Origin of the sequence: Nocardia sp. NBC_01377 (assembly GCF_045040005.1) — a bacterium.
GTDB lineage: Bacteria > Actinomycetota > Actinomycetes > Mycobacteriales > Mycobacteriaceae > Nocardia > Nocardia noduli.
Genome location: NZ_CP109567.1, coordinates 344821 through 400929, shown reverse-complemented (window position 1 = coordinate 400929; position 56109 = coordinate 344821). Strand labels below are relative to the sequence as shown.

At 65.5% G+C, this 56109-nt stretch carries 61 protein-coding genes (2 of these 61 cut by a window edge); 19 read left to right on the top strand and 42 right to left on the bottom strand.

Going from position 1 to position 56109, the window contains the following annotated elements:
* The 6 genes from OG225_RS42260 to OG225_RS42235 all read right to left on the bottom strand — a co-directional run.
* Nucleotides 1-740: the 5' portion of a Fic family protein gene (locus OG225_RS42260; RefSeq protein ID WP_331758029.1), read on the bottom strand. It extends 136 nt beyond the left edge of the window; 740 of the gene's 876 nt are visible here — the first part of the coding sequence; it begins with the start codon at nt 738-740; the stop codon falls past the left edge of the window.
* Nucleotides 733-957, bottom strand: coding sequence for a hypothetical protein (locus tag OG225_RS42255; protein WP_331758028.1), 225 nt, complete (start codon nt 955-957; stop codon nt 733-735). The genes OG225_RS42260 and OG225_RS42255 overlap by 8 nt, the downstream gene beginning before the upstream one ends.
* A gap of 207 nt (nt 958-1164) precedes the next feature.
* A complete protein-coding gene (locus tag OG225_RS42250) occupies nt 1165-1902 on the bottom strand; it encodes a hypothetical protein (protein WP_331758027.1) in 738 nt (245 codons plus the stop codon).
* A gap of 238 nt (nt 1903-2140) precedes the next feature.
* On the bottom strand, nt 2141-2635 hold the full coding sequence (locus OG225_RS42245) for a hypothetical protein (RefSeq protein ID WP_405183584.1): 495 nt from the start codon (nt 2633-2635) through the stop codon (nt 2141-2143).
* 232 nt (nt 2636-2867) lie between these two features.
* A complete protein-coding gene (locus tag OG225_RS42240) occupies nt 2868-3140 on the bottom strand; it encodes a hypothetical protein (RefSeq protein ID WP_331758025.1) in 273 nt (90 codons plus the stop codon).
* Nucleotides 3141-3167: 27 nt separating this feature from the next.
* Complete coding sequence (locus OG225_RS42235) at nt 3168-3737, bottom strand: hypothetical protein (RefSeq protein ID WP_405183583.1); 570 nt, start codon at nt 3735-3737, stop codon at nt 3168-3170.
* A 465-nt stretch (nt 3738-4202) separates the two neighbouring features.
* Between OG225_RS42235 and OG225_RS42230 the strand changes: the two genes are divergently transcribed.
* Both OG225_RS42230 and OG225_RS42225 read left to right on the top strand, forming a co-directional pair.
* On the top strand, nt 4203-4724 hold the full coding sequence (locus tag OG225_RS42230; protein WP_405183582.1) for a hypothetical protein: 522 nt from the start codon (nt 4203-4205) through the stop codon (nt 4722-4724).
* A 27-nt stretch (nt 4725-4751) separates the two neighbouring features.
* Complete coding sequence (locus tag OG225_RS42225; protein WP_331758022.1) at nt 4752-5237, top strand: hypothetical protein; 486 nt, start codon at nt 4752-4754, stop codon at nt 5235-5237.
* A gap of 411 nt (nt 5238-5648) precedes the next feature.
* On the opposite strand, the gene OG225_RS42220 is transcribed toward OG225_RS42225, so the two are convergent.
* The 8 genes from OG225_RS42220 to OG225_RS42185 form a co-directional block, all read right to left on the bottom strand.
* Complete coding sequence (locus tag OG225_RS42220; RefSeq protein WP_331758021.1) at nt 5649-6305, bottom strand: hypothetical protein; 657 nt, start codon at nt 6303-6305, stop codon at nt 5649-5651.
* Nucleotides 6306-6452: 147 nt separating this feature from the next.
* Nucleotides 6453-6734, bottom strand: coding sequence for a hypothetical protein (locus OG225_RS42215; protein WP_331758020.1), 282 nt, complete (start codon nt 6732-6734; stop codon nt 6453-6455).
* A gap of 396 nt (nt 6735-7130) precedes the next feature.
* Nucleotides 7131-7520 carry a hypothetical protein gene (locus tag OG225_RS42210; RefSeq protein ID WP_331758019.1) on the bottom strand — a complete coding sequence of 130 codons (390 nt, stop codon included), beginning with the start codon at nt 7518-7520 and terminating at the stop codon, nt 7131-7133.
* A complete protein-coding gene (locus OG225_RS42205) occupies nt 7517-8224 on the bottom strand; it encodes a hypothetical protein (protein WP_331758017.1) in 708 nt (235 codons plus the stop codon). The genes OG225_RS42210 and OG225_RS42205 overlap by 4 nt, the downstream gene beginning before the upstream one ends.
* A 325-nt stretch (nt 8225-8549) precedes the next feature.
* Entirely contained in the window at nt 8550-9098 is a 549-nt protein-coding gene (locus tag OG225_RS42200) for a hypothetical protein (protein WP_331758015.1), read from the bottom strand.
* 95 nt (nt 9099-9193) lie between these two features.
* On the bottom strand, nt 9194-10024 hold the full coding sequence (locus OG225_RS42195) for an N-6 DNA methylase (protein WP_405183581.1): 831 nt from the start codon (nt 10022-10024) through the stop codon (nt 9194-9196).
* 528 nt (nt 10025-10552) lie between these two features.
* Nucleotides 10553-11125, bottom strand: a complete 573-nt coding sequence (locus OG225_RS42190; RefSeq protein ID WP_331758011.1) for a hypothetical protein — start codon at nt 11123-11125, stop codon at nt 10553-10555.
* Between the two features lie 467 nt (nt 11126-11592).
* The gene (locus OG225_RS42185) at nt 11593-13476 is read right to left on the bottom strand and encodes a hypothetical protein (protein WP_331758009.1); all 1884 of its coding nucleotides are present in this window, start codon (nt 13474-13476) and stop codon (nt 11593-11595) included.
* 477 nt (nt 13477-13953) lie between these two features.
* Between OG225_RS42185 and OG225_RS42180 the strand changes: the two genes are divergently transcribed.
* Nucleotides 13954-14253 (top strand): hypothetical protein, encoded by a 300-nt coding sequence (locus OG225_RS42180; protein ID WP_331758007.1) that lies wholly within the window; start codon nt 13954-13956, stop codon nt 14251-14253.
* Here OG225_RS42180 and OG225_RS42175 read toward each other — a convergent pair.
* The 4 genes from OG225_RS42175 to OG225_RS42160 form a co-directional block, all read right to left on the bottom strand.
* A complete protein-coding gene (locus OG225_RS42175; protein ID WP_331758005.1) occupies nt 14250-15665 on the bottom strand; it encodes a DUF3560 domain-containing protein in 1416 nt (471 codons plus the stop codon). The two genes, OG225_RS42180 and OG225_RS42175, sit on opposite strands and share 4 nt — an antisense overlap.
* 442 nt (nt 15666-16107) lie before the next feature.
* A complete protein-coding gene (locus OG225_RS42170) occupies nt 16108-16983 on the bottom strand; it encodes a Fic family protein (RefSeq protein WP_331758002.1) in 876 nt (291 codons plus the stop codon).
* 498 nt (nt 16984-17481) lie between these two features.
* On the bottom strand, nt 17482-18186 hold the full coding sequence (locus OG225_RS42165; protein WP_405183580.1) for a hypothetical protein: 705 nt from the start codon (nt 18184-18186) through the stop codon (nt 17482-17484).
* An 85-nt stretch (nt 18187-18271) separates the two neighbouring features.
* A complete protein-coding gene (locus OG225_RS42160) occupies nt 18272-18547 on the bottom strand; it encodes a hypothetical protein (RefSeq protein ID WP_405183579.1) in 276 nt (91 codons plus the stop codon).
* A 165-nt stretch (nt 18548-18712) separates the two neighbouring features.
* Here OG225_RS42160 and OG225_RS42155 point away from each other — a divergent pair, with 165 nt between their 5' ends.
* Nucleotides 18713-18943 carry a hypothetical protein gene (locus OG225_RS42155; RefSeq protein WP_331757994.1) on the top strand — a complete coding sequence of 77 codons (231 nt, stop codon included), beginning with the start codon at nt 18713-18715 and terminating at the stop codon, nt 18941-18943.
* A 39-nt stretch (nt 18944-18982) separates the two neighbouring features.
* On the opposite strand, the gene OG225_RS42150 is transcribed toward OG225_RS42155, so the two are convergent.
* The 7 genes from OG225_RS42150 to OG225_RS42120 all read right to left on the bottom strand — a co-directional run bounded on the left by OG225_RS42150 (nt 18983) and on the right by OG225_RS42120 (nt 23346).
* Entirely contained in the window at nt 18983-19504 is a 522-nt protein-coding gene (locus tag OG225_RS42150; RefSeq protein WP_331757992.1) for a hypothetical protein, read from the bottom strand.
* 27 nt (nt 19505-19531) lie between these two features.
* Entirely contained in the window at nt 19532-19747 is a 216-nt protein-coding gene (locus OG225_RS42145; protein ID WP_331757989.1) for a hypothetical protein, read from the bottom strand.
* Nucleotides 19744-20565, bottom strand: coding sequence for a hypothetical protein (locus OG225_RS42140; RefSeq protein WP_331757987.1), 822 nt, complete (start codon nt 20563-20565; stop codon nt 19744-19746). Before OG225_RS42140 ends, OG225_RS42145 begins: the two co-directional genes overlap by 4 nt.
* Nucleotides 20566-21092: 527 nt before the next feature.
* The gene (locus OG225_RS42135; protein WP_331757985.1) at nt 21093-21719 is read right to left on the bottom strand and encodes a hypothetical protein; all 627 of its coding nucleotides are present in this window, start codon (nt 21717-21719) and stop codon (nt 21093-21095) included.
* A 324-nt stretch (nt 21720-22043) separates the two neighbouring features.
* On the bottom strand, nt 22044-22541 hold the full coding sequence (locus tag OG225_RS42130; protein ID WP_331757984.1) for a hypothetical protein: 498 nt from the start codon (nt 22539-22541) through the stop codon (nt 22044-22046).
* Complete coding sequence (locus OG225_RS42125) at nt 22541-23017, bottom strand: hypothetical protein (protein WP_331757982.1); 477 nt, start codon at nt 23015-23017, stop codon at nt 22541-22543. The genes OG225_RS42130 and OG225_RS42125 overlap by 1 nt, the downstream gene beginning before the upstream one ends.
* Nucleotides 23014-23346 carry a hypothetical protein gene (locus OG225_RS42120; protein WP_331757980.1) on the bottom strand — a complete coding sequence of 111 codons (333 nt, stop codon included), beginning with the start codon at nt 23344-23346 and terminating at the stop codon, nt 23014-23016. Before OG225_RS42120 ends, OG225_RS42125 begins: the two co-directional genes overlap by 4 nt.
* Before the next feature lie 104 nt (nt 23347-23450).
* Here OG225_RS42120 and OG225_RS42115 point away from each other — a divergent pair, with 104 nt between their 5' ends.
* Nucleotides 23451-23594, top strand: coding sequence for a hypothetical protein (locus OG225_RS42115; RefSeq protein WP_405183578.1), 144 nt, complete (start codon nt 23451-23453; stop codon nt 23592-23594).
* A gap of 61 nt (nt 23595-23655) precedes the next feature.
* Here OG225_RS42115 and OG225_RS42110 read toward each other — a convergent pair whose 3' ends face one another.
* The 4 genes from OG225_RS42110 to OG225_RS42095 all read right to left on the bottom strand — a co-directional run bounded on the left by OG225_RS42110 (nt 23656) and on the right by OG225_RS42095 (nt 27193).
* Nucleotides 23656-24180, bottom strand: a complete 525-nt coding sequence (locus OG225_RS42110) for a hypothetical protein (protein ID WP_405183577.1) — start codon at nt 24178-24180, stop codon at nt 23656-23658.
* Nucleotides 24177-24392, bottom strand: coding sequence for a hypothetical protein (locus tag OG225_RS42105; protein ID WP_331757973.1), 216 nt, complete (start codon nt 24390-24392; stop codon nt 24177-24179). The genes OG225_RS42110 and OG225_RS42105 overlap by 4 nt, the downstream gene beginning before the upstream one ends.
* A 270-nt stretch (nt 24393-24662) precedes the next feature.
* The gene (locus OG225_RS42100; protein WP_331757972.1) at nt 24663-25316 is read right to left on the bottom strand and encodes a hypothetical protein; all 654 of its coding nucleotides are present in this window, start codon (nt 25314-25316) and stop codon (nt 24663-24665) included.
* 344 nt (nt 25317-25660) lie between these two features.
* Nucleotides 25661-27193, bottom strand: coding sequence for a hypothetical protein (locus OG225_RS42095; RefSeq protein ID WP_405183576.1), 1533 nt, complete (start codon nt 27191-27193; stop codon nt 25661-25663).
* Between the two features lie 320 nt (nt 27194-27513).
* Here OG225_RS42095 and OG225_RS42090 point away from each other — a divergent pair, with 320 nt between their 5' ends.
* Entirely contained in the window at nt 27514-28314 is an 801-nt protein-coding gene (locus tag OG225_RS42090) for a hypothetical protein (RefSeq protein WP_331757967.1), read from the top strand.
* Nucleotides 28315-28410: 96 nt separating this feature from the next.
* On the opposite strand, the gene OG225_RS42085 is transcribed toward OG225_RS42090, so the two are convergent.
* Nucleotides 28411-28719: a DUF6342 family protein gene (locus OG225_RS42085; RefSeq protein WP_331757965.1), complete on the bottom strand. Its 309-nt coding sequence runs from the start codon at nt 28717-28719 to the stop codon at nt 28411-28413.
* A gap of 1016 nt (nt 28720-29735) precedes the next feature.
* Between OG225_RS42085 and OG225_RS42080 the strand changes: the two genes are divergently transcribed.
* Both OG225_RS42080 and OG225_RS42075 read left to right on the top strand, forming a co-directional pair.
* Nucleotides 29736-30188, top strand: coding sequence for a hypothetical protein (locus OG225_RS42080; protein WP_405183575.1), 453 nt, complete (start codon nt 29736-29738; stop codon nt 30186-30188).
* A gap of 51 nt (nt 30189-30239) precedes the next feature.
* Nucleotides 30240-30587 (top strand): hypothetical protein, encoded by a 348-nt coding sequence (locus OG225_RS42075; RefSeq protein WP_405183574.1) that lies wholly within the window; start codon nt 30240-30242, stop codon nt 30585-30587.
* A gap of 41 nt (nt 30588-30628) precedes the next feature.
* Here the strand turns inward: OG225_RS42075 and OG225_RS42070 are convergent, their stop codons facing one another.
* Entirely contained in the window at nt 30629-31696 is a 1068-nt protein-coding gene (locus OG225_RS42070) for a hypothetical protein (protein WP_331757958.1), read from the bottom strand.
* 254 nt (nt 31697-31950) lie between these two features.
* Between OG225_RS42070 and OG225_RS42065 the strand changes: the two genes are divergently transcribed.
* Complete coding sequence (locus tag OG225_RS42065; RefSeq protein WP_331757956.1) at nt 31951-33354, top strand: IS1380 family transposase; 1404 nt, start codon at nt 31951-31953, stop codon at nt 33352-33354.
* Here OG225_RS42065 and OG225_RS42060 read toward each other — a convergent pair.
* On the bottom strand, nt 33324-34874 hold the full coding sequence (locus OG225_RS42060) for a site-specific integrase (RefSeq protein ID WP_405183573.1): 1551 nt from the start codon (nt 34872-34874) through the stop codon (nt 33324-33326). The genes OG225_RS42065 and OG225_RS42060 overlap by 31 nt on opposite strands.
* A gap of 170 nt (nt 34875-35044) precedes the next feature.
* Between OG225_RS42060 and OG225_RS42055 the strand changes: the two genes are divergently transcribed.
* Both OG225_RS42055 and OG225_RS42050 read left to right on the top strand, forming a co-directional pair.
* Nucleotides 35045-35869: a hypothetical protein gene (locus tag OG225_RS42055; protein ID WP_405183572.1), complete on the top strand. Its 825-nt coding sequence runs from the start codon at nt 35045-35047 to the stop codon at nt 35867-35869.
* A gap of 353 nt (nt 35870-36222) precedes the next feature.
* Entirely contained in the window at nt 36223-38577 is a 2355-nt protein-coding gene (locus OG225_RS42050; protein WP_331757949.1) for an MMPL family transporter, read from the top strand.
* A 458-nt stretch (nt 38578-39035) separates the two neighbouring features.
* On the opposite strand, the gene OG225_RS42045 is transcribed toward OG225_RS42050, so the two are convergent.
* The 5 genes from OG225_RS42045 to OG225_RS42025 all read right to left on the bottom strand — a co-directional run bounded on the left by OG225_RS42045 (nt 39036) and on the right by OG225_RS42025 (nt 43984).
* A complete protein-coding gene (locus tag OG225_RS42045; protein WP_405183571.1) occupies nt 39036-41645 on the bottom strand; it encodes a LuxR C-terminal-related transcriptional regulator in 2610 nt (869 codons plus the stop codon).
* A 56-nt stretch (nt 41646-41701) separates the two neighbouring features.
* Nucleotides 41702-41899: a hypothetical protein gene (locus tag OG225_RS42040; RefSeq protein ID WP_216915449.1), complete on the bottom strand. Its 198-nt coding sequence runs from the start codon at nt 41897-41899 to the stop codon at nt 41702-41704.
* A gap of 150 nt (nt 41900-42049) precedes the next feature.
* Entirely contained in the window at nt 42050-42487 is a 438-nt protein-coding gene (locus OG225_RS42035; protein WP_331757943.1) for a hypothetical protein, read from the bottom strand.
* Nucleotides 42488-42558: 71 nt separating this feature from the next.
* Nucleotides 42559-43041 (bottom strand): hypothetical protein, encoded by a 483-nt coding sequence (locus OG225_RS42030; protein WP_331757942.1) that lies wholly within the window; start codon nt 43039-43041, stop codon nt 42559-42561.
* Nucleotides 43042-43414: 373 nt separating this feature from the next.
* Complete coding sequence (locus tag OG225_RS42025; protein WP_331757940.1) at nt 43415-43984, bottom strand: DUF6301 family protein; 570 nt, start codon at nt 43982-43984, stop codon at nt 43415-43417.
* A 263-nt stretch (nt 43985-44247) separates the two neighbouring features.
* Between OG225_RS42025 and OG225_RS42020 the strand changes: the two genes are divergently transcribed.
* On the top strand, nt 44248-44397 hold the full coding sequence (locus OG225_RS42020) for a hypothetical protein (RefSeq protein WP_331757938.1): 150 nt from the start codon (nt 44248-44250) through the stop codon (nt 44395-44397).
* Between the two features lie 155 nt (nt 44398-44552).
* Here OG225_RS42020 and OG225_RS42015 read toward each other — a convergent pair whose 3' ends face one another.
* Nucleotides 44553-46130 (bottom strand): 3'-5' exonuclease, encoded by a 1578-nt coding sequence (locus OG225_RS42015; RefSeq protein ID WP_331757935.1) that lies wholly within the window; start codon nt 46128-46130, stop codon nt 44553-44555.
* 253 nt (nt 46131-46383) lie between these two features.
* On the opposite strand from OG225_RS42015, the gene OG225_RS42010 reads away from it, so the two are divergent.
* Complete coding sequence (locus OG225_RS42010; RefSeq protein ID WP_331757933.1) at nt 46384-47142, top strand: GNAT family protein; 759 nt, start codon at nt 46384-46386, stop codon at nt 47140-47142.
* Between the two features lie 3 nt (nt 47143-47145).
* On the top strand, nt 47146-47991 hold the full coding sequence (locus OG225_RS42005; RefSeq protein ID WP_331757931.1) for a hypothetical protein: 846 nt from the start codon (nt 47146-47148) through the stop codon (nt 47989-47991).
* A 157-nt stretch (nt 47992-48148) separates the two neighbouring features.
* On the opposite strand, the gene OG225_RS42000 is transcribed toward OG225_RS42005, so the two are convergent.
* Nucleotides 48149-48724: a hypothetical protein gene (locus OG225_RS42000; RefSeq protein WP_331757929.1), complete on the bottom strand. Its 576-nt coding sequence runs from the start codon at nt 48722-48724 to the stop codon at nt 48149-48151.
* A 256-nt stretch (nt 48725-48980) separates the two neighbouring features.
* Nucleotides 48981-49454, bottom strand: coding sequence for an NUDIX hydrolase (locus tag OG225_RS41995; protein WP_331758838.1), 474 nt, complete (start codon nt 49452-49454; stop codon nt 48981-48983).
* 526 nt (nt 49455-49980) lie between these two features.
* On the opposite strand from OG225_RS41995, the gene OG225_RS41990 reads away from it, so the two are divergent.
* Complete coding sequence (locus OG225_RS41990) at nt 49981-50343, top strand: VOC family protein (protein WP_331758835.1); 363 nt, start codon at nt 49981-49983, stop codon at nt 50341-50343.
* Nucleotides 50344-50571: 228 nt separating this feature from the next.
* Here the strand turns inward: OG225_RS41990 and OG225_RS41985 are convergent, their stop codons facing one another.
* The gene (locus OG225_RS41985) at nt 50572-51456 is read right to left on the bottom strand and encodes an alpha/beta fold hydrolase (protein ID WP_405183570.1); all 885 of its coding nucleotides are present in this window, start codon (nt 51454-51456) and stop codon (nt 50572-50574) included.
* 400 nt (nt 51457-51856) lie between these two features.
* Here OG225_RS41985 and OG225_RS41980 point away from each other — a divergent pair, with 400 nt between their 5' ends.
* Complete coding sequence (locus OG225_RS41980; protein WP_331757925.1) at nt 51857-52537, top strand: TnsA-like heteromeric transposase endonuclease subunit; 681 nt, start codon at nt 51857-51859, stop codon at nt 52535-52537.
* A 194-nt stretch (nt 52538-52731) separates the two neighbouring features.
* Here OG225_RS41980 and OG225_RS41975 read toward each other — a convergent pair whose 3' ends face one another.
* Nucleotides 52732-53142 carry a hypothetical protein gene (locus tag OG225_RS41975; RefSeq protein WP_405183569.1) on the bottom strand — a complete coding sequence of 137 codons (411 nt, stop codon included), beginning with the start codon at nt 53140-53142 and terminating at the stop codon, nt 52732-52734.
* A gap of 33 nt (nt 53143-53175) precedes the next feature.
* Between OG225_RS41975 and OG225_RS41970 the strand changes: the two genes are divergently transcribed.
* The 3 genes in view from OG225_RS41970 to OG225_RS41960 are tightly spaced (at most 3 nt apart) and all read left to right on the top strand, a layout consistent with a single transcriptional unit that may run on beyond the window.
* A complete protein-coding gene (locus OG225_RS41970) occupies nt 53176-54798 on the top strand; it encodes a hypothetical protein (RefSeq protein WP_405183568.1) in 1623 nt (540 codons plus the stop codon).
* A complete protein-coding gene (locus OG225_RS41965) occupies nt 54795-56048 on the top strand; it encodes a TniB family NTP-binding protein (RefSeq protein ID WP_331761107.1) in 1254 nt (417 codons plus the stop codon). Before OG225_RS41970 ends, OG225_RS41965 begins: the two co-directional genes overlap by 4 nt.
* Nucleotides 56049-56051: 3 nt before the next feature.
* Nucleotides 56052-56109: the 5' end (the start) of a TniQ family protein gene (locus OG225_RS41960; protein WP_331757919.1), read on the top strand. The gene runs 1160 nt beyond the window's last position; the window shows 58 of its 1218 coding nt (coding positions 1-58); the start codon lies at nt 56052-56054; the stop codon falls past the right edge of the window.

Here is a 56109-nt window from a genome sequence, read left to right as displayed (position 1 = left end):
GCGCCACCCGCGGTACGGAGTCCGGGCATCGAACCGGCGCGGTTGTGCATGCGTGCCGGGCCGGGGAGTTGCAGGCCCCTGATCGCGGTGCTGTCGCGAATACTGGTGATGGAGGCGACCGCGAGACGCAGCAGACCCGGATCTCGCGGCGGGTTGTATTCGATCGGGCAAGAGTCATACAGCGCGTTTACTAGGGTTCTGGTGTGGATGCGGGCGTAGTCCAAACGCCATCGCGCGTCCGCGGTGAGCCGGTCGAGGAACAGACGAGTCGCGCGCCCGTTTCCCTCCCGGAACGGGTGGATCCAGTTCAGGTGCATGAAAAGCCATGAGGCGTCATCGATGAACTGCTCGCGGTCCAGGCTCGACCAGTCTATCGTTCGCGCGTGATCGAACACTGCCGGAATGTAGAGGTCGAAGTCTTCGGGACGCAGGAAGTCCTTGTCCCGCTTGACCATTCCCACGGTTCGTAACTGTCCCGCCCAGGGGTAGGTGTCGGCGAACAGGTACGCGTGGATGGCCTGCCACTCGGTCAGGTCACCGGTGCGGGGGATGTGTTTGCGGCGCAGTTGTAGGTCCAGGGCGCGTTTGGTGGTGTCGGCGTATTCGCGTGCCCGTAGTGCGGATTCATCACGCAGCCCGTAGAGGTTGATCAGCATCGGCGCGCCGGTCTGTGACGGCCACAGGTAGGCCTGCCAGCGCGCCTCCTCGAGTTCCTCGCTGGGCGCGCGAGGGTCATCCACGCTCGGTGGCCGCCCGGTCCGCGACCCGCTGATCGTATTCGGCTTCGCTGAGCTCGCCGGTGGCGTAGCCGATGGCCTCGGCGACGATCTCGCGGGTCAACGTCATCCCGTCGAGGCGATGGGACGCCAAGACCTGGACGACTGCCTCCTGTTCCTGCTCCGGAACGCCGTCGAACAAATCGGGGAATTCTTCGCTGATGGGAAGTGGTTCGGTCATCGAGGTCTCCTGTGATGTTGGTGCTGTCGTCGGCCCGTCCGGGTCGCGGTGTCGGTCTCTTGCGAGTGTGCCGTGACCGGGGCCGGTTGGCACCTCTCCAAGGCTGCGGCGGCTGTCCCCCGGGGGTCGGCACCGACTGCTCGGTGCCGACCCTCCCGGTCGAATGTCGTCGGCACGGCAGCGAGACCGGCGATGGGATGCGGCCGATCAGGTGTTGTGACCCGAGTGCGTGCGGGGTTCGGGTCCGGGCGCGATCTGATGGCTGTTCACCTGTTCGGAGATGTCGAGTTCGGCCAGGACCGTGGCGACGATGGCTTTCTCCTCGGCGGTCAGCGCGCGATTGCGGGGGTCGGTGCTCTCGCCGCGGTACCACGCACATTTTTCCTCGAAGCCGCGGCGTTCGGCGCTGTCGTCGATTGCTTCTTGTGCGGCCTTCTTCGTGGTCCTGGTGGTGATCGTCGAGCCGCGGTGATTGACCACCCTCCATCGGCGGGTGTCGGCGCGTTCGACGGTCCATTCGGTGGGTGGGTGCTTCAAATGCTCCCGAACAGCGCGTTCGAACGCCTGCAACCGGGCGGAGGCAGGCACGCCGGGCGGTGCCGGTGGGGATTGTGTGGTGTTCAGGCGGAGCTGGTCGGTGAGGTGGTCGACGAATCCGATCGTGCCGCTGTGATGGACGGCGCGCTCGTCGGTGTACGGGATGCCGTGCGCACGCGCCCAATTGATCGCGGCATCCAAGTCACATTGATCGGCGTCGAAGTCGCTCGGGCACAGTTCCCCTCCCTGTTTGAATCGGCCGAACCTGTTTCCCGGCCGTCCGGCCGTGCGTTCGAGGTCCTGCCACAGTTCCTCGGTAGGTATCCATACCGTGACCGTGCGTTCGATGAGGACGCCGTGACCGGTGTCCTCGGCTGAACCGTCACGGGTGGAATGGTTTTCGGTCATGATGGTTGCTCGTTTCGGTGGCCGGTCGTGTCGGTTGCCGTCGAGAGGTGCCGGGCCGTGGATGTCCGGGGTGGTCGTGGAGGCGGCGGCCGCGGGGAGCGGCGCTGCGGTGGGTGCGGTGCAGCGCGCTGATGGTGAGGCCGTGTCCGTGACCCGTCGCGGGGGTCTGTGCGGCGCCCCGGACTCGCGCGGTCCTTGCCGCGGTCGCGGCGGGGTACGGCGTCGCAGAGGAATATGGTCATGTGCCGTTGTCTTTCGATTCGGTTGACCGCGCGACGTCCCCGCCACGAGGAGGTACGGCGATGGGTCGGCCGGTACGCCAGTTGCGCCAGGCTTCGGCCATGTCGAGTCGAGTCATGTGGGCGGCGACCAGGACCGTGACCGCGCAACCGAAGTCGTTCGCGGCCGACGAGCCCAGTCCTGATGCGTCACACCAGCCCGTCGCGTAGCCGAAGGCCTCGAAACCGATCAACTCCGCGATAGGTTCCTCAACAGCGTGGGCGTACTGGTCGTCGTCGGGTATCTGGTTGGCGGGCGACTGCGGCGACAGCGCCGGTGGGGGCTCGGCGATGTCGTTGCCGGCGCGCCACGCCGACCATGCTTCCGGGATCGGAGGCAGGATCGTGCGCTGCTCGGCCAAGAACTCGGCCACGCCCAACGCGTATTCGACGGCGAAGTCGGAGGCGAGCTTGGTATCGAACCAGTTGGTGCCGTGGGCGTACTGGAATCCCAAGACAAAGCCTTCGGCGCGCTGATGCGCCCGGAGGACCGAGAATCGGACCTGGGATGCAGTGAGGGTTGATTCGGCCGGTGCGGTCGTGTGCACGGTGGATCCTGTCGTCAGGGGAATGGGGTATGGCGGTCGTCGCGCGCGCCGGTCTCGGCCCAGGGTGTTCGCGCAGCGGTGTTCTCGGCCCGGGCACAGGGGTGCGTTCGGTCCATGTGGGGAGCGACATCAGGAGGTCTCAGAGGCCGCACCTGGTGCGCAGGTCCTGTGCCAGTTCACGGGAGGCGTTCGTCGGGCGGCGGGTCTCCAGGATCCATTTGTCGAGGACTCCGTAACCTTCGCGGCCGTGGGATTCTTTCCAGAATTCGTCGTCGTTGGGTCCGCAGTCCACGCCGATGAGGTCGCTATCGATCCAGATCACGACACCGTCGAGGGTTCCCTGCCCGCCGAACACGGTGCCCTGGCGATCGATGGTTACCCGGTGACCGATCTGGAATCTGTTGGCGGGCACAGCGGCCTCCTCGGGTCGTATCGGTGTTCAGTGGCGTTCCGGCGGGTCGGCGCTGGTGGTGAGCGCGTGAGGTCGCGACGGCGGCAGAGGGAGTGCCGTGAAGGCGGCAGGAAGTTCGAGCGTTGTCACGTCGGAAAAGGTTGCGGGGGTGTGGAGTTGGACGATCACCGGCCCGATCGGCTCTGTGACCGCGAAGGTCGGTGAGCGGCCTGCTTGCAGCCAGCCTGTGACTACCTGCTGCACTCCGGGAATGAAGTCGATGAACTCGTCGTCGGAGAGTTCTTCGCGGGCGGTGATGTGCTCGTCGGCGTACATATTCGCGTCGCAGTAGCTGTGCAGGTCGGCGAAGCAGGCGACATCGGCGGGCAGGGCGCCGTCGGCGATGTCGGACAGGATCTGTCGGCAGATCTCGGCGGCGATATCGACGTCGGTGACGGTGTCGATCCCGGTGGGTGTCGCCGGGGTGATGTCGTCGGGCAGCCACCGCCCGTCGCCGAGACCGGACACGACCACCGCGTCGGGGAGACGGTGGCGGCGGCGCTGGGTCCGGCGGATCCCGGCAGCGGATTCGTAGGCGTCGTCGCGGCTGGTGGCCATGACGGTGCGCCGGGTGCCGGTGCTGGTGTCGGTCCACTGGTAGGCGTAGCGGATCGGATAGACGCGATTGCCCTCGGATCGCTGGTCTGCTCGGGGGAGGGCAACCGAAACAGGCTCGTGTGGGCGGATGGAGCGCGGCGCTGACGGTTGCGTAGGAATTGCGAGGTCGCGGGATTGCGGCTGAGGGGAACGATCTCCGAGATGGTCTGTCGTCACGGTGGTCCGATCTGGGACAGGGGTGTCCCTGGGTGTAGCTGGGTCGTGGGCTTCCGCGACGTCACGGTGGAACCAGCCGAGTCGTCTCGGTCTGCGGTTCGCCGGAGGGTCTGACTCAGGTCCGGGATGGGATGATTCCGGCGCGGCGTTCGACCCGTGGCGTGTGAGTGCTGTTGCGTAGCACAACGATTCGCAGCCCGTTTCGGGCGTGAGGGGTTCTATCCTGGTGGGGCAGGAGGGAGGCGCGTCATGGGTATGCGCAGCAGGGGATGGATGATCACAGCGCTGGCCGCCGTGATGGCGTCGGCGCCGGGCGGGTGGGCCGCGGCGGAGCCGGGGCCGGGAATCGTGCGGTCGGGCAGCCTGGTCTGGGTGTCGGTCGAATATCTACGGGCGCATCCGGACGCGCTTCCGGGGATCGAACTGCGCGGCGATACACCGCACTTCGAGGCGGCCAGTGCCGAGCGATGCGACCGTCAGGCGTGCATCAAGCTCGAGGGAGACGGGGTGTTCGTGGATCGATTCTCGACGACTTATTACAGCAACGGAAGCGAAGGTCCCAAGCACGCGCATTTCTTGTGGACTCCGGCCGGTGCGGGAACACCACGGTCGATGTATCACTACGACATAGCGCCGAGTGTTGCCGATACGGGCAAACCGGGAGTTTATTACGATACCCAGGGACCGACGGGCGCGTTCGCTGCTGGCTCGACGGCGTGCGCGGAATGGATCCCCGGCAGCGGGGTGCCGTGCGCGGACATCAAACGCTGAGAAACGAAGCACAAGGAAGGCGCGGGCGTGGACGACAGCTATGTGCCGGTCAGCGACACCGACACCGACGGGACCTTGCGCTGGCAGATCTGGGCGAGTGACGCGCCCACCGGCATCGGCAACCAGATCGCCGGCGCCGAAACGCTGATGACGCGTGTCCGCATCAGCGGCCCCGGTGTGCAGGACACGTGGGGATTCGGTGGTCCGAAACTGTATCCGGGCGAGCGAATCCATTACGCGCACAGTCGCTGCGACGGACTACCGGAATTCGTGCTGGCCCAATTCGAGCCCACGCTCGAGGCACTACACATCCAGACAACCCGGCGCATCGTGGACATCTCCACCACGGAACTGCCGGTTGCGTTCGGGTTGAAGTTCTTCGCGATGCCGCTGCGGCTCGATGAAGAACTGCTGGCGGTGACCGACGATCACGACCGCGATCCGGTGCCGGTGACGTCCTGGCCGGTCCTGCCTCCGCAGGCCGGAATCGGTTTCGAGCACCTTCCGGACTGAGCGCGCCTGCTGCCTGCCGTACGGGATCCCGTTCTGATTAGCCGTAGCCGTATCGTCGGCGGGATTTCGGGCGGCACTGTTGGCGGGCCAGTCTGCGGCACGTGGTCGGCCACGGCCGGGGCGTTGGCGAATGCGGTCACCCCGGCGGCCCGGTGATGTGAGAGCGGTGCGGTGATCGGATCACCCTTCTGGGAGTGGTGGCCGAAGTGGTAGCGCGGTAACAGGGTTCGAGTTCCGAGCGTGCCCGCGAGCCTGCGATCTGGCGAACCACCGTCGAGGGCAATCCACCGAGATCCGGTGTTGCTGGCTGTCATGGCCAACCGCGACGCTGGCGTCGGTGGCTCGCGCGAGAGCGGGAAGCGACCTCGCCGAGCTGCGCCGAGCGAGTGCTTTCGCTGTTCGCTGGTATGACTACGGCCAATCGATTGATGGCGTGGGCCGGTTGGCACGCCGGGGTTCTGGTTGGTTGTCCTGGGCGGTGGGCGGGCCGGGGTGAATGGGCGGCGGCGCTAGTGAACATCCGACGGTTCTGTGCCGGCAGTGGGGCCTCAGTGGGGATTCGGCGTCGCTGTGTCGGATGTCGAGTTGCAGGTCAGAACAGATCTGGGTCCGGATATCGCTGAGCGCTGTCTGTTTGGCGTCCTCGAGGGACGGCATGACGTCGTCGTGGCGGATCGATTTCACGGTGCCGATCACGGTCAAACGCACCTGCTCGTCGACGGCGCTGACGGTGACGAGTGCGGAGAAACCGAAGGGGCCTTCGTAGCCGTAGGTTTCGATGGCCTTCATCGAGGGGGCGGGGCCCTCGGCGATCCACGCCAGCGTTCGGCCATGGTCGGTACCGGCGGCGATCGCCGCGATCGCTTCGACTGCCAGCTTGGCGTGCTCGCGACGATCTCCGAGGGCGAATTGCTCCGGCTCGTCGGTGGAATCGGAGTTAGTGGTGATCATGGCGCGATAGATGCCGGTTTCGTCGCGAATGAGGATGCCGTCGTGCCCACCTGGCCCGTCGTAGAACCATCGCGACTCGGCGGGATGGTCTTGGTGCCACCGCGGTTCGTCAGGCACCAATTCCATGAGGCATTCGACAGGGCAGACCATACCCATGGGTATTGCTCCGATCGTGAAGTCGACGTTGCGCGTCGTGAAAGGGAGATTTGACCGTTCCCGCGCCGCTGTGCGGATTTCCGCAGCGGACATCAGGGGTCGTGTCGATCAAGCGAGGCCGGTCTTGATCACGGTCATCGATATTGTTTTGCTGCCGGTTTCGTCACCGTCGGTGAGGTAGCGCTGCTCGCTGTCGTCGGTGGAGTGCGCGAGGAGGTCGTATCGGATGGTTTCGACTCGCTCGACCACGACGTAGTGTTGGCGCGCGGGCATGGCGTTCGGGTCGCCGTCGTGTCCCGGGGCGCCATAGTCGGCCATCCCGCACGAGCAGCCACGCACGTCGGGTTGATCCTGGGTGGCGGTCGGTGTGTGCTGTACGTCGTTGGGCACGGCCCCTCCTGGTTTGGTGAATGTGACTGCGGTGCAGAGAAATCGAATGTTCTCGGCTGCGGCGGGGATCGCAGCCGAGGGCGCCGATCGAGGCCGCGTGGTCGTCCGGATCGAATCTTCTCGCCTGCGATTGTCAGGAGAGTTCTCGGTGGAGGTCCGCGGCGCGGCTGTAGAGATGGTTCCGCACGCCGTCATAGTGGCGTCGGACGGAAACGAGTGAGCTATCCGGTCGGATGCCCCAGGTTTCGACACTGACCACGCGCCGTGATGGTCGCGGCATCACGTGCGGATGCGGTTCGATCCGTCCGGGGCGAGGTGTCGAAATGTGCTTCCGGCATGCTCCCGGTCAAGAACTGGCATTGCCCGGTGACGTGCAGTGGGTAGTGACGTGAACAGTCAGGGGTGCTCGTTGCCGACTGTGCCCACTGAACCAGTCTGACCGCGTGAGGCATTCACTCCGGCGAGGTCGATGACGTGGTTGTCGTGGGTCCGGGTCACGTTCAGGACTTCGACGAACCTCGCACCGGGCAATCGTGGCATCGCCTGGCGCGCGTTCGCCTCGAGGCGCTCGAGGTCTTGGGACGACCGGAACGCGGCGTCAGGGCCGATGTGGAGGAGGCGATCGTCTTCATCGATATCCCAGACGGTGTAGCGTCCGTCGACGTTGCCCGCCAGGATGGCATCGAGCGCGCTCGAGTCCTCGCATTCGTAGACGCCGATCGTCCACCAAGTAAGGACCAGGGGCGTATTCATGTTGTGCGGCTGCGCGTCCGGAGTGCCGGTCACCGGTCCACCTCCCAGGTGGCGGCCCTGACCCTGCACAGTTCCGCGATCATGGCGTACTCGGTTCGCCATGCCTGCTTGGTGGCTTTGGTGCGAATCCAGTACTTGACTCGGAGGTCGACTTCGGCTGCCAACTCGTCGATCTGTCCCTGCCAGCATCCGACCCGCACGGTGTGGCCGATGGTCGTGCGATACAGAACGAGGTCCGTGTTCGCGCTGCCGAGCGGTCCGACGACCAGCAGATCTTGCATCTTTCGTAGCTCTGCCCCGTCGCTCAGGTGCACCCGGCCCGACACCAGCGTGTCTCCGCCGACTTTGGCGTTCCCGCACATCTGGGCGTAGCCGGACAGTCTCGCACCGCCGGAGATCTCGGCGGTGTCCCGCATTTGTGAATTGCCGCTCACCACAGCGAGTCCTGTAGCCCGGGACTGGCCGGTCATGATGGCGTGTCCTCCCACGTAGGTCTGGCCGCTGGCCTGGGCCGACATGGTGAGGTGGGCGCGTTCGCCCACTGTGGCGCGTCCGAACACCATGGCGTCGGCGCTGACCCAGCCGTCGTTCTCGACGTTGTTCAGCGATTGCACCCAGCCACCGAGATCACCGGCGGTGACGTCGTGGGCGGGCAAGTCACGGCCTGCTCGGATTCGACGCAAAATGACGTCGTCCTCGGTACGGATCGTCTCGTCCAACAGCACATGTTCGGACATAATGTCGATTCCTTCCATTCGAATTCAGCTGGCGCCAGGCGAGGATCCGCGGGCCCGCAGCGCTGGGATAAGGCCATCGCGACGCAGGTTGTTGTGGCACGAGGGCTCGTCGGTCGATCGGTTCGACCGACCCTGTTGCGGAGTCCGCACCGGCGGGAGACCGGAAGCGCTCCGGTCGACGAGCGCTTCGCTCCCGCTACTGCTCGCGCGGAAGCGAGGACCAGGGTCTCGGAGTCGCTGGTCGCGCTACCGCGGCGACATCGCGGCGGGTCTGCCGACTGCTGTACTCACCATCAGCAACCATGGCGCCGTTGAGACCGCTGTGTCAGGCGACGGTGTCCGGATCGCCGAGGAGTTCGGTGATGTGAGCGAGGATTACATCGATCTGAGGATCGGTCGCAGTCCCCCACCGCAACGAGCTTTCCTCGCCATTGCTGTCGGTGATGTCGAGCCAGACCATCGCGGCGTCGTCGCCGACCTGGTGCAGCCCACGAGCGCGGAAGCATGGCCTTTTATCCGCCAGCTGGTCTGCGCCATCGGCCAAGTGCTCACCGAGATCGGTGAGGCTGCGGTGCAGGCACAGGAGCTGGTTGAGGACATCGCGGACTGTGTCGGCCCCGGGAGCGATATCGTCGTCGACGAAAGTTTCGGTGAGCGAGAGGGGTTCGCTGGCCAGCCGCATACCGGGCTGTGCTTCGACGACGATCAACAGGTTCGACTCGCCGACATCCCATACCTCGATTTCGGTGAATGCGCACCGGCAGCCCGCGGCCGCGGCCTCGAGGACCTCGCACACACTGAGGACGTCGGTGACCCGGAAGTCGGACGAATCACGGAGGATTCCCAATACCGCCGCGAGCTTGATGTCGTTCACGGTCGCCGGCGTGCCGGTGTGGTTCATTCTCGGAACTTGTTGAGAGACATCATGTTCAGACGCCGCATCGGGGGTCGGGGTTGCCTGTGAGCCGTTCATGCGCCCACGTCCAGCATGTACTGGTGCCTAGCGGGCCTCGGCAACCCGCGGGGCGTAGGTCGACGTGTCTCTGCGTGTTTCGCTCGTTCGGTGAAGTCGACGAAGACGACTTCTGTCACTGGCGTGACCCCATGCCAGGCCGTGCGGTAGAGGCTGGTGTCGATCGAGCACGCCGGTTCCAGCGTGAGACCGGTCGCGGTCCGGAATTGTCGGTATTCGGGAGAGTCGATGTTGCGGTATTCGCTTTTGCCGCTGAATTCGAATCCGGAGGATCGCTGCGGCACGATGAAGACGCCGTCGTCTGCCATCATGGAGGCGACCGCGATAACGTGGTATTCGAATCTGGCGCCGTTGTATCCCGGGGCGTTCTTCGACCGTGCGACTGCTCCGAACGGCGGATTGGCGATCGCCATGTCGAACCGGTCCAGTCCCATGCTGGGTACGTCGAGAATGTCGCCGAGGATCCATTCCGCGTCCGGCATCACCCTTCGGCCGACTCGTAGGTAGTCAGGGTTGGATTCGATGCAGGTGAAATGCCGTTGCTGGCCTTCGTGCGGTCCGGTGGTCACTCGTCCCTGGCAGGCGTGCGACAGTCTTCCGATTCCGGCGCCGAGGTCGAGGATGCGGTGCGCGCCGGTGAGGATTTCGATCGCGAGGTCGTTGGCCAATTCTCCTGGTGTGAAGAACGCACCGTGGGTGGAGTTCGCGGCGGTCGAGATCTCTTGGAAGTTGTCCAGCACGAACTCGCGCTCTTCGGCGGTGAGGTCACGGTCCAGGTCGACCAGGGCGAGAGCTTCGGCATGTAACTTCTCTTCAGCCTTCGTCATCTTGCCCATCAGCTGATCCCGCGATTCACGACCGCGGTCTGACGGGCCGTCGGCCGGTGTCGACTACTGATGTGTGTCATCGGATTTGCTCGATTCGTTCGGTTCGACACCCGAGGAGGGCGTGGAAGGTTCGCCTCGCCACGGCCGGGCGAGGCGAGGTAGTCGAAAAGGGAAGTGCTGCACCAGGAACCGCACGGAGTCGCCTGCGGGTGCTGGAGGGTTGACGTCACGCCCGCTCGGCGTGGCGCGGACGGTTCCGCGACCGGGCGTGGATCGGGTGTGGTTGGTGATCGGCTCGCGGGACGACGAATTGATCTTCGGCTGGGCTCGGCGATGCCTCGGCTGGTCAGTTCACGGGCGGCGAATTCTCGTATCAGGCCAGTGGTGTCCACGCCGCATGAGGCGTTCCAGCTCCGCTGGCCTGCGTCGGAGATCTGCGTTCCGGACGAACGAGGTGGTTGTGGGCAGGGTCAAGCGCCAGCGAGATCGGTGGTGCTCCGGTGCCCAACCGGGGGTTGGCGCTCGCGGTCAGTGCGGCTGTTTGTCGGTCGGCGCTGTGTAGCGCAGGTGGGTGAGCTGCGCTATCGGGCGGTCGCTGCGCCAGTTGGTCCATGCGTCGGCGATATTGGGGCGCGATGCCCGGGCGGCGACGAGCACTGCGTAGGTGTGGGCGAAGTCGACGGCATCGCCGGAGCCGACCCCGGCGGCGTCGCACCAGCCGCGTACGTATCCGAGCGCTTCGAAGAACATGGCTCGCGCGGTCGGGTCGCGCAGCGCAGCGGTCGACGCGTCGAGGCCTGGGACCGGGTTCGCGGTGCGTGAACCATGCACGGTGAGATCGGCGGTGAGGTCGCCGCCGTTGCGCCAGGCGACCCAGGCACGCGGGACCGAGGGCGGGTCGGTGGGGGTACCGGACAGCGATTCGGCGACGCAGGCCGCATAGTCGGCGGCGAACGCGGCCGCGGACTCAGCATCGGGGGTGCCGTGGTGCTGGACGCCCAGGATCGCCCACGCGTAACCCTCCGCGCGAGCGGGCGCATCTTGCAGCGCTGCGCGCTGTTTCGTTGTGCAGGGCAGATGAATCGAGACGGGTGAGGACATGGGGAAACTCCTTCGAGGCGGTGGCCCGAGCACGTCCTCACTCGAATGCCGGGCGCGAACGTGGTGGTGAAGTAGCAGGCGGGGATGTGCCGCAACGGTGCCTCTGACGGGCCGGGGCGTCGGTCCAGGTGAATACGCGAACACGGACGCGGTGGGGCAGCGGTGCCCGATCCCGTCGCAGGTATTCGATGGTCCGCGGCTACGGAGGCGGGACTCACGCGCCGGGGTATTCCATTGGAATCAGCCGGGAGGCTGCTTTGCGGGACTGCGAGCGGTGTGCGCCGAGGCGAGGACGCCGCAGCGGCGACGCGGCGGTCAGTGCTGCGGGCTGATCAGCGGACAGGTGTAGACGGGCCGGTTGGGGACGGTGAATCCGACGCCGTGATGAACGCGCTGTCGAGCAGGTTCGCCGAGCTGCGGTCCGGCCAAGCCTCAGCGCGTTCTGTCCCCGGTGGGCGTGCGGTAGTTCAGCTGTGGCGGTGAGGATCCGAATGTGTGCTGGGTAGGGCGGCGCCAGGACGCGCGGTGTCGGTTCGGGGGATCAGCTGGGTCCAGATCACGCCTTCGGTGGCGAACAGGTTGTAGCGGGAATGAACGTGATAGGAGTTGGCGAGGCCTTCGCGGAGTCCTTCCGCGACACAGGTTTCGTAGGCATCCTCGGTGAAATCGCCCACGTGGCCACGGCTGCGGTCGCTGGTGTCGGCGTCGGTGATCAGATAGATTCCCTCGCCGCTGGTGGTCCGGGCGATCAGGTACCGATAGTCAGCTCCGGTGAGCGTGGCCAGACTCTCTACGGGATGGCTGAGCAGGGCCATCGCGATCAGGTCGATGATCGGGATCGGGGGCGGATCAGAACCTGCCGATGGCCGGGCCGGTACCGAGCTCACCAGGCAGGGGCGAGGAGGCTGGTCGTTGGACACCGCAGTGCCTTCGCCCGTGTCGAGGTAGAGGAAGAACGGTCCGTGGTCGGGCCCGACGAGTCCTGCTTCGCGGGGGTTGGTGATGGCGATGCTGTATCCGCCGATGTCGTCGCGCCAGTCGTCGTAGCCGGCTGTGGCGGGGTTGATCGGTCGGCCGGTCCGGTCTCGGAATCCGGTGGGCGTGAATCCGTCCGGGTCCGGGTCGAACTCGATCGCGGCCACCTCGGGCGCGTGGGTGCGCGCGTAGTTGACGATCATCGCCACTGACAGCGTGGTGATCCGATCAGCGGCGCGCCGGGCGAGTGCGTGGGCGTCTTCGAGTTCGCGCTCCAGCCGATCGAGGACGGGCTGGTCGCTGGTTGCCGTGGTCGTGTCCCGACGGGCGTAGTTGTGTGCGCCGTCGCCTGCCGCGAAGGCGTCTGTGTGGGTGGTGTCGAGCCCGCCGATCCAGCTCGTCGGGGATCCTGGATGATCGGGGGCTTGTCCGTCGGAGTAGTTGAGCCAGGCCCACAGGTGCCCGCCGAGGTAGTAGATGTTGCCGAGGCGGTCCTGGACGCGGAAGTCGGAATCGCCTGTGTAGCCGCCGTCGTCGAGGACATCCCACACGCAAACCACCCGGACGCCGGTGGCGCCGAGGGTCCGGCCGAGGATGTCGGTGACGGCGTCGCTGTCGTATCCGTCGGACATGCTGGCACGCAGGTCGTCAGGAAGATCGCACCACGCGGGGGCGGTGGCGCGGGTGTGGGCTCGCGCCAGAACGCGCAATGGGGCATCGAGCCTGTGGTCGGCGGGGGTGATACGGCGGTATCCGGTCAGGAATTCACCGACCGCAGTGGCGGTCACCGAGTCCAAGACGGTCGGGCTGGGTTGGTATTGATACCAGGAGAAGAAGGCTTCGGCATCGGGGTGGTCCAGGCCGACCGCGAGGCTGTAGAAGGCGGGGTCGAATTCGAGGTGGACGCGATCGGGTATCCGGTCGCTGGCGTGTTCGGTGGTTTCGAGCCATTCGATGATCAGTGCCAGCAGCTTCGCGGTGGGCGGGCCGGTGACGGTGAATGCGGTGTAGATGCGCAGATCGTGTGGGTCGAGCTGGACGGCGATGTTGATGCCGTCGACCGTTTCCCGCAGGCGGTGTACGAGCGCTTCGATCGGTGCGGCCGAGGTGAATTCGTCGGTGGCGGCGTGGATGCGGTCGAGGTAGTCGGCGACCATGGCTTCGGCGCGCTCGCGCAGCGCCGGGTCGGCGATCTCTTCGGTTCGTCCGACGAGTACCCCGGGTTCGGTGCCCGGGGTCGCGCCGTCGCCGAGTGGGCATCTTGTGAGGCCGTCGCGCTTTCTGTCGAGCAACGTGAGCACGGTGGTGTCGGGCAGGGTTTGGATCTGGATGCACCATCCGGCGGGCATGCCGGTGCGCGGGTCGATGTCGATCATCGAGGTCTCCTGGTGAGCGCACGACGTGCGTGCGGCTGAACGGGCGGCGGGCCCGTATATGTCGGTGGATAGAGGCAATTGCCGTCGAGATCTGTCGTATTGCGCTGTCCTCGTACGGTTCTCGGACCGAGGCGATTCGGTTCGGGCCGGTGAGTGCCGAGGTGCGGCGCGTACTCGTCCCTCCGAGGTCCGGTGCGAGGCGGCGGACGTGGGCGGGGGCACGTGACCTACCCATGGACCGGACAGTGGACAGCTCGTGGACGGGGTTCCCATCGACCTGGCATCGGCCGATCGCTCTGCGCCGCCGTGGATGCGGCGCGGTGTGGTCTGGTCCAGCGCGTGTGTCGACGTGCAGAGTGCTCCTACCGGCCCGCCGTGACCGGTTTCGGAGTGGCCGGTCGTTCAGCGCGATCCGGATGGTGACCGGGTCGACCACGTCGGTAGCGGCACTGGCGAGCCGTGGCAGGATCGGTACCCATGGCTCGCTCGACGACGATCACGATCAACGGCAGTGCTGTTCAGATCAGTGACGAACAGATCTTCCTGGCCACCCGTGACAAGATCCCGGAGACGCCGGAGATCTACGTGGTCCTTGTCAACAACGCTCTCTGGCCGCCACTTCAACTCATCCGATCGGCCACGGGACTGCCGACCGGCAACTACAACTCGCATTCCGCGCTGAAAGCGTTGAACGAGTTGGGCTTCGACACCTTCGAGCGGGTGGTATACGACGATGGAGGAAAGGTGCAGGTGCGCGAAAGCCGCAAGCGCAGCTAGGTGGCAGACAGGTAGGCGCGGGCCTCGACGATGGCTCTGACCTGGTTGTGGACTTCTTCGGGCCAGTGCACCGGTGCGGCGATCGCGAAGTCGGTGACCGGCAACGTGACCGGTTCGCCGCGGCCGCACTCCGGTGTGCGCCGTTGCGCGCTGACACGCAGTATGCCCGGGTCGGTGACCGGTTCGGGCGGGTCGACGTACCAGCTGTCGGGGTGGGTCCACACCGCCTCGTAGTCCAGGCCGTCGAGTTTCCAGTTCCAGAATTCGCCCAGCGGCCCACGGCGATGGTCGAGTTTGATGGGGCCGCCTCGGCGTTTCGGCCGAGCCGGGAGCGAGCCCGCGTCGAGGTCGGTGAACAGGTCCGGGAACCGTGCGCGGGCCTGGGCTTCGGTCATGTGACCGGTGATGTGGTGGTAGCGCACGGTGGAATCGGCGCTGATCTCACGCTGGCCGAGCTGCTTGGCGGTGATCGTGTACAGCGTCAGGCGTGATTGGCCGGGAATGCTGACCACCGAAACCGATTTGGTGTTCGCTCTCGTGACCTGGTGCCAGCGTGTCTGGCTGATCTGCACGAAGTCGCCGACCGAGAAGTCGCCGGGCCCGTAGTCCAAGGTGAGCCCCTCGGCGATCTGCCGAGCACGGACCTGCTTCCAGTAGGTGATCTCATCGGCGCGCTGGGCCATCCGGTCCACGACCCGCTGGCGGTCTCCCTCGGTGACGGGTCCGTAGGTTTCGACGCCGGTGACCGTGCCCTCGGCATCGAGGACGAGGGCGTATCGGTCGAGCAGGCGTTGGTCGCCGCGCTGGTCGGCTTCGAAGGTCTCGATCCGATCCGCCACGGTCCGTGGGGAATTGCGCAGATCGGTCGTCTGGGCCGCTACCTCTGCTCGATCGTGGGCTCGGGCGGCGTCGCGGTCGGCCTGCACCGACCGACTCAACGCTTTGGGTACGTTCTCCAGTGCGCGCTCATGACCGGCCTGGGAATGATGTCCCAGTTTGACCGGCTCGCCTCCCGGCGGCACGCGACGGCACGCCCGTTCGTGAGCGGCCGCCGCGGCCGCGGCCGTGAGGTCCTTGCGGGATGCCTTGGCCCGCAATGCCGTCACTCGACCGGTCTGGCGCTCGGCGCGGTCGGCCTCGGCGAGAGCGGTCGGGCGGGCGGTGCGATCGATGTGCATCTGCACGTCGAATCCGGCGTCACGCAACGCTGTCGCGGCGGCGTCGATGACGTACTGGTCAGGTTGACGGTCGCGGGAGTACCTCACGATCCACTGGCCGAGGTGGCGTGACCATCTCCAATGTCCGACCGTGTCTTCGACTTCGCGCATGACTTCGTAGGTGCCGTCGTCGCGTTCCGTGCCTTGGAGCAGTGTGCCGTCTTTGGCGTTGTGGGAGATCGTCACCGTTTTCATCGCCATCTCCTTCCAGTTCGACATGCGCATTGATGCATATGTGTGGGCGGGTTGGTTGTGGGCTGGTCGCGGAGCAAGCAACAACCCCGCAACGTGGATCCAGGCGGACCAGAACCCGATCTGGTCGCAGAAATTCGGACGACTTGCCGCGAATTCAGTTCTCGGCCGTTGGACCCGATCCGGTTGGTCGGCAGTGACCGGCGCAGCGCCGACCGATCATCGGCCCAGCAATCGAGGTGCGACAGCCATGCGTTCGGTCTTCGCCCGTTCGAATGCGAAGTCGCAGCCAGAGCCACGCGAGATCGACGCTCCAGTACGGGGCCGACCGCTGTCTCCGAACGCGGCCTTGCCCAGCCATGTGGTTGTGCGGGCACCACCGCGACAATGTGTGCCCCTCGGTGTGGCGGTCACAGTGCCGATCGCGGGTTTGAGCGGCGGTGCGTCAGAGAGCCGGATCGATGCCGGGATCGGGCTCGGCCAGCGCCGCGGGGACAGTGAAGTCGCGTTCGGGAGGCTGTGTGGTGGCGTGCCCGGGATCGACGGTGACCGCCGCGCGGATTGCGGCGCCGATCTCGGCCCCGCCGCCCGTGGCGGGCACAAGTGGCGCGGGGACGGCGGTGTTGGTGATCTCCGGTCCCCGGGGCCCGGGATCGGCGGGTTGCGGCTGCGGTGTGGGAGGCGTCTCGCGGGCGACGGTGATGGCGTCGAAGACGCGCAGCAGCGCATCGAGGTCTTCGGGTTCGCGGTAGTCCATCGGGGTTCCCACCGAGGATGCCATTGCCCAGACCTGACGCGATACGCGGGAGAAGTCCAGCTTCCACCGGGCCGTGCTGGTGACTCTGTCCAGGAACAGCTGGGTTGTGCGGCCGTTGCCCTCGCGGAACGGGTGTGCCCAGTTCAGATTCATGAACTGTGTGGCGGAGACAAGCAGGAAGTCGGTGCGCGCCAGCCCCGCCCAGTCGGTGTGCTTGGCCGGTTCGAATGCCGACGGCAGGAACTTGTCGAAATCGGCAGGGTGCAGGAAGGCCCCGGTACCCTTTCCGAGCCCTACCGTCCGGAGCTGTCCGGCCCAGCTGTAGATGTTGCCGAACAGGTGCGCGTGGATCGCGCTCAGCTCGGTCAGGTCGCGGGTCGCGGGAATCTGCACTGTGCCCAGCGCGATCTCGAGGGCTCGTTTGGTGGTTTCGGCGTATTCCCGGGCCCTGAGTTCGCGTTCGTTGTGTAGTCCCAGCAAATTGGCCAGCATGTCCTCGCCGGTGTCGGAGGCCCACAGGTAGGAATACCAGCGCCGTAGCGCCTCCAGATCAGGGTCGGCCATGGCAGCCTCGTTCGCTGAGGACCGGTCCTGTTGGTGCGACGGTGGACCTCGCGTCCGGGTATCGACCTCGCCCTGTGACGGGTTCGGCGAACGGGCCGGTGAAATGAATCGGGCTGTACACCAGATCAACTCCCGAAGTCCGGACTGTAGTGGAAACAGCAGTGCGGCTGCGATGTTCGAACATTCCAGTCTGCCCGAATACGCCGATTCCGGCCAACGCCCGCCCGAGTCCCGGCCCGTTCCCCGAGGATTTCTTGGATTCCCCGAGCGGGCCGCAGCCTTCGACGACGCATTGCGGAACATGTTCCCCGAGTACATGAACGCTCCCGCTGGTCGGGCCAGCTTGTGACAACGATCGCCAACTTATGACACCTACGGGCTGTCGTTACTCAGAACTCGCCAGCACGACAGGTCTGTCGATCCTGTCTTGTCACCCGCGGAAGCGATGAACTGCTGGGATTCGGTCGTTGGCGAGCAATTGCCGGTCTCGGAGGAAGTTCAGGCGGGGTGCAGCAGGCTGTGCTCGGTGCCCAGGACCAGCGACCGGCGTAAGGCTCTGTACAGCGAAGACTTCGTCAGTGGTTCGGCGCTGAACTCGTCGACGTGCGAGACCCGATATCCGAGCATGGCCTCGATCTCGGCCCATTGCCGCTCGTCGGGAACGGCACCGTCGCGGGGAAAGAACGCGTCGGCGATCCCCGTCGCGCCATCCCAGGGCATGTATCCGGGCGGGACGGCGATATCGCCTCGTGGGCCCCAGTACTCGCCCAGGTACATCTCGTCGGGCTCGGTCAGACGGACCAGGTACGGGCCGCGGCCGGGGACAACGCCGGGGACAACGAGTTCCGGTGCGGACAGGTTGCGCACCCAATCCGCGACCTTCGCATCGACCGCGGCGATGTGGACCTCGGTGCCGTCGAGCGCGAGTAACCGCACCAGGGCCATGCCGTCGCGGCTGTGGTCCATTTCGAACGAACCGACTCGGCGGCCGTCGTCGAGACGGCAGCCGGACTCGATCAGCTGCAACGACAGCGCCGCGACCAGTTGCTGCTTACCGGTGGACTCCGCGAGGCCGTGCGCGCCTCGTAGCAGCGCCCACACGTCGCGGTCGACCAGGTATGCGGCCGCTATGCGCAGCCGCTGGATCCGCGGCATATCCGCGGGCCATCCCGAATCGACCGCCTCGTGCTGTGACATGGTCATTTCCACCTCCAGTGGTTCGGGCCCTGACTTTCAGGGCCTGATGTGATGTGTCGATCACCGGTCGATCCGGCACGCCGGAACCCGGTCACGGCATGCCGGAGGCGATGTGGCGTCGGTGCCGCTGCGCCGCGGTGTCGGTCGCTCCGCCCATCGCGGCGCAGCCGTCGCACAGCGGCTGGGCTACGGCGCGCGCGAGCGCTTCCGGATCCGGCTTCTTGCGCGCGTAGCCGCCCGAGGACGTGGCCTCGACGTCCGGGGGAAGTCCGGTGACCGGGTCGATGGGCAACCCCATGACACAGTCCGGACAGGCGACGATCTGACCGCCGCACTGGCAGCAACGTGCGGATAGCATCAATTCCATGGCGGTTCCTTGTCTTTCGGGAATGTTTCGGTCCGTCTCGGCGGCGGCGCGGTGTCGGAATTCGGTCCCGGCCAGCGCGTGCGACAGCGGAGATCCGGACATGAATTTCTCCAATCGAATGGCTGCCTCGCCTGGGCAGCGCAAATCGACGCACGAAATCGGTGCGTGGAGGAACTGGGAATCAGTCGGTCATTCCCGACTCAGAAGATCGCGATACTCGTCGCTATCGAACTCGCCGTTGACGAACCGCTCCATCACGTCAGCGACCTGCGTGGCGGTCATCGCCTCGGGGATGGCGCGAGCGTGACCGAACTGCCAAGGCTCGCCGGGGAACTCGTGTACTTCCAGCGTCAGGATTCGCTCCTTACGCTCGACGACCTGATATCGCCCGGGTGAGACCGTCGAGTTCGACTGTGAACTCGGCGTGCAGTGTGATCATCTGCTCGCTGCCCGGGCCATGCGCTCGATGACGCGACCCAACATGTGCCGGAACATGTGGCGGAACAGACCCGGTGACGAGTCGTCGAGCAGGGCGTGGACGACGACCGCGAGAATGTGTATCAGCTCGTTCGCGGCCGATACCGAGTCGCTCAGCTGCCCGGACAGCTTGACCGCCAGATCGACCGCCTTCGTCTCACCCGGCCGGGCCAACTCGTAGCCATGGGCGACGGCGAGCATGTCGAGGAGCTGGCGAGATGTCGGCAACAAGGTCGCGTCGGCCACCATCAGTCTCTCGATACCTTCCGGGGCCGAGCAGACCGCGCACGTGAAGTACTCCCCGGTGTCGACGCACTCCGCCGCGTCGAGGCCTTCGAGACCGACCCCGCCGATCGACGCCGGGTCGATCCGCCACCGGCCGTCCTCGAACATGAGGTAGACCCTGACGATCTGCTCGATCTTGTGGACAGAGCCCGAATCCGAAGGGGTGGGGTTATCGCTGGCGTTTTCGATGGACATTGCCGTTCCTGTCTGAAGTGTTGCGGATTACGCCGGGCGGACGTGCTCGACGGTTTGCTCGATATTCGGGCCGGAGTTCCAGCAGAGCCGACCCCTTTCGCCGTCGATCACGAAGGAGTGCTCGTCGGTATCGGTCAGCAGGCCGCGGATCTCGGCGCGGCTCCGCATGGTCGGCGGCGTGTAAACGCGGACGACATGGACCTCGTCACCCACGCGAAACCGGGTGTGGTCGACGGCGGTCATTCGGCGCGGCACGTGAGGATGTGGGGCGAGCTCTTCAGTGCGAACGCCGCGCGGGTGAGCATGTCGGTGTGGTCGACGAGTCGCAGTAGCAGGTCTTGATGGTCGACTTCGGCGAGAGTGCCGCCCATCGCAGCCAGGACTGCGTCGATCTCGCAACGGTCGAACGAGGCGGTGGATGTGACGGTCTCGATGTATCGCAAGGTCAGCCGCGACCAGTCCGGCGGGATCGCCGCGACGGGAGCGCGCGGGGGTACCACGTCGGGCGAGCCGTGCAGCGCGTTCACCCACGCGCCGAGCGCCAAGAGTTCGCCGCGCAACTCGGCTGCCCTACGTTCGGCGCCGATCAGTTCCTGTGTCCGCTTGACCAGCGCCTTGTTCGCTTCGGCCAGCATGTGCCGGACCAGATCGGAGTCATCGACACGGCTCTGAATCGCCCGCACCCAGCGGCCGAGGAACAGTGCGATGTCACCGCGCGGGGCGACCTCGTTCAGCACCAGTTCGCTCGGCGTTTCCCACCTTTGGCCGCGCCCCACGCTTTCGGAGTCCACTGTGACGTCTTCCGGTCCGGACTCGCGGAAGGTCGCCGCGCTCACGATCCCACCGGGCGTGAGCGTGAACGCCGTGGAGTACATGGCACGGCCGGCCATGATCTCGAGCGAGCACACGTGAACCTTCCACTGGCCGGTGCGGTAGCCCAGGGTCCAGCCGCTGTCGAGGTCACCGAAGATGCCGTTCAGGGTGGCGACCTGATGTGCGGTGGTCGCGGCCTCCAAAAGATCGCTGAGACTGATTTCGCGAGTATCGCTGTCGTACATCACTATTCACTCATTGCGTTGAAATGTTCTGCCGGAAATCGGCAGCACGAAGAAACGCACCGAGTTCAGATGCGAGTCATGAACCGGATCAGAAGAAGATCAGGCCGACAACCACGGCCACAGCCAGCCGACAACACGCACAACCACCCAGCCGAGAACCTCGGAGATGGCCAGCGAAACCCGCACTAGCTGAGCGCACCTGGCGCCGAACCTCTCGACACTCGATCGCCGGGTGTCGTTGGGTGATCGGCTGCGCCCCGGGGCGTTCCGGCGCAGCGAGCTATGGGATCGGAAGTACTGAAATATGTTCCAGGTCTGGCCCGTTCAGGCAAAGGCATGCCATCGAGGCTGAAGTTGTTGACCAGCAGTCCCGGCCACCGGCTGCGCCGACCGGGGACAGAACCCCCGATTCGAAAAAATTTGGCCGCTCGTCCAGCCGCAGACCGTAGGTCGGCGGTGACCGATTCCGCAGTGGCTGGTCAATCCGAGGGTCAGCGGATCCGCAGCAGCGGTGTGGCCTGGAGTGTCGGTCAGTAGAGGTTGGAGGGCAGCCACCAGTCCTGGATGAGTCCGATCTCGGGGGCGATCTCCCCAGAGCGCCGTTCCTGGCCGCGGGCGATAAGGACAGGTACAGCACCGGTCTTGGCAAGGTAAGAGCAGCGCGCAGCGGAGACGGTAGCGCAGCCGGGGTGCAAGGGCGCCGATGTGGAGCAGTGGCCGTCCTGGTCGACGAATACGACCGCGTCAGCGGGATCGGCGGGCAGTCCGCAGTGCTGGCAGCCCCACTGTTGCTGGGCGACGGCGAGGCGGCCGCGGTGGATCATTCGCCAATGCGGCTGCAATGCCCCGGCCGGGTCGCCGGTGACGGGAGTGATCCACGGGATCGGCATGAGTTGATGGTTGGGTCTGCGGAGCCCAGCGGGGTTGTGGTCGATCCCTGCGGAATCGAGCAGCCGCCACAGCGGCGCGAGGATCCCCGCCGCCGAGCACCAGGAGGTCCCGCAGGAGACGGTGCCGGTCTCGAGCCCCAGCAACCGCGGCTGCCCGCAGTCATCACACGGCAGCTCCCGCAGTTCGAGCGCTTTCTGAGGCTCGGGGGTCACCGTGACCAGGTGAGACAACGTCGTGGTTCCTTCCGGGTCGCCTGGCGTGTTCACGCGGCGATAGCCGTTTCACTGTAGCGAGTCCGGTGCTCTACCAGGAGATTCTGAGTTGCCGTCAGCTGTGGTGGCGTGATCTCTGGCGGTCAAGGCAAGACTTCGCCCTCGACGCCGAGTTCGTAGGCCGCAGACTGCCAGGGCACGGCAATGCCTCCTCGAGGGCACCCGGTCGAGCTCATCGGATATCTCGACGACCGAGGATCTAGCCTGCTGATCCCGTCCACAGTCCTCGATGAACTCGCAGGCCCCTCGCCGGTGTCGGAAGCGTGCAAGGACAGTTCACCGCCGCCCGGCCTGAATCACTACATGTGCCAGAGGTTTTCACGGACCTTCGATCTCGAGGGGTGCAACGCGCATCGCAAAGTCGCCTGGTTCACCGATCGGATGAGCGAGTGCGTGCGCGGCGATCTCGGGCGCCGTGCCGAAGTAGCGCGCGGCGTTGTCGACCGGGCCGTCGTCGCTGGTGGCGTGGCGCAGGCAGTAGCTGCACTCGTGGGTGTGCCGATCAGGCAGGCTGGCAACGACCCAGCGGCCGTTGCGTCGCACCACGGGAGTGACTTCCTCGGTCGAGAACATCCAGCGATCGGGGTCGGTCCGCGAGACGAGCAGGATGCTCGGCCCTTCGATGTCGAGGACCACCGGCTCGCTCGCGCGGTTGATCAGGATTCGGCCCTGGAGTGCCTGGGCGGCGAGCCGGTCGAGGTCGCCGCCCGAGCCGAGAGGTACGGAGTTGCCGACAATGCAGTCGGTGCAGCCACATTCGGGCGGGTCGATACCGACTCCGTTGTTGATGAAATCGGTCTTGTCGAGGACCGGCATCAGCGGTCCCCACCGTGCGCCAGCGAGATCGAGGTGTAGAAGTTGATGCCGTCGAGGCGCCGCAACCGGGCACCGCAGGTGCAAGCCCAGGCGACGTAGGCGTAGAAGCCGGTGACCCCGCGGCCGCTGTAGGACCACCGATGCAGGATGTGCTGATCGGCGGCGGCGAGGGTGCGGAACCGGTCGAAGGTCGCCCAATGGAACGATGCGGCGTCTGGGTAGGTCCGCGGGACCGCCAAGGTTTCGTCGACCTCGAACAGGGCGGCCAGGGTTATGCCTTTCTGATCCCAGGTCGCTTCCCGGTAGGTCAAGGTGCCCGACTGCCTGCCGAGGTTTCCGTCGCCGGACAGGGTGACATCGAAGGAATGGTCGTGGGTATGAGACGGTCGACGGTGCGCGTCGACCACGGCCGCAACGGCTTTCGTCGCTGCTTGGGTGATCGCGGGCAATTCGATAGTGTTGGTGTGAAGTTTCATGACTGCGTCTCGGCTTCTTTGTCCGGTGTCGATTCGGGCTGGATGAGAGCGCGTAGCGCCACGCCGAATTCGGCAGCACGCGCTGGACCGCGCGGCAAGGTCGTGACGATCTGGACCTTGCCTCGGTGTGGGGTGTAGACGTTGCCGCCGTCGTTGACCAGCTCTGGTTCGCAGGCCACGATGTCGAACGACGGGGCGTGCACCGTCAAGCCGCCGCGCGTCCGATAGACGCTGCTACCGATCGCTTTTGCCATCGCGTGCATGTCGCATCGCAAGGCCTCACGGTGGTCGGTCTCCGCGTCGCGGGCCTCGTTCGCGCTGGCGGCCAACTGCACCAGCGGTGCGAGTGCGCGGCGGCGGATATCGGCGACAATCGCGTCGATGGTCCGCGATTTCGAGATCCGAATGGTCGGGCCCGTTGGATAACGAACCGATGCAACTCCGTCGGCACCTGCGGTGTGACGACGAGCTTGCCGCGAAGGGAGGTTTCGGAGCTCTGGTCGCCGTCGAGGAATTCCAACGACTCGTCAGTCGAGGCGACCAGCTCGTCGTCGCGTTCCAGCTGGAACTCGGGTAGCTCGGCAGCGATCTTCTTGATCAGCTGACGGAACTCGTACTCCTCCTCTATGGACACGGGGTTACGCTCTTTCTGTTGCAGCGGACGCGGATTCGAGCGCCTTGGCTTCGCGGGCTTCGGCGGTGCGCAGCATCGATGCCAGGCGGTCCCGCTCCTTCTTCAGAGCGACGTAGCGCTGAAGACGGCCGTCTTCCTGGTTCTGGATGCGCTGGGTGCGCTTGGGGCCGAGAGCGCAGCCGCCGGCGGCTGCGCGGTCAGTGATCAAAGGCTCCTCGAGCGGCTTCATCTGGGCCTCGATGCGGGCCAACTTCTCTCGCCAGTACGACGCGGGGCGGTAGTAGCGCGGCTTTGGTTTCGGCTTCGGTTTCGGCTGTTTCGGTTCCGGCAGCACGACGAAGGCTTCGTCCTCGTCGCGAAAAAACCAGGGCAACAACGGCTCGACCCAGGACTTCACCCGGAAAACCTGGTTGTCGCTCGGAGGCCGTGACGCGTTGTAGGTGTCCAAGCGTTGCTGAAGGACCGCCATGTATTCATCGAGAGTGACCGGCTCGGTCAGGGCCGGTCCGTACGCGCCGAAATCCATCACTCCGGCACCGCAACGGTGCACTGGCTGCCGCAATCGCGGCGATGGGAATCGGCGATATCTTCGGCCGAATTGTGCGCGCCCATCGTTATCGCGAGATCGACGAACAGCTGCGCATGGGGGCAGCGCATGCTCTGGAAGGCCGCCCAATTCGCTTCGCTGGCGCACACGAATGTCTCGAGGCGGTCGTACAGGTCAGCATTGATTTCAGCCATGGGATACCTCCGAGAGATGTTCAAACGGGCTCTGCGCCCGTGCGATGAGTGCGGTTACCTGCCAGGTCGGGCCGCAGATTGGGCAGGTGGCCACCGCGCCGCCGTCGACGGCCGGTCACAAGCCGGGCCTCGTCGAATGCCTCGACGACCAGGCGGTGGACTGGGTGACATGCAGTTCTTCGCGGCAATAGCGTCAACGCGCTGAGTCCGCGACCGCATACGCGTTGCGACAGTGGCAATCGCGACCCGAAATGGTCCGGCTGGGAGCATTCACGCACCAGCGCCCAACCGTCGATGGCGCTCGCACCGCCGCTCGGTGCCGGATTCGAAACGCACGTCGTCGTCGGCGCCGAGGACTACCTTCGGTGCGCAGACCTCGTCTTCGAAGCAGATGTGGGCTCTATGTCCGACGCGGATCACCCTGCCCATATCCATGGCGGTGCGCAGCGTGTCCGCGTCAGCGCTCCACATATCCTGTCCCGACGGTGAGAGCGGCACGACGCGGAACATCAACGGCAATAGGCTGTCTCCTTCCCTGAGGAGCTCCAGCTGATCGAACCCGGTCCCCTCGTAGAACCTCTCGGCCACGGTGGCGTCCGGGGCGTCCGACGGCGCGAAAACCTTTTGTACGCCCCGCAATTCGAAACTGGTCAGGGCGACGTTGGGGGTGTATCGACCTCCGTAGTCGGGGACCTCGACGACGCGGTACTCGCGGCGAAGGTTCTCTCTGGCTTCGGGGAAGTCCGTGCCGGATACTTGCGCGGTGACAGCGAGGTAGGCATCGAAGGTGTAGACCTGCTTCTCCGGGCGCTCCGGAGTGATTCGTCCGTCACGCGGATGTCGTTCGTCGCCGCATTCGTCATCGCAGAGGTGCAGCGCCGCTGTGTCGGGAGCGGATTCGACTTTGTCAGTGCCCTTGGGCATTTCTGAACTCCAATTCTTCTCGAATAGTGTTTACCTGCAACGGTTTCGATCGGCTGCGACTCCCTGTGCGCCTCTGGAGGATGCGGAGTCGGTGTCGTAGCCATGCCGTGGCGCGGTGGCCTTGGCCGGGCGGTTCCCGAGTTCTCCGCAGCAGGTCCGATCAGAGAGGCCGATTGCCGATCGGCTGTCGCGGCCCCGAATTCGGTCTGCGCGAGCACCCAGCGGTGTCCCCACGCAGCCGGATGGCGGGCGGGATCTGCGTGGGCGCCGACGGGAGGTGCGTAGAGCGAGGGAGTACGACGATCGCCGGTTTCGATCGGGTGGGCCGACTCGGGGACTCCGGGTCAGGCCACTTGTGTCCAGATCTGGTTGATGAGTTCGCCGGTCAGCGTCGACCACGGCAGTTCGGCGATCAGTCTGCCGTGGTCGACGTGAAACGCCCGGATCGAAAGCCCGTTGCCCCGGCGAACGAATTGCACTGTCAACCCGGTGCCGCGGGCGTTCTCGTGCACGATCGTCCCGTCGCGCAGTTCGATCTCTTCGGCAAGTTCGTCGACGGTGTCGAAGTAGTCGGCGGGGAGGCTGGCGTCGCGTTGAGCGGTCAGCAGTTCCCGGTAGCTGGCACGGATGTCGGCGAGTTCTTTGGCGGTGAACGCGTCGGAGTCGCCGTCGGCCACCATCTGGCAGCCGCAGCGCACGGAGTCGGGATGGCGGCGCTGGCGCAAATTTTCGATCGCGGCGGTTACGGCGTCGCGGGCGCTGTGCAGGCTGTGCCCGATCGCTGTCTGTTCGTCGCCATCGGGGTAGATCTGTGCGAGCCAGTGCACGATCTGCGGGCGCGTCGAGGCCAGCCCTGCGGTGGTGGAGACGATGACCATGTCCGCCGCGGCGGGCATGCCGGTGATGGCGGTGCCGATGGTGGCCTCGATGGCGGTGTTCGTGCCGCCGGTATAGGTGACGCGGGCCGAACCCAGCCACGCGGTCAGCTCCGCGAGTTCTTCGGCGTAGACCTCGGTGAGCCGGTCGAGCGTGATCTCCCGGGCGGTGTAGGCGGCCGGGATGCGCGCTGCGGCCCACGCGGTGGGCAGTTCGCCACCGGCGGTCAGGTGGGCGTCCAAACCTGCCCACAACGCCGCCACTTCGGCGTCGTCGGAGCCGACCGTGCCGGGGTTGTTCGGTGCGTGGTCGGGCTGCGAGGGAGCGGTCAAGACACGGATCCGGGTCAGGGTGGCCTCGGCGGCGACCCGGTCGGTGCGCAGCACACGAGCGCGGTGCTCGACCGCGATCCTCATTCCCGATTCGGTGGCCACATAGATACTGGCCACGCGTAGGTGGCTGCCCGTGGCCTGCAACTCGTCGGGATCGATCGGGATGTCGGTCAGGGCACGAGGCCCGTTGTATCGGACGCCACCGAATTTGATGATCTCGAATTCGGTGTCCAGCTGGCATATCGGGGCTGCGAACAGGCCGCGGCCGTCGTAGGCGAGCCGGTACCGTACGCCGTCGCCGAATTCCACGACATCGCCGCCCAGCGGGTCCTCGCAGGTCCCTTCCACCTCGGCGCGGGCATCACGAAAGCGCTGTAGCAGGGCCTGGTCGGCGTCGGTCCAAGTGAGGTCTGCGGCGTGCTGGCCGTGGATCACCAAACCGGGGATGACACTGGTGATGGTGTGACCGGTCGGGTCGTAGGTGTCGACGTCGACGATGAGTGGGCACCGCTGGCAGGCATACAGCGATGTCCAGCCAGCAGCGACGGTGGGCTCGATCTCGACACCGTCGACGTCGCAGGGCTGGAAACCGTCCAGGTCGGGACGGTTGCCGCACCGGCAGGTCCAGTCGTCCTCGGCATCTGCCCGGATCTGGACGGAAGAGTGCACGTAAGCCATGGTGGTCGGCCCTTCTGATGGGGGAACACACAGTCCGCAAGGCGCGGGCTGGAGGGGAGGGGTGAGAGCAAGGGCAAGGGGGCGACGGCGCAGGTCGTGGGGTGCGGACGTGCTGTCCGCGAAGCCCCGGGCAGGAGACGCGTCCGTGACGGGCGAAGTGGGGCGATTACCGGTGTGGTGCGCGCAGCGAGAACGGCAGGTACCGCGGCCGGTTGCGGCCGGGTCGCTATCCTGCGTATTCAGCACATATTCGGCAATCGATCAGCGCGCGCTCTCGACGTGGCCGTGCCAGTCAGGCATGATACGAACATATGTTCGATTCCGAGGTGGGTGAGACGAGGGCCGAGCGGTCGGAGCAGCCGCTCAGCGACTTGCCGCGCGCGGCCCAGCTGGAGCAGCTGAGGGCCCGGATGGCGGCGATTCCGCCACGGTCCGGCGCCTCCGCTCCTCATGCCAGCGCACCGCAGCAAACGGGCCGCGTCACCGAAGATGTCGAAGTCATCCCGATCGAGGGGCCGCTCGGGCAGCTACTGCCCCACGGTGGGCTGCCCCGGGGAAGCGTGGTGTGCTGTTCCGGGAGCGCCACGATTCTGATGGGGTTGCTGGCCCAGGCGTCCGGCGCCGGACGCAACGTCGCCATGGTCGGCAACCCGGGGGCAGGGTGGCTGGCGTGCGCCGAGCTCGGCGGCGAGCTGGAGCGGATCGCTCACGTCCTGCCGCCGCCGGGCTCCGACGTCCTGGAAGTGGTAACGATCCTGGCCGACGGCATCGACGTCATCGCTCTCTCGGACCCGAGCGTGACCGCGGCACCGGCACGCTCGAAGGTGATCACCGCACGGATCCGTGAGAGAGGCGCGGTCCTGCTGACCGCCTCACCTACGGTGATCCGGCCCTCGTTGACCATCACCGCCCGCGCACGCGGCTACGACGGCTTGGGACAGGGCAGCGGGCGTCTGCGCCGAATCTTGTTCGAGGTCGCGGTGACCGAACGCAGCGGCAGCCGTCGCACCGCCCGGATAGTCCTGGACGCCACCCTGCCCGAACGGGTGCGCTGGCATCAGGCGGGCGCCTCACCGTCCCGGACACAGTCGGGGCTGGAGCGGACCGGATGAACGACCTGCTCGGCGCTCCGGCAACGCGACAGGTCCGGCCGGACGATCGGCGTGATCGTCCGGCCGGACTCTTCGAACGGGTGGTGCTCGACGGGTTCAGTCGCCGTAGGTGAGGTCTCCGGCCTCTTGGATCACTCGGCCCGCGAGGTAGAGATCGCCGTTGGAGTCGAGGATGGCGATGATCTTCTTCTCGGTCCCGTGGTGGGTGGTGAAGAAGATCTTGTCCGCCTCCTGGGTGTTGCTGAAGTTGGTGTTGACCGACAGTTCGATACTGTTCGGCGAGCCGACCAGGACGTCCTTCTTGCGGGGCTCGTCCGGATAGCGCTGGTTCTGCCGCAACGCCACCCGACCGTTCGGGTCGCCCTCGGTCCAGTCACTGGCGACACCGAGATCCAGATCAGGCATTGTTCATTCCTCCTCCCGCCCGAGAATCACCTCGGGCGCACAACGAGCTCTCCGTAATTGATCCGAAGAGCACAAACCACGCGATAACCGAACGGCGAATAATCGATGAGTCATGCATTTTGCACTCATCGAAAAGCAGACCGTCCCCCTGTCCGCCACATGATCTCTCGCGTGGCAGATTCGAGCATAGTGGCCTCTAAGTGCAGTTTTCCGGGTTACAGACAACGTAAGGCGAAGATCGACATTTATACACACCGTCCCTTCACATCGGAAGAAATATTCCGAATACGGACCGGTCGCATTCCTTGGTAATCGAAAGATAACCGAGCGATGAGACCAAAAATTCAGCCGATCGGAAGCCATCGAATGTATTCGAGTGAATAGTGGAAGTCATCGGATCGAACAGTCGGAATCGATGCAAGCGGTGCCGCCGCGTCCGGCTCCCTGCTCGCGTCGTGGTGGGCGAGGGCAGCGGTCAACTGCTCGGTCCGCTCGGTCGCGGGCCTGGCACGGCCGAGTTCGGGCAGGTGTTTGTAGAGCGTCGAGCGGGAGCGCGCGAGGAGTCGCGCGGTCGAGGACGCTGATTGGTCGGGTGCACCCGCCTGATGTGCCGGTGTGCTGCTTGGACTCGACTCGCAGGATCAGATCGGCTCGCGCTGTGGCGCTACCGCGAAGGTGACCGGAACCGTCTCGCCCAGAACTGATTACACGTCGAAGGCATCGGGGTCGCCGTGCAGTTCCTCGATGCGCTCGTGCCTGAAAGGTCGGTGGTCGTGGGTCAGGTTCGCGCGGATTCTTCGATCCACAGGCGCGCATCCAGGGCTGTGAACGCCGCCTCGGCCTCGTTGCGGTGAGCCGGGTGGTGTCCTCGGCGAGTTCGAACCCGGCGTCGTAGAGGCAGGTCACCACTGTGGCGGCACTTGCTCGGCAACGGCTGTCCATCCGGGTGTACCCGGGGCGCCGTCGATAGATTCTCGGGTGAAAACGGCCGTTTCGGCCCGGTAGTGTCGATCGGCATGGCCACGCCCGAGATCGAGCAGGCAATGACCTGGACCGCCGTCATCGGCACCACTCCGGTCGTGATCGTGCTGCCCCGATTCCGTAGCGTGCACATCGCCGAATCCGGCACGCTGGCTACCGCGGATGCCTGGACCACCGCGCTCACCGAACACGGCGCCCAGCCGATGCGCGATACCGATTTCCTCGGCGATCCGGCACCGGGCTGGACGGTCACCATCGGCGCGGGTGTGACCACGGTGCGGATCACCGGCCCGACCGGACTCGGCGAAATCTACTCCGGCGGACTGGAAGCTGATACGCAGTGGCGTGAGCGGGTCGCGGGTCTGCATCACATCGGCGCGGGCTTGGTCCTCATCAGCGGCACCGCCGATCAGCTGACTCCAGACGCCGCGCTGGAAATGATGGAGGCCGAACGCGCGGTGTGGATTCGCGCCACCTTATGGATGTAGTTCAGTTCAGACCACTGACCGCCTGAAGTGGGTAGTCGGGCAAGGTCAGGTGTGAGTGCGACGGTCAGTGAGGTTGGTGACCTCCCTTGCCTGCTCAAGGTGTTGTCGGAGTGTCTGGTTGTCGATGGTCAGGCGGGCGATGTTCGCCGCGGCGAGGTCGAGGTGTTGTTGGAGCTGGTGGTTTCGACGGCGAAGTTTGGCGTTGCGGGCGACCAGCCGCGCGTGTTCGGTGCCGGCTGTTCGGTCGATGTGTGCGGTTGGCGGGGTGCGCCGGATTTCTCCGAGTTCTTTCACGATCTCGGGGTAGTGGCGGCGAAAGGTCGTGTTGGACAGCCCGAACTGGCGGGCGAGCGCCAGGACGCTGGGTCGTCGCCCGTCACTGTGGGATTGCTCGACTAGGTCCGTGAATGCTTGTCGCACTTGAAGTTCGGCAGGAAGGCTCATGTGTCCTCCGAGGCATGGCGGGCAAGGAAGTTCTCGATGTCGCCGCGGCGTGAGTGAAGTTGGTGCAGCAGTAGCGGGGGCGGCGTCGGCCTGGTGGTGAGTTGCCGGTCGATGTGGGTGATTTCGCTGCGCAGGTTGTCGACATTGTCCGCGGTGAGGGCGACGTTCCGGCAGACTAAGGGCTTGCAACTGCCGATGTCGGGGCGCAGGGTGTCGCGGTGGTCACGGCGCTGCTGACAGAGGGCTGTGTCGTGGGTGTGAACGCAGGTGACGTATTTGCCGGGATAGACGGCTGGGTCCTCGCGGTCCATGAGTCGACGAAGGCGTCGCTCGTCGGTGATGATCTTGCCGTGGAACCGTGCTTGGTCAGCGAACTGTTCGAGTCGGCGGGCGGCTTCTGCGGCAGCCGGGCCGACTAGGTGGGAGTGTTCGTGCTGGTCGGTCATGGTGAGCAGGTGTTCGCCGCGGGCGAGGGCTTGTTCGGATTCGACTTCGGCTCGGAATCCGGAGTCCGACGTTCCGGCGTAGCCTTCGAACATCTGAATGCTCAAGTGCCGAAACGCAATTGCGCCAGCAATGGAGCCGCCGGGGCGGCGGGCGATGAACCAGGCCAACGTGCGACGGAATTGCCTGGTTTGCAGTCTCCAGGTTCGCCCGTTGACGGTGGGGATGACGTCGTGGCGGTGGTGGGTGGCGCAGTAGTCGTTGATCCAGCTGAGGAAATTGTTGAGTTGTAGGGCGGTTCCTTTTGTGGTGATCACCTCGTTCTGGCCATTCGCGCCAGCACCGCATCCGTTTTGGAGGTGAGCGAAAAGAAGATCGGTGGAGGTGGGTTGGAGTGTTTCCAGGACCGTGATCGCGCGGGCAGCCGCAGCCCCGACGACCCAGGTTGCCTGGACGCCCGCCGGGTCGGTTTCGCCTTTGAAAGCAAGACTGGCGAGCTTATAGCGGTAGGTGTGTCCGTTCTCGTCGCGCTGGAGTTGCAAGCAGCCGCGGCGCAGATGTTTGATCTCGCTGTCGCGCATGCCGGACAGGAACGCGATCACCACGTAGGCGGCCGCCATCAGGGCGCGTGAGAGTCTGACGAGCCCGTTGAGCTTTGCGCCGTCGGTGACGATCTCCTCGACCCAGGGCCGCCCGTCCAGGTGAGCTGTAATCGAGATGTCGAATGGGGTGGCCTCGGCGACTCCGACTTTAGCCTGAATCCACCGATGAAATCGGTGGATTCAGGTGTGTCGAAATGAGGAAAGTGCCTTCTGAACTGGGATGATTGGAGTTCTCACGCAACAATCAGTTCCAGATCCGAAAGACACTTTCAGTGCGATTGTTCCACAGGTTCGCCGAGGATTCGGCGAGGTTCGATGACGATGGGCTCGTGTCGTGCGCGGGGTTGGTTCCGGTGATGGCCTTGGCCGAGCAAACCGGTTTGACCAGCATGTTCGATGAGAGGATCGTGATCGACTCGCCCCGGATCGCCTCCGGGTCGGCGAATCCGGCGCCGAAGTTGGCGACGTTGATCGCGGGGATGTGCGCCGGCGCGGACAGCATCGATGACATCGAGGTGTTGCGCAGTGGCGGGATGGGTAGTCTGTTCGGTGGTGTGTACGCGCCCTCGACGGTGGGAACCCTGTTGCGGGAGTTCACCTTCGGTCACACCAAACAGTTGGAGTCGGTGATGCGCGCCCACCTGCTCGCCCTCATCGAGCGGGCGGGCCTGCTGCCCGGTATCGAGGTGCGAGCGTTCATCGATATCGACTCGCTGTTGCGTCCGGTCTACGGACATCAGAAGCAGGGGGCGTCCTACGGGCACACCAAGGTCGCTGGGAAACAGATTCTGCGCAAGGGACTTTCACCTTTGGCGGCCACGATCGGCACCGATCTCGCCGCGCCCGTGATCGCGGGAATGCGGCTACGGGCCGGGAGGAGCGGATCCGGCAAAGGCGCCGCTTCGATGGTCACCGCCGCGATCGGCACCGCCCGCTCGGCCGGTGGGACCGGTGAGATCCTGGTGCGCGGTGATTCGGCCTACGGCACCCGCAAGATTGTGCGCGCCGCTACGCGCGCCGGTGCCCGGTTCTCGCTGGTGCTGACCAAGAACACCGCGGTGAAAGCCGCCATCGCGTCCATCCCCGAGAACGCCTGGACACCGGTTCGTTATCCCGGCGCGGTCCGTGACCCCGACACCGGGGAATGGATATCCGACGCCGAAGTCGCCGAAATCTCCTACACCGCTTTCGCTTCCACCGACGATCGTGTCACCGCGAGACTGATCGTGCGCCGCGTCAAGGACGCCCGCTATCCCGACGCCCTGTTCCCCGTCTGGCGATATCATCCGTTCTTCACCGACTCCACCGAAACCACCACCGACGCCGACATCACCCACCGCCGCCACGCGGTGATCGAGACCGTGTTCGCCGACCTGATCGACGGCCCCTTGGCTCACATGCCGTCCGGGCGATTCGCCGCCAACTCCGCCTGGACCCTGTGCGCCGCGATCGCTCACAACCTGCTGCGCGCCGCCGGCACCCTGGCCGGGAACCGACTCGGGCGAGCCCGCGGATCGACCCTGCGCCGCAAGATCGTGAACATTCCCGCCCGACTCGCTCGACCACAACGCCGCCCTATCCTGCACCTGCCCCGCCACTGGCCATGGACCGGCGCGTGGCTGAGGTTGTGGCACAACACGATCGGCTACAAACCACCACCCCCGACCACCACCTGACCCGCCCCGGCCATCCGGCCCCAACCAGGAATCTCCGTGGAAATGCTGGGCACACCAGCGGTCACTCCACGCCCGAAACCCCGCTGGCCCGCACGCCGGAGGCGTGCGGGCCAGCTCCACATTCGATCAGTGGATTCAAGTTTAGCGGCGACGGCGAGGATGTCTGAGTGGTGGCGCATGAGGGTTCTGCGAGAGCAGTCCGCGAGGGTGGCCAGTCGACTCACGCTGATCTTTCCCCGATATCCGGGAAGCGGCTGGTTGCGGCGGATATGACCGTCGAGCACGGCCATCAGCGCTCGGTCAGCGTCGCGGTTGCGGCCCCGAGGCGTGGACGACGCTTCACGCCAGGTCGCCCATTCCGCGTGGGCGGCGAGAATGTCGGGGGCGAAGACATCGACGAAACGAATCGCCCAGGCAAGCAGCGGACCGTGAACCTGCTCGGGGATGCGGTCGGTCCGGTTCTCGGCCGAGGTCTGCTTGGACTCTCTCCAGCCGTCGAGGTGGGCTGGATCGAAGCTCAGTGTGTCACTGAGAACGTCGCGATAACGCCAAAGCATCCGGACCGCGGTGCGGGTCTTGACACGCTGGGACTGGTTGCGCGAAGTGGCACTCAACTGCTTGTTGAATCGCACCAGATCGGCGCCGACGATCGAGGCAAACCGCAGTTCGTGATCTGCCAGCGTGGATTGTCGGTCGGCCCATATCAGGAACGGCCGGACTTCGGTGAACCGTGTGCGGATCGTCGACAGTGATGGCCGAGGCTCGCCGTCTGGAAGTTTCCCGGACAGCATGGCGTAGAACAGCTCTTTCGCCATGATCCTGCAAGCGGGTGGGACGGTGGTGAAGTCGAGTATCTGGGCCCATCGGCCTCGGAACCCGTGGTCGGGCAACCCATCCGAGGAATATCCCCGCAATCCGACATCGCGCCAGCGCCGATAGGTGGCCGGAGGTGCCCATTCGATCTTCTCCCGGCCCGCGCCGTGACTGTAGGTCGCTGGGGTCGTTCCAGCGGCGGCTCGGTGCCCGACGATGGAAGGCTGCGCCCGCCGCGCCCGTTGCGGGATCGGGTTCTGAGCGAGGTGTTTTGCGCTCACCTGCCAACCGTAGAAGCGGTTGACTGCGGTGACCTCGCGATCCCATGTGGAGTCATCGACGCGGGGCCCGGCTGGGTCTCGTCGCCGCCAGGCCAGGTAGGCCAGGTGATCGGCGGTGCTGGCATCACGCCATGTGACGCGATTGCGGTTGTGCCACAGGAAGTTAAGGAAGGCCTTCAGGTCTCGCGCATAACCGATCTGAGTGTTGTAGGCCGCGCCGAGCATGTCGGCGGACATAAAGAAGCCGTTCAGCGCGGTGTCGTAGTCGAAACGCGGCGACAACAGAAACGGCGTTTTCGCCGGGATCGCGGCTCCGTCGCGCCACCGAATCCACTCGGCGGCGGTCGGTAACGTGAACGGCGGCAACACCGTGGGAGTCGGCAACTCAGTCGGGAAATAGCACAACCTCCATCCGAGAACAGGCACTGCGACAAAATACGAGCACCCCCGCGACCGACACGCCGAGATTGGGCGAAGCCGGTCACGACCGCCCGTCAGGCCGGTGAGGCTATCGCCGAAGTCGGAGTTCCGGTAGAAACGGCAAGAAACGACGGATTTGGCGTAGTTGCTGGTCAGGCCGACAGCTCAGGTAGTCCGTGCTGGTGGTCGAGGTGGCCGGAAAGCCGGCTTTCGGACGGATATGCCGTAGTGAACTGGTCGCGCTGGGTCGCGTGTCTTGCCGAGGTATTCGGCCGATCGATATGTCGGAAATCGGTTCGTCAGGATCGGTTTGTAGTGGCTACGCTGCGGTGATGCCTACGACGAGGTTCGAAAACGGTCAGCTCGTCATCGACGGCTACGACAGCGCCGTAGCGGTGGTCGACTTGCACGGTTACGGCGGCCGCGACAGAAAGGTCGCTCACCTGGGCGACCTCGCCAAGCACCACATCGATTTGGCTTTCGTCGTGGAGGCCACCGAACGGCTGCTGCGGTTTCCCGGCGATCCCACGGTGGTGCGTACAGCGTTGTGGCGATCGGCGATCGTGACCTTCGCACGCTGTTTCGACACCAAGTCCAACGCACGGCAGTTGGACCTGGAGGCGGCCAAGGTCTACCAGGCCGGGCTGCCCCGTCAGCTCCAGAAATATATGCAAGATCTGCGCGACAAGGACATCGCGCACGACGATGCCTTGGTGACCGACTCGAAAGTTTGTGCTGTGCTTGGCCCCGACAACCCTGATACGAAGGTCATCGAGGTGTTGTTCCTGCATATGAACGCCGACCAACTCTCGGATCCGACAGCCGTGCCGAACCTGCGCCGGCTGGCACAAGATGCATTCGGCTGGGTTGTGGCCGAATTCGAGCGGCGACGCGAACTGCTGGTCGAGGAGTTGCGCGGGCTCCCATACGAACAGCTCGTCACCTTGCCTGTCCCTACGATCCAACCGAAAAAGTACCCCCACCCGGTCTCGACGCCGTAGAGGGCAACACCCACTTCGGTTTTCCCGCGCAGGCGGCCGGTGCAGCTGGCCTGCGGTTCATGTCGAGCAGCCGAGGTGTCCGGAACTGTCCCATCAGGGCCGACAGGCCCGTTTCGTACATTCTTTTCGGTTGGCCGTCAGCAGAGATTTCTTCCTGAGAATTCGCTGATGTTGGGAACTCGCGAAAAGTGATGGCCGTTGGCGGGGTGGCACATCGGGCGGGACCACCACGTGGAAAGGATGTCGGCCTCATGCACAACGGCGTGTTCGACAAGGTCAGGGTCGGCAGTGGCAGCGAGGACGAACGCGGCGCAAGATCAGCGGGCGTGCGTCTCGGAGTGGTGGTGGATTGAGTGTTCGCCTGGTGGGGTGATCTGGTCTCACGAATCCGTTTCGTGGTCATCGGGGTGGTGGCCGCGGCGATGCTCGGACTGGCCTGGTACGGCGTCGGGCTCGAAGACCATCTGAGTTCGGGTGGCATGTTCGACCCTGGCTCGGAGTCCTCGGAGGCCGCGCGGGTGGCCGACGCGGCGTTCGGCCGCAACCACGATGGCGATGTCGTGATTCTCTACACCGCCCCCGAGGGCAAGACCGTCGACGACCCGGAGTTCGCGGACAAGATCGTCGACAGTCTCAACAGTCTGCCGAAGCGCTATCCGGAGCAGATCGCGGGGATCAATGCCGCCTATTGGCGCACCGAGACAGGCAAGATCAGCGGATCACGCGTGGCGACCGATGATCGCAAGCACGCGTTCGCCGCGATCGCGATCCGCGGTGACGACGACACCACGATGGTCCGCAACTATCGGACGGTCAAGGACGCCTTCGCCATCCCCGGCGTCGATGTGCAGGTCGGTGGGTTGCAGCCGGTGGCCGGGGCCCTGAACGACACCATCGCCGCCGACATCCACCGGATGGAACTGCTGGCGTTCCCGGCGGTCGGGGTCCTGCTGTTCTTCATCTTCGGCGGTCTCGTCGCCGTGTCGTTGCCGCTGATCGTCGGCGGGCTCACCGTTTTCGGCGCGTTCGGCATCGTGATGTTCCTGACCGAGTTCACCGAGGTCGCATCCTTCGTGTCCGCGGTGGTGTCGATGATCGGGTTCGGTCTGGCCATCGACTACGGACTTTTCATCGTCAGCCGCTTCCGCGAAGAACTCGCCGAGGGCTACGACACCCCGACCGCGGTGCGCCGCACAGTCATGACCGCGGGCCGCACCGTCGTGTTCTCGGCGACGATGATCGTCGCCAGCCTCGGCGGCATGCTGCTCTTCCCACAAGGATTCCTCAAATCCATCGCCTACGGCGCGATCGCCACCGTGTCGATGGCGGCACTGACCGCGATCACCATCCTGCCCGCGATCCTGGCGGTACTCGGCCCACGCGTGGACATGCTCGGGATCAAACGCTTACGCAAAACCAGATCCGCCGACGAGGTCGAAAACGGATTCTGGGGACGCAGTACCCGCGCGGTGATGCGCCATCCGATCAAGGTCGCCGTCCCGATCGTCGCCGGGCTGGTGTTGTTGATCCTGCCCATCGGCAACCTGGTCTTCGGCGGATTGAGCGAGAAATACCTACCGCCGGACAACCCGACACGTCTCGCGCAGCAGGAATTCGACGTACTCTTCCCGCTGCGCAAATCCGACCCCATCGAGCTGGTCTTCGTCGGCGCCGACACCAACGCCATCGGCGCACTGTGGAAACAAGCCAACACCGCACCCGGTCTGGCCGCACCGTTCGGCATCCCCTCGCGCTCGACGACCGACCCCGAGGTGTTCCGCACCACCGCCGCGCTCACCGACTCCGACGAAGCAGGCCTCACCATCGAATACCTGCGCGACCTCGAGCAACCCGACTCCGTGCGCATGCTCGTCGGCGGTGTCCCGGCGCTGCAGAAGGACAGCATCGACGCGCTACTGTTCTGGATGCCGTGGATGATCACCGCGGTTGTCCTGATCACCACGCTGCTGATGTTCTTGACCTTCGGCTCGCTCGTACTGCCGATCAAGGCCGCGCTGATGAGCGCGCTCGGTCTCGGCTCCACCCTGGGCATCCTGACCTGGATCTTCATCGACGGACACGGTGCCGGACTGCTGAACTTCACCCCGCAACCGATCACCGCACCGGTGCTGGTCGTGATCATTGCCATCATCTACGGCCTGTCCACCGACTACGAGGTGTTCCTGCTGTCCCGAATGGTCGAAGCGCGCGCCAAAGGCGCGTCGACCACCGAGGCAGTACGCATCGGCACCGCCCACACCGGGCGCATCATCACCGCAGCCGCCCTGATCCTGCTCGTGGTCGTCGGCGCCTTCGCCTTCTCCGACCTGGTGATGATGCAATACATCGCCGTCGGCATGATCGCCGCCCTGATCATCGACGCCACCGTCCTACGCATGCTCCTGGTACCGGCCACCATGAAACTGCTCGGCGACGACTGCTGGTGGGCCCCACCCTGGATGAAACGCATCCAACAACGAATCGGCCTCGGCGAACCCATCCTCGACGACGCACACCCCCGTAACGCCAACCCCGTCGACCTCATCCGGGCCACCCCCATCACCGACCCGGTCACCCTCCAGATCCCCGCTGTCTACGAACCCGACCCCCCACCACAACGACGTGCGCCACAACAACGACGACCGCCCCGACCCCGAACCACCGACCACGCCGACATAGAGCCGCCCACCACACCGATCAATCGCTGAACCCGCCCCCACTGAATTCACCACCAACCAAATACCCTCCAGCTCACTAACAATCGACTCGATCTGCTCGCCCGACCATCACCCTCGCCATCACGGTCTGACCACCCCAACGATCAAGAGGCTCCGTAGCCCCGATCCGGAGCGACCCCACCCGAGGACCCTGCGGCCGACACCCCGCGATCGGGCGAAGCCGACGGTCGCGGGGGTGGGGGCGGCGGCCCACCCCCTGCGACCGGTCACTGACCAGCTATACACAAGCCCAGACCGAGCTGGGGTGAACCCGCACCGCGTGTGGCCGCAATCAGTTTGTCTCGCGACGTGGCATCAGAGTTCTGTCTCAGAATCGTGGCATTCCCCAGGCCCACGAAATGTCTGCGATGGACTGACAGCGCATCCTCGTTCTGATACGCGCGTGCCCGAATCTGTCAGGTCTTGCGAGAGCAGAGGCCACGGAAGTGTCATGTGCTGTGGTCCACGAGCGTGGCGAGCCCTTCGCGGCTGCTGATTCCGGTGCGTTGAGATGCCCGGAACAGGTGTCCCTCCACGGTTCGGATCGAGGTGACGAGTTGTTCGGCGATCTGTCGGTTGGTCAGCCCTGCGGCGACCAAGGCGATCACTTCGCGTTGCCGCGCGGTCAGCGGGCAGGGGCATCGCAGCGATCGTAGTGCGGGTGTGGCGGCGCCGGTCGCCGCGGAGAGCCGTTCGGCCGACGCTGCCGCAGTGAGGGCAGCACCGCGAAGACCACGGTCGCGCAACAGGTTCGCCGCTTGCGCGAAGGTGTCGGCCGCAGCGATCCGGTCACCGAATTGCTCATAGCGGCCGGCGGCCTCGCACAGTCCGTCGCAGTCACCGGTCTCCAAACCGGTGGCGTGCAAGGCGGCGGCCGCGACCCGCGGTCCTTCGACGATCGCTACGAGCTCGGTGAGGCGTCGCGCTTGGTTCCGGTCGCCGAACTGGACCGCGGTTTGGCGGCACAGGACTTCGTGGGCGAAGAAGTGTTGCCCGCGAGCTATTTCGGCAGCCTCGACAGCGAGCGATACAGCGCGGCTGGTGACCCCGGCTGCGGCACCAACCCACGCCCGAGTGAGGAGCAGGACGCTCGGTGGGCTCAACGCCGCGGCAACCGAACCCGGTCCATGGTAATCCTGCAATAAGGTCGCCGCGGTCTCGTTGTCGCCGCTCATCGCCACAGCGGTGACCTGCTGGAGCAACGCCCACGTCTGTGTCCAAGTCGATTCCGCGACGACATTCACCGCTCGAGCTTCCCTGCACCGCTGGACAGTCACGGCCAGATCTCCATGAGCGATCGCGACAAGTCCTTCGATGAACTCCCAGTAGGAATACGCCAGGGGGAAGTCCAACTGCTCGCGAGTGAGCTGCGCGACCAGACCAGCGGCCTGTGCGAGGTAGCCGCCGGTGTAGAGCCCTAGCAAGTGATGAACACTGTGCAGCAGATGGGCGGTGGCCGAACGAGTGGAGTTTCTGCCCATCACATAGCCGCGCTCGGCAGGCGCGGCCATAGCGCTGTAGCGGCCCAGCATGGCGTTGCCCGTGGTGAGTCCCATGAGGGCAACCAGCTCGTAGTCTTCGTTGAACAGCTCTGCCGAGTCCAGCGCCACCTGCGCCGCCTCGACCGCCCGCGCCGGGTTGATCTGGAACGCTGCCGTACACGCTACGGCCGCATCGTAGATGCCTCTCAAACCCGCTGCGGCGGCCTCGTTTTCCAGCGCAGCCACGCAATTTTCTCCGGGCGGCCCCACCATCATGTCCTTGATCACAGCAGCGAGTACCGTCATGGCGACTCGTTCTCGCGGTGACTTGGCCGATGCTGCCAGCATGGTGGTGATCTCGTGCGCCTCACGGAAGCGTTGAGTGTCGATCAACCCACCGACGTGCGCCCAGTGGGCCCGGTACCCGCCACCGGCCGCGACGGCGTGGCGCGCGAGGCGTTCAGCGGTGATCGGATCCGACAGTCGCAGCGCTGCGCGAGCCGCATCGATCAGCAGGTCGCTGTCAGGGGCGAGATCGGATCCACACATGAGCACCGCTCGTCGGACCAGCATGATCGGGCCGGGAGCGTTGTCGTGGAGTTCCAGTTGGCGTGCGACCTTGCTTCGCAGCGCTTGCAACCGGGTAGGAAGGCTGCGCGCCCGGCGGACTTCCCCGAGCAGAGGGTGCGCCAGCCGTGCCACCGCCGGTGCTGCGTCGGTGTCGATGACGATCAACCCGGCACGGTGGGCGGCTTCGACCGCGTCGGGATCGCACAACGCCGTGAGCACCGCGACCTCGAGAGGGTCAGCGACCGACACCAGGTCCACCACGACCAGTACAGGTGCCGGTTGACGGGCGATACCGGCGTCGATCAACTCGGTCAGCGGCGCCGAGATCTCCGGGCGGCCCTCCCACACCCACACCCCGTCTCGTTCGCTCAACCGGCCGTCGGCGCGTTCGCCCTCGACCAGGTGCCGCAGGTGCAGCACGTTGCCGCGGGTGAAACGCCACAATCCCGCAGCGGCGGAGGATTCGAGGTGCCCGCCCAGTGTGCGGGTGAGTAGATCGGTGGTCTCCTCTTGTGAGAGCGGTTGCAGATCCAGCCGTGCGATGAGTTGGTCCTTCCACAACCCTGTCACCGCGTCGGGGGCGGGTTCGCCGCTGCGCATCGTCAACAGCACATCAGCGTGCGAATGCCGCACGATCTGGTGCAGCGCGAGTGCGGACTGCTCGTCGAGCAGGTGCGCGTCATCGATGACCAGGAGCACGCGATCCCCGCTCCCGTCGCCGGTCAGTGCGTTGACGACCGAACGGATGCGTCCTACCGAGTCATGGACGTCGGTCTCGATGACCTCGGCGAAAACCCCCAATGGCACCGACTGCGCCGATCGGGTAGCCACGAACCAGCGGCACCACCGCCCCTGGCCCTGCCAGTAAGCGAGGACCTCTGCGGCCAGACGGGTTTTGCCGACACCGGCCGGGCCCGAAAGGACCACGCCGTGGGCTGCGGGAGTAGTGGATTCCCGTAGCCGGTCCAGTTCCTCGGCCCGCCCGATCAGCGGCCACGCCGCAACCATGGTCTCAGAATAATCGTCGACGGCACCGGATAAGGCCAGGTCACGCGATCGTATCGTCATCGCCGCCCTCGAGCGCGGATCGCGGCGAGTTTCACCTCGGCCATCGCCAATACCGACCCCACCGCTGCCACGTCCAGGGCCAGAACCTTCGCGATCACCTCATCGGTTACGCCAGCAGCGCGTAGCCGCAGCGCCTCCAGATATGGAAACGGCAGTCGATCCATCGCCCATCGATCCCGCTCGTCCTCGTCCATCAGCCCACCCCACGACCTTTCTGCTCTCGACTAAAGGGGCTAGCGCACACCCGGCTTCCGCACGGGAACCGACTGATTCGCAAGGACCCGGCCAGACCCTTCGCTGGTGAGGCCGGGAACCTGCCGTCTTGCCGCCTCGGACAGCGACGCTCAGCGCAAGGCAGGGTCGGTTGCCATCGAACTGCTACCCGTACCCACCAAGAGTCCGTCGAGTCCGTCCAGGACCACGTTGGCCAGTTCGACCTGGACCGGGCGGATCGAGTCCAGCACCAGGATTTGCGGTTTCGGGACCGGGGGCTGGGTATAGCAGACCGTGCGGACCATGCGAGTTCCCGGCGCGACCTGCGAGAGCAGCACGCTCTGCTTGCCTCCGACCGGGACATCGATCTTTCGGGTATCGCCACCATCCACCGATGCCCAGCACCCCAGTGGATCGACCTCCGTGGACGTGACGGTGACCTTCACCCGCTCACGGCCACCGACAGGCTCCGGATCCAACGCCGTCGCCGAAGCCGAGCCCGGCCACACCGCGACCGCCGTCGCTGCTGCCAGCGCGAGCACTGTCGCCCCAATAGTGTTGTGTCGCATCACATACCTCCGTTCGCAACAGCACAGGATCGGAGCCCTGCTACTGCGGATTATGTGGACCGAAACCGGCCCTACAACCAGTCTTGGCCCGGCCGCAGTAGGCGGCTGAAGTAGCGGCCTACCCCAATCGCGTCGGAGATCGCATCGCGAGATGACCGACCGCGAGCACGGTCAAGCCCGGTCGTCCGCTTCTCGGACACTGCGGCATGCCGTGGCCCGCTCGTGCACCGGACACGGCCCGGGCAGTCACGCACATCAACAGCCGTCGGCGAACTCGGCTTGCCGATCACCGTGCGCTCCTCGACCCGGGCACCGTCGGCGAGCCTCACGCCGCCGTGCAGGACCGCGAACGCGGAGATCACCGCGCCCCGGCCCACCGCTATCGGGCGAAGCGTACCGAGGTGGTCGGCGGGCACGAACACCGCGAACCTGCTGAACCGCGTATCGGGTTCGGCGTGCAGCAGACCGGCACGGTCGAGTTCGGTCACGGTCATCTCCGAGCCAGCCATCAGGGTGTGTGGCGTCGGTGATCCCATAGTGGTGTGGATGGTCATGGCGTCGCTCCTGCGCCGCAGTGGGGTGGGATAGGCCGCCTCGGCATCTACCAGGAGACGAAGAACCGGTTCTCATCGACCACGGGCTCTGCGGCACAGGAGAATCTGTTGCAGGATCGGCAAATCTGCTGGCGCAGTGCGGGGTCGCCGCAGCATCGGCCGAATTTCGGGCGGATATGGCGTAACTCGCTGGTAGAGGGCGGGTTCTGCTGGGTGCTGGTCAGGCCGGGGTTGTCGGTTGAGGTGGTCGCGGTAGATCCGGTATGCCTTGCGGCATGTGAGGCATGTACCTGTACCCGACGTCCGCGTGTCCCCCCGCGACGCCGATCCGCACGGGCCGCGCGCCCCCTCCGAGACCCGAACGGTCTGACCGCTACCCTTCGTCCTCTTCTTCCAGGCGCTCGTACTCCGCCGCTGCGTCATTGAAAGCCTGGTATACGGGATTGATCAGCTTCAGCCTGATCGCACCGGTGGGCTTGGGCGGGGATTGCACCGGATAACTAGCCGACAACACGATGACCGATTTCGGCAGCTCCCAACCGACTTCCTGGTCGAGGTCATCGTCTCCGGTAGCCCACCGTGTAGGTTCGGCGAGTTCGGAGGTCAGGCGCGCGGTCAGACCGGCGAACGCGTCGGTCAGGTCGGCGTCTACATCACCGACGGTGGTGACGTCGGTGATGTAGACGCTGAAGTCATTCAGCATTGTTCGCGACGGTCGCCATCGCTTGACCTCGAGGACACTGGCCCGGGCGAGGCCGTCCTGGCGGTTGATAGCAAGGTCGGTCGTCACCTGGAGGCTCAGCGTCTTGCTTGTTTTGGGGAACGGCTCGAAGCGCCAGCCCGCCGCGGCACAGAAGGGCTCTACATCGGCAACGGTCCAACTCCAGTCGAATGCCGCTGCCAGCCGCGCGATCCGGACCGCGCCGTCGTAGTCGACCTGCATGTTGTGTACTACTTCCTGTTGAGATGTGACGGCGATCGCCGTTGTTACGGCCGGTTCTCGAAGCGTGTGGCGAGCGTATGTGGGCGACCACGACGCCAGCCAGCAAAGCACCAACAACCCGACCCGCAGCGCGACAACCTCAAACCCCACCACTGCCAGCGGGTTACGCCCTATCCGCCCGAAATTCGGCCGATACTACGGCTCCCCCAGTGCGGGTTCTGCTCGATATCTTCGAAGTCCGGTCCGAGCAAGGATGCGCGACGATGGACGACCGCGCGATCTGGGACACCCTCACGGTGCGTGATGCCCTGGACCGCGGGACCACGGCGCAGTCGTGCGCGCGCAGCGCCCACAACCTCACCCCCGCCGAACTGGCCGCCCGCAGCAACTACCTCGCGTTCACGGTCTCGTAGGGCATATCGGTGCGGGCGGTGACCATGTTGCGGGTGCTGAAGACGCTGGGTGATCTGGCACGCCTGCATCTGGGAGCCTGACCGCAGTGGACCGTGTCCTGTCCCTCAGTGGGCAGGAAAGGTCCGGCGGTGTGCTGGTCAGACTTGCGCCCGGTTCAGGGTGCGGTCATCCGTTGCAGGTGACGCCGGGTTTCCTGGGCGTCGCCGAGCGAGCGATGTCCCCCGCCGTTGGGTAGCCACCGCGGTGAGCGGGCGTGGTTGGCTCTGAGGATCATGACGTCGGCCCAGTGGTTGGCGTCGGCGAGGCGGGTGCGGCGGATCCCGGCGCGGGCGCAGTCGCCGACAATGACCGTCTGGTCGTAGTCGGCCTTGTAAGCCAATACGATTCGATCTTTGGTCGCCCGCAACACTTTCGGATAAACGGTCTTCCAGTCCGGCACGCCCTCGGCGGTGACATCGTCGTCGCTGATGCCGTGTACCGCCTGCGCGTCGGGGGTGATCGGGGTGCCGGGGTTGATCAGGGTGTCGAGCAAGGTTTTCCCGGTGCAGGCGTCGATGACCGCGATCTCGCAGACCGCGCCGTAACGGTCGGTGGTCTCGGTGTCGAGGATGACCGCGACGTTCGGTTCGAGCATGGCGCGGGCGAAGCGGATCGCGGCGCCGGCGTCGGAGTGCAGTTGGATGTCGCGGCGGTAGGCGCGCAGCCCGGGGTGGGCGTCGATCGCGGCCGCGACATCGGCTTTGGTGGGGCCGTTGTCGAGGCGTTCCCAGTCGATCTCCCAGCGGTCCGGGCCCGGAACCCACCATCCCCACATCTCGATGCCGTGTTCGGCGCCGAACCGGTCGAGGAAGGCGCGGATCACCCTCGCGCGGCTGGCTTTCCGCCCGCCGACCAGGTCCAGCAGGGGTGATTTGGTGCCCTTCGGTGTGGCTCGCAGCGCCTCGAAGTCGACATCGGGGGTGTCGAGCAGAGCCTCCACGTCCCGCGTGCGGTACAGCGGCACCTGCACCGTCCGGTACCGGCCGACCTCCTTGGTGTGGTGGCGGATCGGTTTCACCCAGCCGTGTTCGACCATGATGTCGAAGTGTCGACGCTCGACGTCGAGGATCTCGCGCGCCGCGTGATCGGCGGTGACGACACGGTCGGCACGCACCTGCTCGACGAGGTCGGTATCGGCGGCCAGGGCGTCGATGTCGGTGCGCTGGTAGCGCCCGTATCGGCCGGTCATGAGCCCGCGTTCGGTGGCCACCCGTTCCAACTCGTCCCATTTCCAGTCCAACCGGGCACAGGCTTCGTCCGCGGTGACCGAGGCCGCGGTCCATTCGGTGCGGGCGGTGATCACCGCCTGGACCACATCGACCGCGAGGGCGTCGACGGCGGCGGGCGCGTAGAGGTCGTAGGTGGTGCCGCGATTGGTGAAGGTGTCGACGACCTCGAGGTGTCCGGCCTCGGCGAGTGCGGCGATATCGCCCGGCTGCACCGGCAGACTCAGCCGGTGCGCGAGCCGATCCGCACACCGGGTCATCCCGATCGGATGCTCGGCGCCGAACCGCGCCACGATCGCGGGCACCAGGGCACGGATCTGCTCGACCTGGGCGGGTGTCCACCCCTGAGCGTGCTCGCGGGCGGGCAGCATCTCGGCCGCGTCGGCGCGCTCGAACTGCCACCGCGGCATGTCGAGCGCCGAGGCAAGGAGTTGGGGACCGAGGTACATGCGGTCGCTGGCGGTCATCGCGGATCCCTTCCGATCACGGGTGTGAGCGTGGCTCACCAGCATCATTTCAGGACCATACGACAAGTCACCGACACGCGAACACCCTGTGCCCGAACATGTTTCCGCTGATCAGATGCTCGGCCCATTCAAGTATCCATATGGATACCAACCCTGAACCAGTGAGCGCGGCCGGAGAACCACGCCGTGCGCGAAAACCGACACCACCCGAATTCGATTGCCAACGCCAACTGTCGGGTATGGGGTGGAACTCATGACTGGGTTGGTGGTGCCGGTACTCGACGCGGACATGGTCCGGTTGCGACCGTTCGCGGCCTCCGATGTGGACTTGATCATCGCCGCGGGCAAGGATCCTCTGATTCCCTCGATCACCTCGGTCTGCGCCAACGGGGACGAAGCCGACGCCCGAGAGTTCATTCGACGGCAGCACCACCGTGCCTGCACCGGGCAGGGGTGGTCGTTCGCGATCGCAGATCCTGGCACGGACACGGCCGTGGGACAGATCGGACTGTGGCGGAAAGAGATCGGCCACGGCCGGGTATCGATCGGATATTGGATCGAGCGCAGCCATCGCCGTCACGGCTACGCGGGCCGGGCATTGCGCCTGCTCAGTTCCTGGGGCTCGACCCTCGATGAGGTGACGCGGCTGGAGCTCTACGTCGAGCCGTGGAACGAGGGATCATGGCGCGCTGCGGAATCGGCCGGATATCGACGTGAGGGCTTGCTACGCCGGTGGCAGAAGATCGACGGCCTGGCCGCGCGACATGTACATGTATGCGCGCTTTCCGGATGCCGACTGAACCGGCCGACCACGCTCAGCGCTGGGGGACAACAGCATTCACCGGCGTCGTCGATTCTGGACAGACCAACTCCCGACAGTAGAACCCGAGCGTGTCTACCCCTGCCGCAGTCCTCATCCCGGCGCCGAACGCGGGGTCCGGCCCTCCGGTGGTGTCCAGGGAGTTGCGTCACCGATGTGTCATCGGGCCTGGATCGCGGATCTAGAGTCTGAGCCGTGGGAAGTATCGTTTCGTGGGTCGCGGTGCGTGGACGGTCGAGGGCAACGGTTCTGAATGCGCTGGATCTGGCCGAGATCGAGAGCGCGGAGTCTGGCGCGGAGTCGGTGTCGTTCGCCGATTGGCATATCGTGTTCAAACCCGATGTGAATCCGCCGGGGTTTCTGCGCTATCCCGAGGTGTTGCGACCACTGTCACGGGGGGCCGAGGTAGTGGCGTATTACGAGTCCTCTTTCGGGCCGAGTAGTTCGGCGGTGGGCTATGGGGACGGGCAGCAGATTTGGGGTGTACGTCATGATCGGGATGTTTCGGTCGATCATCTCGAACTCGAAGGTGATCCGCCGGGCGGGTTCGCCGATGTCTTGGCTCGCGCGCGTGTGAATCAGGAGTCCGGTAGCGCGGAAGTGGACTACTTCTGCGAAGTACCTACCGAAGTGGCGCGGTTAGCGACGGGTTTCCGGTCGGGCAGTGTGCTGCGTGGGACGCGGCCTGCGGAATACTTCTCCTCGGTGTGGGCCTGCACTGCTACGAGAGTGCACTACGGGTATCGGGTGAGTGGGTTGAGAGACTGGGGGCACGCGCGTGAGGTGCTCGGTGCGCTCGGCGATGTCCATGATCGTGAATATCTGGGTGAGGACGTGCTCAACAGTTGGCGTGAGGAGCCTGACGGTCGGTGGACCAGTTTCGGCTACACCGAAGACACGCCGGTCCTGATCGCAGGTTTCGATCGGTGGCGTCCCGACTTCGAGGAAGCTGTTACCCGCGCCGCCCTACAGGTTGCACCGCAGGCACAGGTCGGGATCGATTGGACCTTCCTGGACGATCCCACACGGAAGGTCGAGTAGTCGGCTCGGCTCACGACGTTCAACGCAGATAGCCCGTCCAGGTTCTTCCCCTGTTCCTCGTCCTGACCGGGAAAGCGGCTTCATGCGGGGCTGCTCGGGCGGGCTCCGTTGGCGGACCTTCGAAAGAACAGCGAATCCGGATGCTCCCGACAGGCGCTCAGGTAGTGAGCAGGTCCGGGGCGCAGCGAGCGACCTTGGTCAGGGCCTTGGTGACACGGTCGGAATCGACTCCGGACAGCACCGTCGCGGCGTTGCGCCACAGGCTTGCGGCGTCCTCGTGGCGGCCGAGTTGCCAGCGCAGCAGCCCGGTTTCGATCTGGCTCAACGCGTGGATGCGAGTGTGGGTTTTCGGGTTCCACGCCATCGCACTCATATGCAGGAACCGTTCGGCCTCTACCACGTCGCCGAGCGCGACGAACGCTTTGGATGTCTGTCGACCCAGGGAGGCCTTGTTGGGACAGAACAGCTGGATCCAGCGCGGCAACTCGGTCGTCGCCGTCGGGGTGAGCCACGGTTCGGCGCGGTGCAGGATCGCGCGGGCGGTGCGCTGATCACCGGTCTCGGCATGGCAGCGCGCCAACCCGATGTCGAACAGCACCATCGCGTCGTCGTCGACGTGCCCGCGCGCCTGTGACACGGCACGTTCGGCGAGTTCGACGCTGTGCTGTGGATGTCCGATATCGCCCGCGTGCAGGGCGAGGATGCGGAACACGAACCCGTCCTGGCCTGGCACGCCGGATTCCTGTGCCAGGCGCAGCGCGGACAGGAAGTAGCGCAGGGCCGCGCCGTCGGTGCCGATGTCGTGGGAGGCGAATCCGATCGCGTACGCGAGGATAGCTGCCTACTCACGAGCCCACCCACCACCGCGCGGGCGGCGACCGCGCGTCTCGGTGTCAAATATCGTGCCGAAGTGACGTTGGAGTTCGCTCCCGGCGAAGCAGGCTATGTCACTTGGTTGCAGGATCGTTGTCACCATTGCCCGGTGGCGCTCAGTGCTGGAGCAGGCCTCCGACTGGAACAGCAACGACGTGGCCAGTCGCCGGAACGGTCCGAGCCAAGGCGAGACCGATATCGACCAGCGACGAACGGCGCAGGTGAGCGACGTCGGCAAACGGCGTCCAGACCGACTCGGCGGTCTCGCCGTTCGGCTCGGGCCGCAAGCTGCCGCCGATGATACGAACTCGGTAGAAGATTCCGACATTCTGGTGCGGCAGCGGGCCGGGCACACGGCGTTCTGCCGCTGGGATAACCCTGGAGTCCACACCCAACAGGCGCTCGACCACCGCGACACAGCCGGTCTCCTCGCCGACCTCACGGGTCACCGCGTCGAACGGATCCTCCCCGTGCTCGACTCCACCGCCGGGCAGAGTCCAGTTCGACTCGCCCTCCGGCGGCATGTGATGCGCGAGCAGCACCCGGCCGTCCTCGATGCACACGGCATACGCCGCCAGCCGGAAACTCATACCCGCACCGTATTCCAACACGCAGGATTCGTGCATCGCTGCAAGGATGACGCGTCGGCAGCAGACCCCCTCTATTCCATGCAGGCCAGATTGTTTGAGTTGGTACCACCCGGGTCGACTCGATCTATCTGGTCCATCGCAGGTCCGGACATCACCCATAGTCCAGAAATTTCGAGCCAGAACAGGAAAGGCTCGGTGAGGAGGTCGTGGACTGTGATCTCAGGGCCGTTGAACAGCGTGGCGGACGGGTTCAGGCGCGCACGGCCGGGTGTGCCCGCCGGGGGCGCGAAGTGCAGCGTTCCGCAGCCTCGGCTCCGCGCCCGCCATGCGCGTCCCGCTTGCCGTCGCCCGAGAACCGGCTCAGCTCGTCCCAGCCGGGGTGGTGGCGCAACGGCGCAACCGAGTCCGAGACGAGTGCTGTCCGCCGCCCGAAAAAGGAGTGGAGCGGGGCCACGACAGTGCGGTTGGATGACGACCTGCGCGGCCGCCGCGCGGCCCGCGAACATAGATGACTAGGGAGCCGACGATGCCGATCGCCACATTGCGAGGCGTGACTCTGGACTGCGCCGATCCCCGGGCTCTGGCCCGGTTCTATCAAGAGCTGACAGGCATGCAGCTCGGCTATACCGCTGACGAGTTCGTCTCCCTGACCGATGGTTCGGGTTTCGACCTTGGCTTTCAACAGGTCGACCGATACCGGGAGCCGCAGTGGCCTGGTCAGGACGTGCCGCAGCAGTTGCACTTGGACTTCAGGGTCGAGGATCTCGACGCGGCGGAGAAGTTGGCGTTGGGGTTCGGCGCGGTCAGACCGGATCACCAGCCGGGCGGCGACCGGTGGCGAGTGCTGCTGGATCCGGCTGGTCACCCGTTCTGCCTGGCCACCGGCTGACAACAGGAGGATCTCGCCATCGCCACCGGTCCGGTGGCGTCGAAACCAGCGGATACCAACACCTTCCGCGCCGAGACTGAGCCAAGCGATAGCCGCCTGGGTGAGATTGGTCGGCACGATCGAAGTCGATATCGATGCCGAGCTAGCGCAGTTCGGACCCACCGGCCGCCGGCCGCGGCGGGTGGGCGACACCTTCTTCTGATGCGCTACCCGCTGCCCCGTCTGGGATCAGAGCGTCGACCACCGGTTAATTATCTGTGCGAAGACATCCGGTTGGTCGATCCATGGATAGTGGCCACAGTCGGGGATCATCTCCACAGAGCCATTGATCAGCATTGCGGCCAACGCTTCCACGGGAGCACGCCCGGACAACAGATCCACGGCGCCCCCGATAACGAGCACCGGCATTGCCAAACGTCGAATACGCTCCACCAGATCGTCCGGCGGCGGCGCTGAGAAGAACGCCCGCAGGCCCTCGAAGCATGTCGATCCGGTGATCGCGTGCCTCTTCGCTTGCTCGTCCCATCGGGCGTACCCCAGAGGCGCGGTCAATCGCTGCTGTTCACGAAACGCCGCTTCACTGCCGAAGCCCAGCGGCGGGGCCGTCAACGCCTCCGCGATGTAGGGCTCATCAGCGCGCGTCGCCGCCAACTCCGCAACATCGCTGTCCGTACCGGTCAGCCACGCCGCTGGTGGTGTCACGAGGGCCAGCCGACGCACAGGTGCGTCCGAGGCCGCGTAGGCAAGCGCGACCCGCGAACCGGCCGAATGCGCGATCACATCGACAGATTCCACACCCAGTGCCACCCGCACCGACTCGATGTCCTCGTACTGATTCCACCACGGCTCCGGCAGACCGCCCGACTTCGGTGTGCCGCGGAAATGGACCACCGCCAGAGGCCGACTCGCGCCCCAACGCCGAAGATCACCCAGATACTCGGGGTCACGAACGCCGCCCCCGGGCAACACCAGAACAGGCTCTCCCGCCCCGTCACCGACCACTTCGAAATGGACGGTACCCGACACTTTGCGCCCAGCAGTGACGCCAGTCATCTTCGGCTCACCCCCTGATCCCCCGGAACCACCCACATCAAAACACGCTACCGCCAGCATCCCGGACCCCGATCGACGCGCTCACCGCCGGGTGCGAAAAGATCTGGGTCGACAAGTGTGACGAAGCACCGTAGTTGTCACCGGCTGCCGACGTGACGTTGGAGTTCGGCTTCGGCGAGGCAGGCTATCTGTCACTGAGTTTGCAAGATTGTTGTCACCATTGCCGGGTTTCGGTGGGTTTGCTGGCGGTTCTCGGTCGTTTCGTGGGGTTTCAGGTGCGGGTCGATGGTTTGCTGGTTTGGATGTTGCGGTGGACTCGCTTGAGGTGTGGTCGCATAGCTGCCGGTGGACCGAGATGGCTACGGCAGCAGCGCTTGCCGAGGATGCGCGGAATCGGTTGACACTCGGTGATGGCTGGTCGGCGCGGTGGTCGGTGTCGTGCCGGGTCCACGAGCGGGAGGTGTCGGTGCCGGTGCGGGACCTGCCGGAGTTGCCGTTGGCGGGGCGTGGCCCGACGCGGGAGTTTTCCTGGCGGCGGGGGCAGAGACACCGGTCGGGGCTGGAGTACCTGGTGAGTACCGAGCGTCAGCACGGGCATGAGTCGCTGGCGGAGGCTCGTCTGCTGCTGATGCTCGATTTCGCTGGTGGGGCGAGGGAAGTGTTGTCGCAGCCCCTGCGGCTGCGGTTCTGGACCGGCGACGGCCCAGTGGAGCACTTCCCGGATTTCCTGGCGGTGACCGATTCGGGGATCTGGTTGATCGACGTCCGGCCGATGAACCGGATCGGGGAGCGCGACGAGGTGAAGTTCGCCGCGACCGCGGAAGTCGCCGCCCTGCACGGATGGGGATACGTGGTGGTGGGTGGATGGCGTCCGCAGATGGTCGCGACCGTCGACTGGTTTTCCTCGCAGCGGCGTCCCTTGATCGATCGCCTCGGCATGGTCGAGACCTTGTTGGGCCTGTTGAGCACGGGTCCGGCGACGTTTGCCGCGTTGGCCGATGCGACGGCGTGTGCTCCGATCGCCCGGGCGTTCTTGTTGCACCTGCTCTGGCGCCGACGCGTGGGGATGAATCTGGGTCGGCCGTTGACGGACGCGACGCTGATCCGCGCGGCTGATTTCGAGGCGCGGAGGGTCGGGTAGTGGGTCTGGAGTTGTCGCCGGGCGCGCTGTTGGTGCTCGATGGTGTCGAGTGGCTGGTCGAGCAGTTGGTCCCGCAGTTCGGTCGGGTGATGCTGGTCGGCCGTAGCGGCGGGCGTCGGATGTCGGCGAGTTTCGGTTCTCTGATGCGGCACCGAGATTGCCGCAACTCAAGCCGGACGACTGCGCTGGTGGCCTCAGCGCGAGGACGGCAGGAGCCGTCGCTGGCAGATCTGACCGATCATCAACGGGACTTGGTGATGCTGCGGATGGCGCATCTGCTCGAGGTCGAGACTGGTTACCGCAGTGGGGATCCGCTGCGGACGCGGGCTGATGAGCCGCGGCCGGGTTATGACCCGGTGTCGACGACGATCACGCAGCGGCGTGAGGCGAAAGTGGCTGAACTCGCTGCGCTCGATCGCGAGCAAGCCCGGCTGGTCGGGTTGGACAGGGTCGGAATTCGCACTCTGATCCGCTGGGAGACCCGTCGCCGCGCAGTCGGACTGATCGGTTGCGCCGATGATCGGTGGCTTCGCCCGCTCCTCGGGCGCCGGGTCGGTGACCAGGTCCGGGAAGCGGTTCACGCGGTTCATGCCGAGTGCCTGCACCGGTCACGGGTGAGCATGCGCACCAAAGAGCGCATGATCCATCAATACATTCGTGAGCAGTTCGGACCCGAAGCTACGCAGCAGATCCCGAGTTATGACACGCTGCGCCGGATTTGGCGTGAGTGGTTCGGATCCGGTGGTGGTCGCCAACGTTACGTCCGTTCGGCGGCGAAACCGACTTCCGGAGAGCATGTGGTGATCCACCGGCCCGGGCAAGTGGTGGTGCTGGACTCCACGATCTTGCCGGTCAAGGTCCGCGAGACGGTGTTCGGCGACCCGGTCTCGGTTCACTTGACTTTGGCGATGGACGTATTCACCCGCTCGCTGGTGGGTTTCCGGTTGACGCTGGTCTCGGACTCTTCGATCGACGTCGCAATGTTGTTGCGCGACATCACGATGCCATTGCCGATGCGCCCGGACTGGGGTGGGGACATGGCATGGCCCTACCCGGGTATTCCCGCGAACCTGGTAGCCGAGTTCGCCGGGCATCCGGTTGCCGGGCTGCCGTTCTTCGCTCCGGAGACGGTGACCACCGACCATGGGTCGGTTTATCGCAACCATCATCTGGTCGAAGTTCAGCGGGTGCTGGGCTGCAACATTTTGCCGGCACGAGTGCTGCGCCCGACCGACAAGCAGACTGTCGAAAGGGCATTCGGCTCGGTTCGTTCGCTGCTGTTCGAGCAGTTGCCTGGCTACACCGGCGTCGACGTCGCTGACCGCGGTGAAGACCCCGAGACCGACGCCGCTCTCACCGTCAGCGAGATGGAACACCTGATCGCGACCTGGATCGTGAAGGTCTGGCAGAACCGGCGGCTCGGCGAACACGCTCCGTCCTGGGATCCAACCGGCGATCACAGTCCGAATACCTTGTTCGCCGCGTCGATGGTTCAAGGCGGATTCGCCATGCAGATCCCGTCCCCGGAGCTCTATTACCAACTGCTCCCGCCGCATCACGTCTCCGTCGACCCCGAACGCGGTGTCAAGGTCTGCGGCCTGCACTATAAGGGCGAAGCCCTGCGCCCCTATCTGAACGAGGACTCGACCAGGGGCGGCAAACACAAGCGGAAGTATGTGGTCCGCCGCGATCCCCGAGACGCGCGCACAGTGTTCTTTCAGGATCCGAGGACCCATGTCTGGGAGCCGTTGCGCTGGACGGGGCTGCCCGACCACGACGAGGTTCCCTGTTTCGGTGACGCGCGAGTCCGGGAAACGCTTACCGCAGCAAGGAATTCAGGTCTACGCCCACGCAGCGATAGAGAGCTGCTGCCGGTGCTGCTGGAGCTACTGGGCGCGCACGTCCCGGTCCGAGACTGGCCGTCGATGCCCAAGGCCAGACGCATCGATCTGGCCCGTGAGGATACCCAACGCGCTGCGGCGGCCGCCGACCGGCCGAAGCGGCTGGCCGAAGCGGCCACCGCACGATCGACGCCCGCCCCCGCGACACCGGTGGTCATCGAACCTCGTTGGCCCGGCCACGCTGCACAGGTCGAAACCACCGTCGACGCCGACCGTCGGCAACGGCGCGAACAGCTCACCACACAGGCAGCGATCACTCGCCCGGCCCGGCTTGGCGAGAGCTTCCGCCGCGGGAATCTCTTCCTGCTCACAGGCGATTCCGACGAACCGGACACCGCTGATGGAGAGAGGCATTCGTGACAGCGGAATCGGATTCCGCAGTGGCACAGTTCATCCTGCCAGGTCAGGTTCCCGACCGGGAGACCGTCGAGGGCTGGCGGCGATGGCGACTGAGCCGCCACGCTTTCGTTCCCGCCCCGCGGATCGGCCTCGGTGAATACCGGCTCATGAGTCCCCGCCAGCGGGGCCTGCACGATTTGCATCGGCATGCCACCCACTCGAATCTGCCGCTACAGGAAACTCCCATGAGCGCCGAACTGACGCGGATCATGCGAACACGCATGCAGGCCAACGCCCTCAAACACCGGCCCACCACCCGGGCCGGGCTGATGATCACCGGCGGCGGCTATCAAGGCAAAACCGAAACCGCCTGCGAAATCGCGGCCGCGTTCGAGGACGCCTGGCTGGAGTTGCACAACCAACTCAACCCCGAGGCTCTGCCCGGCACCCGCGACCTGCACGTCCCGGTCGCCTACGTTCAGACCCCGGTCACCGCCACACCGAAATCGACCTGTCGGGCGATTCTCGATTTCTACGGCGACGATCACAGGAAAATGACCCTGCCCGAGCTGACACGGCAGGTCCGGGTCGTGATGCATCAACTCGGCACCCGAGTGCTAATCCTCGATGACATCACCCGGCTTAGAATGCACCGCGCCGACGACCAGAACACCCTCGACCTGCTACGCGCGTTGATGAGCATGAAAGTGACCCTGGTGCTCATCGGCGTCGGCATCCCCCGCTCCGGGCTCCTGCGAGGCGGCCGGCGCGATCCCCGCACCGACGACTGGATCTTCGGGTCGCAGGGCAACGAGTTCGGTGACGAGGCGGCCACCCAGACCCAACGGCGTTTCACCCTGATCCATCTCAAGCCGTTTCACTACTCCACCGCCGAGGCCATCGCTGCCTGGACAGCGCATCTGGCGGGACTGGAAGAGAACTTGCGCCTGTTGCGCGCCGAGCCCGGCATGCTCACCTGCGGCACCATGCCCGAATACCTGTTCCGGCGGACCAACGGCGTCGTCGGCCTGCTGGAACGCCTCATCGAAGGCGCCTGCTCCGAAGCCATAACCGACGGCACCGAAAAACTCACCCCCGCCCTGCTCGACACGGTCGTGCTCGACATCGAGAACGACTCCGGCCGCAGCGCCGAAGACGGCGAAATCCCACTCGTCCCCGCACCCGAAACACGAACGCGGCGAAAGGCCACCAAGAACCGAAACACCGTCTTCGACGACTCCGGCGTTCCCGAGACCAAGACGGGGGCATAGGCGATGCCGTCACTGCCTCGCTCGGTCGAGCGCCCCTTCCCACGCAGCCTCGACCCGTTCG

Bases quoted from the DNA above. Each gene is read 5' to 3' on its own strand.
- OG225_RS42255 (WP_331758028.1), bottom strand. From the start codon at position 957: ATGACCGAACCACTTCCCATCAGCGAAGAATTCCCCGATTTGTTCGAC.
- OG225_RS42250 (WP_331758027.1), bottom strand. From the start codon at position 1,902: ATGACCGAAAACCATTCCACCCGTGACGGTTCAGCCGAGGACACCGGT.
- OG225_RS42235 (WP_405183583.1), bottom strand. From the start codon at position 3,737: ATGGCCACCAGCCGCGACGACGCCTACGAATCCGCTGCCGGGATCCGC.
- OG225_RS42230 (WP_405183582.1), top strand. From the start codon at position 4,203: ATGGGTATGCGCAGCAGGGGATGGATGATCACAGCGCTGGCCGCCGTG.
- OG225_RS42205 (WP_331758017.1), bottom strand. From the start codon at position 8,224: ATGTCCGAACATGTGCTGTTGGACGAGACGATCCGTACCGAGGACGAC.
- OG225_RS42195 (WP_405183581.1), bottom strand. From the start codon at position 10,024: ATGACGAAGGCTGAAGAGAAGTTACATGCCGAAGCTCTCGCCCTGGTC.
- OG225_RS42190 (WP_331758011.1), bottom strand. From the start codon at position 11,125: ATGTCCTCACCCGTCTCGATTCATCTGCCCTGCACAACGAAACAGCGC.
- OG225_RS42185 (WP_331758009.1), bottom strand. From the start codon at position 13,476: ATGATCGACATCGACCCGCGCACCGGCATGCCCGCCGGATGGTGCATC.
- OG225_RS42180 (WP_331758007.1), top strand. From the start codon at position 13,954: ATGGCTCGCTCGACGACGATCACGATCAACGGCAGTGCTGTTCAGATC.
- OG225_RS42175 (WP_331758005.1), bottom strand. From the start codon at position 15,665: ATGAAAACGGTGACGATCTCCCACAACGCCAAAGACGGCACACTGCTC.
- OG225_RS42170 (WP_331758002.1), bottom strand. From the start codon at position 16,983: ATGGCCGACCCTGATCTGGAGGCGCTACGGCGCTGGTATTCCTACCTG.
- OG225_RS42165 (WP_405183580.1), bottom strand. From the start codon at position 18,186: ATGACCATGTCACAGCACGAGGCGGTCGATTCGGGATGGCCCGCGGAT.
- OG225_RS42160 (WP_405183579.1), bottom strand. From the start codon at position 18,547: ATGGAATTGATGCTATCCGCACGTTGCTGCCAGTGCGGCGGTCAGATC.
- OG225_RS42150 (WP_331757992.1), bottom strand. From the start codon at position 19,504: ATGTCCATCGAAAACGCCAGCGATAACCCCACCCCTTCGGATTCGGGC.
- OG225_RS42145 (WP_331757989.1), bottom strand. From the start codon at position 19,747: ATGACCGCCGTCGACCACACCCGGTTTCGCGTGGGTGACGAGGTCCAT.
- OG225_RS42130 (WP_331757984.1), bottom strand. From the start codon at position 22,541: ATGCCGGTCCTCGACAAGACCGATTTCATCAACAACGGAGTCGGTATC.
- OG225_RS42125 (WP_331757982.1), bottom strand. From the start codon at position 23,017: ATGAAACTTCACACCAACACTATCGAATTGCCCGCGATCACCCAAGCA.
- OG225_RS42115 (WP_405183578.1), top strand. From the start codon at position 23,451: ATGCAACTCCGTCGGCACCTGCGGTGTGACGACGAGCTTGCCGCGAAG.
- OG225_RS42105 (WP_331757973.1), bottom strand. From the start codon at position 24,392: ATGGCTGAAATCAATGCTGACCTGTACGACCGCCTCGAGACATTCGTG.
- OG225_RS42100 (WP_331757972.1), bottom strand. From the start codon at position 25,316: ATGCCCAAGGGCACTGACAAAGTCGAATCCGCTCCCGACACAGCGGCG.
- OG225_RS42090 (WP_331757967.1), top strand. From the start codon at position 27,514: ATGTTCGATTCCGAGGTGGGTGAGACGAGGGCCGAGCGGTCGGAGCAG.
- OG225_RS42085 (WP_331757965.1), bottom strand. From the start codon at position 28,719: ATGCCTGATCTGGATCTCGGTGTCGCCAGTGACTGGACCGAGGGCGAC.
- OG225_RS42080 (WP_405183575.1), top strand. From the start codon at position 29,736: ATGGCCACGCCCGAGATCGAGCAGGCAATGACCTGGACCGCCGTCATC.
- OG225_RS42070 (WP_331757958.1), bottom strand. From the start codon at position 31,696: ATGGCGGCCGCCTACGTGGTGATCGCGTTCCTGTCCGGCATGCGCGAC.
- OG225_RS42045 (WP_405183571.1), bottom strand. From the start codon at position 41,645: ATGGTTGCGGCGTGGCCGCTGATCGGGCGGGCCGAGGAACTGGACCGG.
- OG225_RS42040 (WP_216915449.1), bottom strand. From the start codon at position 41,899: ATGGACGAGGACGAGCGGGATCGATGGGCGATGGATCGACTGCCGTTT.
- OG225_RS42035 (WP_331757943.1), bottom strand. From the start codon at position 42,487: ATGCGACACAACACTATTGGGGCGACAGTGCTCGCGCTGGCAGCAGCG.
- OG225_RS42030 (WP_331757942.1), bottom strand. From the start codon at position 43,041: ATGACCATCCACACCACTATGGGATCACCGACGCCACACACCCTGATG.
- OG225_RS42025 (WP_331757940.1), bottom strand. From the start codon at position 43,984: ATGCAGGTCGACTACGACGGCGCGGTCCGGATCGCGCGGCTGGCAGCG.
- OG225_RS42020 (WP_331757938.1), top strand. From the start codon at position 44,248: ATGGACGACCGCGCGATCTGGGACACCCTCACGGTGCGTGATGCCCTG.
- OG225_RS42015 (WP_331757935.1), bottom strand. From the start codon at position 46,130: ATGACCGCCAGCGACCGCATGTACCTCGGTCCCCAACTCCTTGCCTCG.
- OG225_RS42010 (WP_331757933.1), top strand. From the start codon at position 46,384: ATGACTGGGTTGGTGGTGCCGGTACTCGACGCGGACATGGTCCGGTTG.
- OG225_RS41995 (WP_331758838.1), bottom strand. From the start codon at position 49,454: ATGAGTTTCCGGCTGGCGGCGTATGCCGTGTGCATCGAGGACGGCCGG.
- OG225_RS41990 (WP_331758835.1), top strand. From the start codon at position 49,981: ATGCCGATCGCCACATTGCGAGGCGTGACTCTGGACTGCGCCGATCCC.
- OG225_RS41985 (WP_405183570.1), bottom strand. From the start codon at position 51,456: ATGCTGGCGGTAGCGTGTTTTGATGTGGGTGGTTCCGGGGGATCAGGG.
- OG225_RS41970 (WP_405183568.1), top strand. From the start codon at position 53,176: ATGATCCATCAATACATTCGTGAGCAGTTCGGACCCGAAGCTACGCAG.